General features: G+C 57.9%; 42 protein-coding genes and 1 riboswitch (1 of these 43 only partly in view). Of the genes, 25 read left to right on the top strand and 17 right to left on the bottom strand.

What is annotated here, in order from left to right; genetic code table 11:
* A protein-coding gene (locus tag BLQ12_RS06670) for an AAA family ATPase (RefSeq protein WP_092209523.1) crosses the window boundary here: on the bottom strand, window positions 1-452 show its 5' portion. The gene continues 403 nt to the left of window position 1, outside the view; 452 of the gene's 855 nt are visible here — the first part of the coding sequence; it begins with the start codon at window positions 450-452; its stop codon lies off the left edge, out of view.
* A gap of 414 nt (window positions 453-866) precedes the next feature.
* Entirely contained in the window at window positions 867-1,928 is a 1,062-nt protein-coding gene (locus tag BLQ12_RS06665; protein WP_092209521.1) for a uroporphyrinogen decarboxylase/cobalamine-independent methonine synthase family protein, read from the bottom strand.
* Between the two features lie 114 nt (window positions 1,929-2,042).
* On the opposite strand from BLQ12_RS06665, the gene tatA reads away from it, so the two are divergent.
* Entirely contained in the window at window positions 2,043-2,237 is a 195-nt protein-coding gene (gene tatA, locus BLQ12_RS06660; RefSeq protein ID WP_496559519.1) for a twin-arginine translocase TatA/TatE family subunit, read from the top strand.
* A 155-nt stretch (window positions 2,238-2,392) separates the two neighbouring features.
* Here tatA and BLQ12_RS06655 read toward each other — a convergent pair whose 3' ends face one another.
* Window positions 2,393-3,271 carry an alpha/beta fold hydrolase gene (locus BLQ12_RS06655; RefSeq protein WP_092209517.1) on the bottom strand — a complete coding sequence of 293 codons (879 nt, stop codon included), beginning with the start codon at window positions 3,269-3,271 and terminating at the stop codon, window positions 2,393-2,395.
* Window positions 3,272-3,362: 91 nt separating this feature from the next.
* Window positions 3,363-4,250, bottom strand: a complete 888-nt coding sequence (locus tag BLQ12_RS06650; RefSeq protein ID WP_139163879.1) for a hypothetical protein — start codon at window positions 4,248-4,250, stop codon at window positions 3,363-3,365.
* A 262-nt stretch (window positions 4,251-4,512) separates the two neighbouring features.
* Between BLQ12_RS06650 and BLQ12_RS06645 the strand changes: the two genes are divergently transcribed.
* Complete coding sequence (locus BLQ12_RS06645) at window positions 4,513-5,424, top strand: EamA family transporter (protein WP_092209513.1); 912 nt, start codon at window positions 4,513-4,515, stop codon at window positions 5,422-5,424.
* 260 nt (window positions 5,425-5,684) lie between these two features.
* Window positions 5,685-8,627, top strand: coding sequence for a PAS domain S-box protein (locus BLQ12_RS06640; RefSeq protein ID WP_092209511.1), 2,943 nt, complete (start codon window positions 5,685-5,687; stop codon window positions 8,625-8,627).
* A gap of 359 nt (window positions 8,628-8,986) precedes the next feature.
* Here the strand turns inward: BLQ12_RS06640 and BLQ12_RS06635 are convergent, their stop codons facing one another.
* The 4 genes from BLQ12_RS06635 to BLQ12_RS06620 all read right to left on the bottom strand — a co-directional run bounded on the left by BLQ12_RS06635 (window position 8,987) and on the right by BLQ12_RS06620 (window position 13,523).
* Window positions 8,987-9,592, bottom strand: coding sequence for a CDP-alcohol phosphatidyltransferase family protein (locus BLQ12_RS06635; RefSeq protein ID WP_092209509.1), 606 nt, complete (start codon window positions 9,590-9,592; stop codon window positions 8,987-8,989).
* Window positions 9,593-9,870: 278 nt separating this feature from the next.
* Complete coding sequence (locus BLQ12_RS06630; protein WP_092209507.1) at window positions 9,871-10,515, bottom strand: ATP-binding cassette domain-containing protein; 645 nt, start codon at window positions 10,513-10,515, stop codon at window positions 9,871-9,873.
* The gene (locus BLQ12_RS06625; protein ID WP_092209506.1) at window positions 10,512-12,164 is read right to left on the bottom strand and encodes an ABC transporter permease; all 1,653 of its coding nucleotides are present in this window, start codon (window positions 12,162-12,164) and stop codon (window positions 10,512-10,514) included. The genes BLQ12_RS06630 and BLQ12_RS06625 overlap by 4 nt, the downstream gene beginning before the upstream one ends.
* Window positions 12,165-12,467: 303 nt before the next feature.
* Window positions 12,468-13,523: an ABC transporter substrate-binding protein gene (locus BLQ12_RS06620; RefSeq protein WP_217640250.1), complete on the bottom strand. Its 1,056-nt coding sequence runs from the start codon at window positions 13,521-13,523 to the stop codon at window positions 12,468-12,470.
* A gap of 49 nt (window positions 13,524-13,572) precedes the next feature.
* Between BLQ12_RS06620 and BLQ12_RS27335 the strand changes: the two genes are divergently transcribed.
* The gene (locus tag BLQ12_RS27335; RefSeq protein WP_175469518.1) at window positions 13,573-13,794 is read left to right on the top strand and encodes a hypothetical protein; all 222 of its coding nucleotides are present in this window, start codon (window positions 13,573-13,575) and stop codon (window positions 13,792-13,794) included.
* 88 nt (window positions 13,795-13,882) lie between these two features.
* On the opposite strand, the gene BLQ12_RS27330 is transcribed toward BLQ12_RS27335, so the two are convergent.
* Window positions 13,883-14,665 carry a DUF2284 domain-containing protein gene (locus BLQ12_RS27330; RefSeq protein WP_175469551.1) on the bottom strand — a complete coding sequence of 261 codons (783 nt, stop codon included), beginning with the start codon at window positions 14,663-14,665 and terminating at the stop codon, window positions 13,883-13,885.
* 957 nt (window positions 14,666-15,622) lie between these two features.
* Here BLQ12_RS27330 and BLQ12_RS06610 point away from each other — a divergent pair.
* From BLQ12_RS06610 to BLQ12_RS06575, 8 genes are all read left to right on the top strand, one after another.
* Window positions 15,623-16,423: a dihydropteroate synthase gene (locus BLQ12_RS06610; RefSeq protein ID WP_092209502.1), complete on the top strand. Its 801-nt coding sequence runs from the start codon at window positions 15,623-15,625 to the stop codon at window positions 16,421-16,423.
* A gap of 252 nt (window positions 16,424-16,675) precedes the next feature.
* Window positions 16,676-19,243, top strand: coding sequence for an ATP-binding protein (locus tag BLQ12_RS06605; RefSeq protein ID WP_175469550.1), 2,568 nt, complete (start codon window positions 16,676-16,678; stop codon window positions 19,241-19,243).
* A 48-nt stretch (window positions 19,244-19,291) separates the two neighbouring features.
* Entirely contained in the window at window positions 19,292-20,683 is a 1,392-nt protein-coding gene (locus BLQ12_RS06600) for a sigma-54-dependent transcriptional regulator (RefSeq protein ID WP_226860046.1), read from the top strand.
* Between the two features lie 1,582 nt (window positions 20,684-22,265).
* Window positions 22,266-23,840 (top strand): BCCT family transporter, encoded by a 1,575-nt coding sequence (locus tag BLQ12_RS06595; RefSeq protein WP_175469549.1) that lies wholly within the window; start codon window positions 22,266-22,268, stop codon window positions 23,838-23,840.
* Window positions 23,841-24,005: 165 nt separating this feature from the next.
* Window positions 24,006-25,433 (top strand): trimethylamine methyltransferase family protein, encoded by a 1,428-nt coding sequence (locus tag BLQ12_RS06590; protein ID WP_092209496.1) that lies wholly within the window; start codon window positions 24,006-24,008, stop codon window positions 25,431-25,433.
* Between the two features lie 278 nt (window positions 25,434-25,711).
* Window positions 25,712-26,344 carry a corrinoid protein gene (locus BLQ12_RS06585; protein WP_092209494.1) on the top strand — a complete coding sequence of 211 codons (633 nt, stop codon included), beginning with the start codon at window positions 25,712-25,714 and terminating at the stop codon, window positions 26,342-26,344.
* Window positions 26,345-26,750: 406 nt separating this feature from the next.
* Window positions 26,751-28,331 carry a sensor domain-containing diguanylate cyclase gene (locus tag BLQ12_RS06580; RefSeq protein WP_175469548.1) on the top strand — a complete coding sequence of 527 codons (1,581 nt, stop codon included), beginning with the start codon at window positions 26,751-26,753 and terminating at the stop codon, window positions 28,329-28,331.
* Window positions 28,332-28,383: 52 nt separating this feature from the next.
* Window positions 28,384-28,881, top strand: a complete 498-nt coding sequence (locus BLQ12_RS06575) for a MarR family winged helix-turn-helix transcriptional regulator (protein WP_092209490.1) — start codon at window positions 28,384-28,386, stop codon at window positions 28,879-28,881.
* Window positions 28,882-28,980: 99 nt separating this feature from the next.
* Here the strand turns inward: BLQ12_RS06575 and BLQ12_RS06570 are convergent, their stop codons facing one another.
* The 4 genes from BLQ12_RS06570 to BLQ12_RS27880 form a co-directional block, all read right to left on the bottom strand.
* Complete coding sequence (locus BLQ12_RS06570; protein WP_092209488.1) at window positions 28,981-29,220, bottom strand: hypothetical protein; 240 nt, start codon at window positions 29,218-29,220, stop codon at window positions 28,981-28,983.
* A 92-nt stretch (window positions 29,221-29,312) separates the two neighbouring features.
* Entirely contained in the window at window positions 29,313-31,055 is a 1,743-nt protein-coding gene (locus BLQ12_RS06565) for a YeiH family protein (RefSeq protein WP_092209486.1), read from the bottom strand.
* A gap of 807 nt (window positions 31,056-31,862) precedes the next feature.
* A complete protein-coding gene (locus tag BLQ12_RS27885) occupies window positions 31,863-32,219 on the bottom strand; it encodes a transposase (protein WP_254782013.1) in 357 nt (118 codons plus the stop codon).
* A gap of 275 nt (window positions 32,220-32,494) precedes the next feature.
* On the bottom strand, window positions 32,495-33,064 hold the full coding sequence (locus BLQ12_RS27880; protein ID WP_092209483.1) for a DUF4372 domain-containing protein: 570 nt from the start codon (window positions 33,062-33,064) through the stop codon (window positions 32,495-32,497).
* 468 nt (window positions 33,065-33,532) lie between these two features.
* Between BLQ12_RS27880 and BLQ12_RS06550 the strand changes: the two genes are divergently transcribed.
* Complete coding sequence (locus BLQ12_RS06550) at window positions 33,533-34,939, top strand: ATP-binding protein (RefSeq protein ID WP_254782007.1); 1,407 nt, start codon at window positions 33,533-33,535, stop codon at window positions 34,937-34,939.
* Window positions 34,940-35,338: 399 nt separating this feature from the next.
* Here the strand turns inward: BLQ12_RS06550 and BLQ12_RS06545 are convergent, their stop codons facing one another.
* Together BLQ12_RS06545 and BLQ12_RS06540 are read right to left on the bottom strand one after the other, a co-directional pair.
* A complete protein-coding gene (locus tag BLQ12_RS06545; protein WP_092209479.1) occupies window positions 35,339-36,724 on the bottom strand; it encodes a sigma-54-dependent transcriptional regulator in 1,386 nt (461 codons plus the stop codon).
* A 73-nt stretch (window positions 36,725-36,797) separates the two neighbouring features.
* Window positions 36,798-38,771, bottom strand: a complete 1,974-nt coding sequence (locus tag BLQ12_RS06540; RefSeq protein ID WP_175469547.1) for a c-type heme family protein — start codon at window positions 38,769-38,771, stop codon at window positions 36,798-36,800.
* A 468-nt stretch (window positions 38,772-39,239) separates the two neighbouring features.
* Here BLQ12_RS06540 and BLQ12_RS06535 point away from each other — a divergent pair, with 468 nt between their 5' ends.
* The 10 genes from BLQ12_RS06535 (at window position 39,240) to BLQ12_RS06495 (ending at window position 51,807) form a co-directional block, all read left to right on the top strand.
* Entirely contained in the window at window positions 39,240-39,968 is a 729-nt protein-coding gene (locus tag BLQ12_RS06535; protein WP_092209475.1) for an amino acid ABC transporter ATP-binding protein, read from the top strand.
* Between the two features lie 760 nt (window positions 39,969-40,728).
* Window positions 40,729-42,030, top strand: a complete 1,302-nt coding sequence (locus BLQ12_RS06530) for a response regulator (RefSeq protein WP_175469546.1) — start codon at window positions 40,729-40,731, stop codon at window positions 42,028-42,030.
* Window positions 42,031-42,110: 80 nt separating this feature from the next.
* Window positions 42,111-42,710, top strand: a complete 600-nt coding sequence (locus BLQ12_RS06525) for a chemotaxis protein CheW (protein ID WP_092209471.1) — start codon at window positions 42,111-42,113, stop codon at window positions 42,708-42,710.
* 73 nt (window positions 42,711-42,783) lie between these two features.
* Complete coding sequence (locus tag BLQ12_RS06520; protein ID WP_092209469.1) at window positions 42,784-45,834, top strand: hybrid sensor histidine kinase/response regulator; 3,051 nt, start codon at window positions 42,784-42,786, stop codon at window positions 45,832-45,834.
* A gap of 37 nt (window positions 45,835-45,871) precedes the next feature.
* Window positions 45,872-46,819, top strand: coding sequence for a chemotaxis protein CheW (locus BLQ12_RS06515; protein WP_175469545.1), 948 nt, complete (start codon window positions 45,872-45,874; stop codon window positions 46,817-46,819).
* Window positions 46,820-46,954: 135 nt separating this feature from the next.
* Window positions 46,955-47,482, top strand: coding sequence for a chemotaxis protein CheW (locus BLQ12_RS06510; RefSeq protein WP_092209465.1), 528 nt, complete (start codon window positions 46,955-46,957; stop codon window positions 47,480-47,482).
* The gene (locus BLQ12_RS06505) at window positions 47,460-48,746 is read left to right on the top strand and encodes a M16 family metallopeptidase (RefSeq protein ID WP_092209463.1); all 1,287 of its coding nucleotides are present in this window, start codon (window positions 47,460-47,462) and stop codon (window positions 48,744-48,746) included. The genes BLQ12_RS06510 and BLQ12_RS06505 overlap by 23 nt, the downstream gene beginning before the upstream one ends.
* A gap of 133 nt (window positions 48,747-48,879) precedes the next feature.
* Window positions 48,880-49,035, top strand: coding sequence for a hypothetical protein (locus tag BLQ12_RS27320; RefSeq protein ID WP_175469544.1), 156 nt, complete (start codon window positions 48,880-48,882; stop codon window positions 49,033-49,035).
* A 91-nt stretch (window positions 49,036-49,126) separates the two neighbouring features.
* On the top strand, window positions 49,127-49,492 hold the full coding sequence (locus tag BLQ12_RS06500; RefSeq protein WP_092209461.1) for a response regulator transcription factor: 366 nt from the start codon (window positions 49,127-49,129) through the stop codon (window positions 49,490-49,492).
* 95 nt (window positions 49,493-49,587) lie between these two features.
* On the top strand, window positions 49,588-51,807 hold the full coding sequence (locus BLQ12_RS06495; RefSeq protein WP_092209459.1) for a methyl-accepting chemotaxis protein: 2,220 nt from the start codon (window positions 49,588-49,590) through the stop codon (window positions 51,805-51,807).
* A gap of 187 nt (window positions 51,808-51,994) precedes the next feature.
* Here the strand turns inward: BLQ12_RS06495 and BLQ12_RS06490 are convergent, their stop codons facing one another.
* Complete coding sequence (locus BLQ12_RS06490; RefSeq protein WP_092209457.1) at window positions 51,995-53,422, bottom strand: aminotransferase-like domain-containing protein; 1,428 nt, start codon at window positions 53,420-53,422, stop codon at window positions 51,995-51,997.
* Between the two features lie 1,391 nt (window positions 53,423-54,813).
* Between BLQ12_RS06490 and BLQ12_RS06480 the strand changes: the two genes are divergently transcribed.
* The gene (locus BLQ12_RS06480; protein WP_092209453.1) at window positions 54,814-55,107 is read left to right on the top strand and encodes a hypothetical protein; all 294 of its coding nucleotides are present in this window, start codon (window positions 54,814-54,816) and stop codon (window positions 55,105-55,107) included.
* A gap of 177 nt (window positions 55,108-55,284) precedes the next feature.
* Window positions 55,285-55,986: an aspartate/glutamate racemase family protein gene (locus BLQ12_RS06475; RefSeq protein ID WP_254782005.1), complete on the top strand. Its 702-nt coding sequence runs from the start codon at window positions 55,285-55,287 to the stop codon at window positions 55,984-55,986.
* A 177-nt stretch (window positions 55,987-56,163) separates the two neighbouring features.
* Here the strand turns inward: BLQ12_RS06475 and BLQ12_RS06470 are convergent, their stop codons facing one another.
* Window positions 56,164-57,225 carry a haloacid dehalogenase-like hydrolase gene (locus BLQ12_RS06470; RefSeq protein WP_092209451.1) on the bottom strand — a complete coding sequence of 354 codons (1,062 nt, stop codon included), beginning with the start codon at window positions 57,223-57,225 and terminating at the stop codon, window positions 56,164-56,166.
* A 206-nt stretch (window positions 57,226-57,431) separates the two neighbouring features.
* Window positions 57,432-57,513: riboswitch (cyclic di-GMP riboswitch) on the bottom strand.
* Window positions 57,514-57,671 lie beyond the last annotated feature (158 nt).

Genomic DNA, 57,671 nt, shown 5'->3' with positions numbered 1-57,671 from the left:
ATCTCCATGATATCGAACTGCATCTGGTCCAGGACATCGAGCATGTCGTCCTGGAAATCGGTGTCGGCCTTGTCGATCTCGTCGATGAGGAGCACCACGCGCTTGTCGGCGGTGAAGGCCTGGCCGATCTTGCCCATGGCGATGTACTCTTCGATGTCCGAAACGTTGCGGGTGGAGTCGCCGAAGCGGCTGTCGTTTAAGCGCGTCAGGGTGTCGTACTGGTAGAGGGCTTCCACCAGCTTCATGCTGGACTTGACGTTCAAGGTGATCAGCGGCATGCGCAGGCTTTCGCTGATGGCGTGGGCCAGCATGGTTTTTCCGGTGCCGGGTTCCCCCTTGAGGAGGAGAGGCATCTCAAGGGCCATGGAGATGTTGACGATTTTGGCCAGTTCGTCATCCAGGACGTACTTTTTGGCACCGGTGAACACGGCGGCGTTTTCGGTAGAGGACATGGGGGATTCCTTTTCTGGGGGGGACCGCCTGGGGCGGCGGTGCCTCCAATCAATGTTTTGTGGGGTCATGTGCCATGGCATCAGCGGAGCGATGTTTTGCCTCCGGGGGCATGCCCTGTACCTGCCGTGAAACCTGGGCCCCGAAATGTGCCTGTATCGTGACGTCGCTTCCGAAGTGAAGCGGCGGTCGTTTGTCTGGTGATGGCTGCGTGTCCTCCGAGGAATCGCAGATCCACGTCAGCCGTTTTTCTCCCAAAGGACATCAAACGCCCATTATAAAGGAGATTTTGTCTTTTTGGGAAGGATTTTATACGGCCGTCAAAAGAAGGCCGCCGTCAAGGGGGAAGGGGAAAGGGACCCGGTGAACAGGGGTTGCGGTGTTCGGGCAACGGCCACACCGGGTCCTCCATGCCCTTATACCTGGGCCCGTACCTTTTCGGAGAGCCCCTTGGTCAAGGCAAGGACCTTTTCGGCCAACTCCAGGGAGAGGGAGCCGGTACCGCAGCTCGGGGTGATGAGGGTGGCGTCGATGAGGGCTTTTCGGGAAAAGCCTTTGGCTTCCAGGGTGCGCATCTGGGCGTCCCATTTTTCATACAGGCTTTCCACGGTCTCTTTTTCAATGTCCGCTTTTTCACCGGTGGGGACGATGCCCCAGGCGATGATGCCGCCCTTGTCCAGATAGGCTTTTAAAGGGGCTTCAAAGAGGATGAACTTGTCGAAATAGCTGTAGGCGTCGAAGCTGATGATGTCGATGGCCGCCTCGAACAGGAGTGTCCACTGGGTGTTGGCGCAGACATGGACCCCGGCGAGGCCTCCCTCTTTGTGGACGGCTTCTGCCATTTCATTCAAGGCGGAGATCACGTCCTCTTCGGTGATGGTGAGGTAGGCGGAGGTGCCGAACCCGGCCAGGGCGGGCTCGTCAAAAAAGACAATGGGAAGGGCCCCGGATTTGCCGAGCATGCGGGCCTGCCAGCCGGCGTTCATGGTGAGGTGTTTGACCATGATGTCCCGGAGCTGGTCGTCGTAGAAAATGGCCCGGTCCTCCTGATCCTTGACGGCGGTGCCGAAGGTAACGGGGCCGGTGATCTGGCCTTTGAGGGCCAGGGGGGAAAGGGACGAGGCCCGGTCGGTCAGGGCAAAAAATCCTCTGGCGCGCTCTGTTGAGATGGCAAAGGGGGAGGCCTCGATGTCTCCGCCGCCTTCGCTTACGGTGAGGTAGGCTTCGTAGAAGGCGAGCATCTCTTCGGGAAAGGCCTCGGAGGTGGCGTCGATCCATGCTTTTTCACCATCTTCCACGAGGCCCGGGAAGCCGGGGAGGAACTGGTCGACCATTCCCTCTTTGGGGTTGGAGGGGAGCTGAGCCCACAGGGGAATTTCCGGGGTGTGGGCAAGGACGAGTTCCGTTGCCCGGGCGTGGTCTGACAGGGGGAGGCTTCCGATGAGAAGGGGCCTGCCCTGGGGTGTAAATGTGGCCATAATGTGTTGAATCCCTTTTCAGTTATAAAGATTGACACCCTGCCGAAGCCGGTGGTATGTTCGGTGGTCGCGTGAACAACTGTGATTCTTATAAAAACTCACACAGACCTTTGCATGAAGGGGGAACAGATGTTTGGACTTGGTCCGATGGAACTTACCATCATCCTCATCATCATTCTCATTATTTTTGGTGCCGGCCGACTCCCCGAGATCGGATCCGGAATCGGAAAAGGCATTCGAAACTTCAAGAAATCCGTGTCCGAGACCGAAAACGAGAAGATTGAAGGGGACAAGAAGGACGACGCCTGAATGTGATGAAGGCTTGACATGTCGGGAAACGAACCGGTTGTCCGTTGAAACCAGGGGACAGAGACCGCGGTTTTGTCCGACAGCCTTAAACATAGTATGACATGCCGTGAAGGGGGGGACTTAAACAAGTCCCCCCTTTTTTTTATGGTGCCATTCTACGGATGCCGGGCCTCGGCCGGCTCTTCGAACCCCGGGGCCATGCCTTCGGCAATGAAACGCCCGGCGCGCCCGCTGTGGGTTTCCTTGTTGCTCCCCATCACCTCCACCCGGGCGTGGGGCATGCCCGTGGCCATCTTCGTGATCTCTTCCACCCCGTGCAATTTGTCGGATGCCGCCCCAATGACCACCACGGGGGTGTTGACTTTCGGCAGGTCGGCCCAGAGGGTGTAACCGTTTAAGGCACCTGCGTTGGCCTTCAGGCGGATGGGTTCGGCGCCCATGACCGTGCGGGTGTATTTTCGGGCCTGCTCCGGCTCTTTTTTCTTATCCACCCGGAAGTTGACCAGGTACCAGACGATGAGGTAGCGGATGACGGTGAAAAAGCAAGGGGGGAGAAACCGGATGATGAAATTTCCCCAGGCGGGGAAGGCAAACGCGGTGACCGGAGAGATAAGAAAGGCCCCTTTGGGTGAGAGACGCCCCCGGGCCATGGCCCGGATCAACGCCGTGGAGCCCAGTGAACTCCCCGCCACATAAAGGGGGGTACCCGGCGGAACAAGTTCTGCCGCCACCTCGCCGATGTCGCCTGCCAGCCGGTCGATGTCGAACCGGGGCAGGGGCCCTTTCGGCAGGCGGGCGCTGCGTTTTTCACGGGACTCCATGTAGATGACGCGGTAGTGGGGGGTAATCTCCTCCAGCACCTCATGCCATCCGGACAGGGCCGAGAGCCAGCCCGCCACAAAGAGGAGGACCGGTTTGTCCTCCCACGCCTCGGTTTTGAAGTCGAACAGGGTAAGGGTGACGCCGTCGGAGAGGGTGACGGGGGTTTTGGATACCAGGATCCCCCTGGTTTCGTATCGTAGGAGCTCTCTCATGATCTCAGGTCCGCTTGAAGGTTGCGTGGGGGTGCGTACAACAAACCCATGCCGGAAAGCGCTGCGGCGTCTTTCCGCTTACGGGGCTGCCCTATCGGTTCCGGTAGTGCACGTTGATCTTCTCAAGGGTGGCGAGGTACTCTTTCTGTCTGGCCAGTCCTTTGTAGAGGGCGATGTCGCTCTGGAGCCTCTCCAGGATCGAGTGGACATCCACGCCGTAGATGTTGGTGCCGGACAGGTCTGCCTGATGGAGTACCCGCACGGCGTAGTAGGTGGCCAGGATCCGGTACCGGGAGTCTCGCCGGAGGAGGTAGCTTCGTCCGGCCAGGGTGTTGAGGAAGTAGGTGGCGTACAGGGTGTCCACCTCACGGGTGCTTGCGGCTGGGACCACCTGGGTGCAGCTGCCGTCCATCATGACCGTGTAAAGGTCCGGGAGAAAGGCCTCCACAGCGTCGGGTTCCTGTTCGAGGATGCGCTTGAAGACAACCAGGTCCTTGGCACCCAGGGTGCGGTACAGGTGGGCGATGTTGCGGAACAGGGCCAGGGTGTCCAGATCTTTTTCCACGATCTCCGGCGGGGTGGCTGCCAGGCGCTGGATGGCGCTCTGGAAACGTGCCAGGGGGGCTTGGTCCGAGGGATATTTCTTCCCGAGGTAATCAAAAAAGGCGATGAGGCGCTTTTCCGAATCCGAGCAGCCGTTGCTGCCTGCGGTCCGGGGAGGGGCAATGCCTTCGGGGGTTCCCAGCACTTCGCTCACTTTCTGTTCGTGGGTCTCCATGCTGGTATCGCTGTAAAGCTCTTCCCGCAGGTCCTTGACTTCCCCTTTGAGCGTTTCCACATCAACCATCCATCGCTCCTGCTCTTGCTCCACGGCCTCCTGCACCGATGAGCTTTTCCAGCGTTGAACCTGTTTGGTTCCAAAGTAAAGCGCTGTTGACAATGCGGTGATGACGACAAGGGAAATAGCGACACGCTTCATGATCACTCCCGATCTGTGATGTTGGGACGGTGACGCGGTTGGCGTAAAGGCTGGAAGAGCCCGCCCGTTGGGAGACACGGCGTCACGGATGAAAATACTTATCAAATTATGATACACCATAATCAAGGCTTGTGCAAAAACTCATACGGCGGGACAGGCTTTCGCCAAAACAGAAATTGACATTTCCAGAGTGCGGTACTAAGCGAAAACAGGCGTTTTTTATGCGATTTGAGATGGACGGGATGAAGGGAGAAGGTGACAGATGGCGACACACGACATGAGCGGTCCCGGCGTAACCCCGGCGGAAAAGACCCGCGGCACCCTGATGATCCTGGCGGCGGCCCTGGGGTGGGCCTCCTCGGGGACGGCGGCCAAACACCTGTTTCTCCTGGGAGTCACCCCTGCAGGCCTTGTCCAGATGCGGGCCACCCTGGCTGCGGTGCTCATCGGGCTGTGGATCGCCATGACCCGCCCGGCCCTGTTTCGTGTGAAGACCCGAGACCTGCCGCGCATCCTGGCCCTTGGCTTTTTCGGCATGGCCATGGTGCAGTTTACCTATCTGTTTGCCATCAGCCGCGTCCATGTGGCCGTGGCGATTCTCATGCAGTACATGGCGCCGGTCTTTATTTTTTTCTGGTCCCTGGCCTTTGGGGCAAAAAAGCCTAAATTGCTCTCGGCCGCGGCCATAACCGTTACGGTGGCGGGGTGTTATTTTGTCTCGGGTGCCTATGATTTTGATTTTACGGAGCTGGACCTGCTGGGGCTCGGCAGCGGCCTGGCCTCGGCCGTGAGCTTTGCCGTGTATACCCTTCTGGGGGAAGGTCTGGTGGGGCGCTACGACCCTAAGGCGGTGACCTTTCATGCCTTTCTGGTGGCCGCGGTGACCTGGAATGTCATGGACGCCCCCTTCGCCTTTGTGGGCAAGTGCGCCGATCCCGCCTTTCTCTTCTGGGGGCTTTATGTGGCGGTGATCGGAACGGTGGTCCCCTTTCTTCTCTATGTGGCGGGGATGCGGTCTGTCAGCTCGGTCAACGCCTCCATCACGGCCACCACCGAGCCGATTTTTGCAGGGCTCATCTCCTGGGTTTTTATCGGGGAGGCCCTCACCCCGGTGCAGATAGCCGGGGCCGCCCTGGTCCTCTTGTCTGTGGCGGTGCTTACCGCTAGGGGGTGAGACCGGCGGCTGTGGCGATTCCGGGGTGCGGAAAATGTGTCCCGGGAGCCGAGACCTTTTTGACCTCTCCATTGATTTTCAGTATAATAACCCATCGGTTTCCGGACTGTGTTTCGCCTTTTTTCCCTTCCTTTTGCGGAGATATCACCGGATCCCCATTTCCTACCTTCGAAATTTTCGTGTTTTCGTCTGATGTGGTCAGTTGTATCCATCGCCCCGCCGCCCTGTGCGAGGCCATGCTCTTTTAAGGATTGCTATCGATGCAAAATAAACACAAGTCTGCGGGAATCCGCGATGTTTTTACCTGTTCCAGCACCCATGTGATGCAGGAGATCGACGCCATCGAACAGGTGATCGCGGCCCAGGGAGGAGACCGCAGTGCCGTGGTTGCTTTGCGCGGGGCCTGCGGGCGCCTGGGGCATGTCCATTGCGTGATGCAGGCCGTCCGGCGGTCCCTGAATGGGGCCTCGGGGGGAACGAATTCCGAGGCACTGATTCGGAATGTCTGCCGGTCCCTGGTGGATGCGGGGGGCTATGCAACGGTCTGGATCGTCCTGTTCGGGCCGGACGGAAGGAACCGCATCTGGGCCCAGGCCGGCATGGGGGAGAGGGCTGCGGCCCTGGGCCGGAAGCTTGAAGCCGGATGGCTTCCCCGGTGCGGCGGAGACCTCCTTTCCCCGGAGGCCGGGTGTTGCCTGTCCGAGGCCGGTGGAATCTGTGCGGACTGCTCCTTTGACAGCGCGTGCCGGGAACAGGGGGGGATCGTGACCCGCCTGGCCCGGGGCGGGCAGCTTCTGGGGATGATGAGCGTGACCCTGCCCGGGCACGTGGCCGTCGTGGACGAGGAGGTGTCCCTTGTGCAGGAGGTCGAAGGGGAGATCTCCCGGGCCCTGGAGGAGATCAACCGGGACCTGCAGCGGGCCGCCACAGAAGCGGGGCTGGGGGAGTCGCGCCGCGTCATGGATACTCTGCTTAAAAACCTGCCCGGCATGGCCTATCGGTGCAAGTACGATGCGCACTGGACCATGGTGCTGGTGAGCAAGGGCGCCCGCGAACTGACGGGGTACCACCCGGATGAGATGGTCGGGAACCGGACGGTGGCCTACAATGACCTCGTTCACCCGGATGATCGGTCCGTGGTGAGCCAAACCGTTGCCTCCAGCGTTTCGGGCAGCGGTTCCTTTGAGATGGAGTACCGCCTCCGGGCCCGGGACGGCACCGAGAAGTGGGTCTGGGAGAGGGGAAGCGTTATTCGCATCGGCGGTGTGGTGGTGGCCCTGGAGGGGTTTGTCACCGACATCACCCAGCAGAAAAGAGCCCTTGAGAGCCTTCGCTGGAGCAACCACAGGTACCGGATCCTGGTGGAGGACATGCCGGCCATGGTGTGCCGGTTTCTACCCGACGGGCGGCTGACGGATGTCAATGAGAGCTACTGCCGTATGTTCGGCATGGCACGGGATGAATTGCTTGGGCACAATTTCTTTGCCTTTCTTCCCCGCAAGGAACGGGGGGCCGTGAAGGATCATTTTCTTTCCCTGACCCCTGAAAACCCCATGGATACCTACGAGCATGAGGTGGTTACCCCGGATGGCCGCAGGGGCTGGCAGGAGTGGACGGACCGCGCTATTTTCTCCGATGAGGGGGAACTCCGCGAGTTTCAGTCCATCGGTCGGGACATCACGGAGAGACGGCGTGCCGAAGAGGCTGTACGGGCAAGTGAGAAACGGTATCGGGCGTATATCGACAATTCGCCGGTGGGTATCTTTATCTTCAACGAAGATGGATACTATGTGGAAGCCAACCAGGCGGCCTGCAGGATGGTGGGGTACAGCCGTGATGAGCTGAGGGCCCTGAACGTGCATGCCATCGCCGGAGCCGATTCGCCGGGCAAAGAAGCCCCGAATTTCGAGCGACTCAAGCGGGAGGGTCATATCCGTTCCGAGACACCCCTGCGCCATAAAAACGGGGGGACCATCCACGGCATCATCGAGGCCGTGGCCTTAGGTGACGGCATGTACATGGCCTATCTCATCGACCAGACCGAGCAGAGAAAGCTCCACTCCCAGTTGCAGCAGGTCCAGAAGATCGAATCCGTGGGGCGTCTCGCAGCCGGTGTGGCCCATGATTTCAACAACATGCTCTCCCCCATCCTGGGCTACGCGGAGCTGCTTCTGGACGAACTCCCCACCGGGGAGGAGTGTTACGGGTACTCCCTTGAGATCAAGAACGCGGCCGAGCGCTCCCGAAACCTGGTCCGGCAGCTCCTGGCCTTCAGCCGGAAGCAGGTCCTGAGGCTGGACCCCTTGGACTTGCGGGAGATTGTGTCCGGGATGCAGCCCCTTTTGAGGCGGACCCTTCGCGAAGACATCTCCCTGACCATTTCCCTTGCAGAGACCTTATGCCCGGTGCGTGCCGACGTGGGGCAGGTGGAGCAGATCTTGATGAACCTGACCGTCAATGCCCAGGACGCCATGCCGGACGGGGGGAAGCTTTCCATTGGCGTGCGCATGGCCGTCCAGGAGGCCAGCGCCCCGCGGTTCCACCTGGAGCTGTCCCCGGGAAAGTACGTGCTGATGGAGGTCAGGGACACGGGCCTCGGCATGGATGCGGCCACGGCGGAACATGCCTTTGAGCCCTTTTTTTCCACCAAGGGCAAGGGCGGCACGGGCCTTGGGCTCTCCACGGTGTATGGCATCGTCACCCAGCATGGCGGCACCGTGCTCATGGATACCCGGCAGGGAAAGGGCACGGTTTTTTCTCTCTACTTTCCCCGGGAAGAGGAGGCCGTGGCCGTGGTGCCCGAGCCGAAGGAGGAGAAGGCGGTGGCATCCGGCGATGAAACGGTGCTGGTGGCCGAGGACAACGAGGTGGTGCGGAACATGACGGTGAGTGTGCTGACGCGTCTGGGGTACCGCGTCTACGATGCCGAAAGCGGGGAAGAGGCCCTTGCCGTCCTGGAGGGCCACAAGGGGGAGGTGGACCTGCTCTTAACCGATGTGGTCATGCCGGGCATGAACGGTCGGGAGCTCTACACCCGGGTGTCGGAGCGGTACTCAGGGATCCGGGTCCTGTATATGTCCGGATACTCCGACGACGTCATCGCCCACCATGGTGTCCTGGAAGAGGGGATCCACTTTATTCAGAAGCCTTTTACCATCGAAGGGCTCACCTCCAAGGTGCGGGAAGTGCTGGACATGCCGTGAGTCATGGGCACGTCGCCCAAGGGCCATGACCGAACATGAAATCTGCTGTGATTGAGCAAGGTATTTTTCGCTATAGTCTTAGCCGTTGAAGGCAACCCGGTTAAAGATGCCTTCGGCGACCCTGCCGGGGGCCAAACTTTTAAAAAGTTTAACAAACAGGTCTTAATGGCTCTTTTTGAATAAAGTTTTTAAAGGCGGATGTGATTTGACCCGAGGAACGAGGGGCAAAACGCATTCGCAACCTGCTTTCGAGGTGGCACACCTCGCCGCCGGAGGGATCGCTTTTGTTTTTTCCTGAGCCCTCTTGACCCTGAGATTCATCAGACTTTAACCATAGAAGGCATTTTTTTGTACCGCCTCTAAACCAGGGCTCGGTAAGCCCGCCGGATGCGGGTCACGGTGGTGATGCCGCAGGCCGCTGCAAACATAAGGGCCAGGGCCGGAAAGGCCTCCGGAAAGAGACAGATGGCCACGTAAAATAAAATGGTTTCCGTCCCTTCGGTGAGCCCTTCCAGGTAGTGGATGGACTTGGCGGCGGGGACCTCGGGGGATCGTCCCTGCTTTTCCACCATGGCGGCAAAGCCCAGGAAGCTGGAGCCTGTCCCCACAAAAGAGAAGATGAGTACGGCCGCGGCCAGGGCGTTTCGACCAGGATCTGCCAGGGCAAACCCCACCACCACGGCTGAGTAGAAGATAAAATCCAGGACAATGTCGAGGAACCCTCCGGCATCTGAGGGTCCGGCATCCCTTGCCAGGATTCCGTCGATGCCGTCTGCGATGCGGTTTGCAAGGATGAGCAAAAGGGCGATGCCGTACCATTTCATGGCAAGGGCCGGCACAGCCAGGAGTCCGATACCAAACCCCGCCACCGTTACCCTGTCCGCATGTACCCCCCGGGCCTTCAAGGGGGCCGCCAACCCCTCCAGGGGCCTTTTCACCCATCCTGCACTCCATCGATCCAGCATGTTATCTCCTTCTTTTGTAACTATTCAGCTCTTAACAAACTGCCTTCTATGGTTAAAGTTCCGATGAACCACAGGGTCAAGAGGGCTCAGGGAAAAGCAATGCCTCCGGCGACGAGGTGTGCCACCTCGAAAGCAGGTTGCGAATGCGCTTTCCCCTTCGTTCCTCAGGGAAAATCACATTCGCTATTGATTCAGGTTAAACCGAATCTGTTTTTGAGACCTGTTTATTAAACTTTTTAAACGTTTAGCCTCCGGCAGGGCCGCCGGAGGCTTTTTTTTTAACGATTTTCCTGCCTTTCCAGTCGGATCAGGCGGCCGCCTGTCGGGATATCGTCTTCGTCGTGGGTGACGAGCAGGGCCGGGATTCCCATGGACGTGATCTGGTCGAAGACAAAGGCCCGGAAGTTTTTTCTCAAGGGTTTGTCCAGCTTGGAAAAGGGTTCGTCCAGCAGCACGGCGTCGGGACGGCTCACCAGGGTCCGCATGAGGCTGATGCGCGCCTTCTGTCCGCCGGAGAGGGCTGCGGGGTGTCTGTGGGTCAGGTCGTCAAGGCCCAGATCGGTGAGGACCTGAAGGGCTTTGGCCCTCCTTGGGCCGGCCTTGCCTCCGGGCAGGGCGAACAGCAGGTTTTCCAGGACGGTCATGTGGGGAAAGAGGAGGTCGTCTTGAAAGAGGATGCCGATGCCCCGTTTTTCAACGGGAAGGCCGTTGAGGGAGCGCCCACCCAGGGTGAGGGTCCCCGAAGCCTTGAAGGCCGGGGGAAGGTCTCCGGAGATCCAGTTGAGGATGGTGGATTTTCCGCTGCCCGAGGGGCCCATGAGGGTGACCACTTCCCGGGGGGGCACGGTAAAGCTCAGGTCCCTGCAGAGGGGATGGGCGCCGTTGTCGATGGTGAGGCCGGAGACGGCCAGTGTCTGGGTCATGGGGTCCCTCGCTTGAGTCGTGGAACAATGAGGGCCGTGGCGTAGGCCAGGGCCGGCAGGGTGAGTTGGATCAGGGCGTAGACGGCGGCAAGGCGCCTGTCCACCCCGCTTCCGATGGCAACGGCCTCGGTGGTGATGGTGGGGATGCGTCCGCCCCCGAGCATCCGGGTGGGGAGGAACTGGGCGATGGAGACGGAAAAGCCCACGGCCCAGGAGAAGAGGACGGGCCGCAGGAGCATGGGGAGCTTGATCCTGAGAAAGCAGGCCAGGGGCGACCGGCCCATGGAGAGCCCTGCCGTGATGTAGCGCTGGTCAAAGGCCAGGTAGTTCCCGTTGAGGCAGAGCCAGGTGTAGGGAAAGACGAAGAGAAGGTGCCCCCACATCACCAGGGCGAGGGTGCCGGACAGGCCCGCCCTAAGGGCCGCCACCTGGATCCCGAAGACCATGGGGAGCTGGGGCAGAAGGATGGGCAGGGCAATGAGCGTCAGGGGCAGGGCTTTTTGGGTGCGGTTCTGGTGTTCCAGGCTGCCGATGACAAGGCAGACCGCCACAAAGCTCACCAGGGCGGCCATGGCCAGGGAGAAGCCCATGGGCCGCAGGGCAAAGGGGAGTTCCGATGTCCAGTTTGAAAGGGCCATGCGGGCTGGAAAGGCTGCGGGGAACCGCCACCGTACCGCAATACTCCACAAGAGAAGGCCGGCAAAGACCAGAAGGGTCACCCCAAACCCCGTCGGAACGGAAACCCGGGCGAGCCCGGAAAAAAAATGGCTCGGGCGGCCGCGTCGCCCGTTGGTCTGGTGGCTTTTCATCAGGGGCGAGAAGAGGCGCTCACCGGCTGTCCAGAGTCCCATGAGCCCTAGGGTCAGGCCGAGCAGGAGCAGGGCCCCTGCCGCTGCCCGGGGCATGAGGGCGAGTTCCGGCTCCTGAAACCAGTGGAACACCTGAACCGCCAGGGTGGGGGGCCTGTTGGGTCCCAGGAGCAGGGCCATGTCCACCACCGAGAGGCTGTAGGCCATGGCTGCGAAAAAGGGGAGGCGGATCAGGGGGTAAAGCTGGGGGATGAGGAGCTTTTCCCATACCCGGTGGGGCGGGTACCCGAAGCTGCGCCCAAGCCGGAGCTGACGGTCCACATCGATCTGGGACAGGGCCGCCATGCACATGAGGATGAGAAAGGGGGTCTCCTTGAAGGCCAGGGCCAGGGTGAGGGTGAGGCCAAAGGGGTCCTGGACGATCTGCCAGTCCGGGGGACGGCTCCAGCCCGTAAGAATCGGTGAGACGAGGCGCACCAGCCAGCCGCTGGGTGAGATGAGAAAGGCAAACCCGATGGCAAAGGCCACATGGGGCAGGGCCAGGACCGGGGGCAACACCCGCCGGATCCATGCCCACCACCGGCTGCCCCGGGTGAAGGTGACCACGAGCAGGGAAAGGGCCAGGGAGAGGACCGGTGCCCCCGCTCCGGTCAGCAAGGTGAGAAGCACACTTTTCCCAAGGCCCGGCTCGGCAAGCAGCAGGCGAAAAGGCCCTGAAACCGGATGCAGCGATCCTGTGGCCGGGCCCGCCCCCAGGGCAGGCAGCAGCACCCCGGCCACCCCGAAGATCAGGGGCGCCAGGCAGAAGATCGAAACAAGGGCTGGGAAAATACGCAGCATGATCGCGGTCCGTTTTAAAAAATGCAACAGGTCAGAGGATAGCCTCCGGCGGCCCTGCCGGGGGCTAAACTTTTAAAAAGTTTAACAAACAGGTCCTGAAAAAAAACTTTTTGCATGAATTTCGCTTTAAAAGCGAATGTGATTTTCCCTGAGGAACGAAGGGGAAAGCGCATTCGCAATTTGCTTTCAAGGAGGCACACCTTGCCGCCGGAGGCTTTCTTTGCTTTTTTCTGAGCCCTCGGTGACTCTGGGGTTCACCGGACTTTATCCATAGAAGGCATACTTTTCCTGCCCATGGCATGATCAATGCCCGTAGCGCTTTTTCCATTCCTTCTCAATGGCCGTCATCCAGGACGGGTGGGGTTCGGCAATGCTTTTGTGGAGGCCGGGGGCGGTTTTGAAGAGGGCCTGTTCCGCGGGTGTCAGTTTGGTCAGGGAAAGGACGGTGGGGTCGCCCCAGATGTCGGTATCGGCTTTTCTTGCCTGGGCTTCCGGGGAGAGGAGGAAGTTGGTCACCACCTTGGCCGCGGCTTTGGCGTTGCTGTTGTAGGGGATGGCCAGAAAGTGGCTGTTGGTGAGGGCCCCGATGTCAAAGACCAGGGCGCGGGCTCCCGTGGGGAGAAGGCCTTGCCTGGCTTTGGCCGGGGCGTCCTGGGGGTTGAAGCTGATGGCCAGGTCGATCTCCCCGTCGTCTAAGAGCTGGACCATCTGTGAGCTGCCCGTGGGGAAGGCCCCTGCCCTGCGCCAGGCAACGGGGTGAAGGGCATCGAGCCATTGCCACAGGGGGGCGGTGATGCGGGGCACGTCGGCCTCGGAGGCGGGTTTGTACAGGGGGGCCCGGTGGTCGGCCAGTTCGAGGAGGACCTGCTTGAGAAAGGAGGATCCGTGGAACTGGGGCGGCATGGGGTAGGCGATGCGTCCCGGGTGGGCCTTGGCGTAGGCAAGGAGGGCCGCTGCACTTGTCGGGGGGGCAGGGGTGCGGTCCTTGTCATAGATGAAGTTGAGTTGCCCCACTCCCCAGGGGGCTTCCATGCCCTCCACGGGAACGGTGAAGTCGCTGTCCACCTGAAGTGTGTCCCTGTCGATGAGGGCGTCGTTGGGCAGGGTTGAGGTAAAGGGGCCGTACAGGAGGCCCGCCTCTTTCATGGCCTTGAAGTTTTCGCCGTTTATCCAAAGCATGTCAACGGAACCGCCCTGATGTTTTTCCGCTATTTTCTCTGCCAGGATGCGGCTCACCACATCGGAGATATCGGTCACTTTCACATGGACAAGGCGAATGCCGTAGCGTTTTCTTACCTCGGCTCCGGCCCACCGGATATAGGTGTTGATCTCCTGGCTTCCCCCCCCAGGCGTTGAAATAAACGGTTTGTCCCCTGGCTTCGGTGAGGGTCTCCTGCCAGGGGTCGGCGTGGGCGGACGAGATAAGAAGGAAGAGGGCCAGGCAGAAAACGATGCGTTTGATCATGGGGGTTGTCCTTTTGGAGAGGGCGGTCTTTTCGTCATTATTCAGCGCAAAATAGACGTCGGCGGCCCTGCGGGCGGCATGCTTCAGGGTTTTACGGGGACCATCGGTTTCGTCAATGCTGTACTGCGATATACATCAATGCGTTTGATAATGCTATCATTTTGACGGTGCCTGGGGAAGGCGTCGGGGGGATATCAGGGCTGAGTCCTTTCTGGCGGAGGGCTCAGCCCTGATATGGCGAAAGGGCGGGGTGTCAGGCTGCGTCTCCCTGGAAGAAGACCGCTCCCATGGCGCAGACGAAGTGGGCGGTGTGGCTTTCGTTGCTCCACTCCAGGTCGATGCCGAAGCATCGCCGGGCCAGGTCCATGAGGTTGACCCCCAGGGATTCCAGGCTGAAGATTCGCTGGTCAGGCTTGGCGCATTCCGTTATCCCTTCTTCGGCGACACAGCGGTCGCATGCCATGCAGGGGCCTGCACCGGCAATGGTGTATCCCTCATCCCGCGAGGCTGAAAGCTCTTCCACCAGAAAGCCACGGACTTTTTTAAAGCAGAGCCGGTAGCGGTCCTGTAAAAGCTCCCCGGAAAAATATTCCAGGGGCAGGCGAAGGCAGATGATCCGGGCTGTTTTCTTGCCTGCCGTGTACTGGAGAAATGCCGGGCTGAAGGGGGGGCAGGCAAGGTTGGTGCCGTATTGGCGGCATGCTTCGCAGGCCGTTTTGTACTTGCTGTGGTGGTCGATGGCGGATAAGGGGACCACCGCCTCAAACCGTTCGTAGTATAAGATTTCGCCCGATGTATCCACCGCTTCGCAGACGGCCATGGAGGCGTCGTCTCCGGCGCTGGTGAGAAGCTCTCGGTGGGAAATCTTGACGGAATATGCCAGGGCTTCCTGCCTGGCCACATGTTTGGTGCAGGCGGCGCACCGCCCTTTTTTTTCATCTCTCCAGATTTCGAGCTCCTGTCCGCAGTGGGGGCAGGGAAACAGTTCGGGAGCAGACATCAGGGTCTGATCCGCTCCAGGGCACTTGTGCAACATGACTGGCCCTCCTTTGGTGCGTGGCACCATGGGGTGTTGCGGTGGCGGATGCGAACAGGCATGCCACCACCCTTCGTGTTTACGCCGACATGATCCCTCGTGTCGGGGTGCTCGGGAAAAAATAAAATGAGATATTTCGCAATTGCAATATGTGTTGTCTGGGATAAGTAATGCAGGCGAACTGCTGGGGAGATCGTATAATTCTATATACCTGAAATTGTGATTGATTGAAAGTGTAAAGTGAGATTGCCTCAGGGCGAAATTCGGTGACGTGTATGCGCTTTTTAGGCGAATTAAAGGAAGGGTGGCTTCAAGCCTATAAATAGTCACCAGGCCTTTTACGCCACCCCCCATGCCCCCCAGGGCTGCGCGGCAACGGCGTTGGGAAGGGCATGTGGGGATTCTTCCACTTCTTCGCAAATTTCCCAGGTCCCGTTGCCGCCCTTCGACGAACGGAGAAGGCCTGCGCCGATTGGCCGGGGACATGGGGCCCTGCGCCCCTTGGGCTGTGGGCGGAGCCGTGGCTTTTGCCTTCGTTGTTGGTATGCCTTGTGCAGAAAGAGGAAGTGACTCACCGGCCGGTCTGACCGGAGGGTGAGGGCACGCATGGGTGACGGTGAACGATGAAAGGCGGTGGCCCCGGCAGATAACGACGCAGCTCCATCCCCCCGGAAGAGACGGCTTCTCCCTGTTGGTAACGGCGCATGTGCCACTGCCATCCCCATTTGCCGCAGGTGCCTTCAGGCATTTCCCCTATATTTCCAACCACTGCCTGAAGCGCCCCCATGCAGCCCCTTTTTCCTTCCGGATGTTCTGCCCTGCCGTTTTTCCTTGATTTCGGGGGCTGACGTCGCCTTTCAGGCCATGTCACACCCCTTCGACCCAACCGGTAACCGAAGAACGAAAACCGTGTGTCCCTTTGCGAGGGAGCCTCGGTACAATGGGAGCGACGAGCCTATGTTTACTGTCATCGGAGAGCGGATCAACACCACCCTGAAAAAAGTGAAGGCGGCTGTGGCCGATCGGGATGCCGATTACATTGCAGACGATGTGAAGCAGCAGGAGGCCGCCGGGGCCACCTACATCGATGTCAATGCCGGGGCCCGTATCGGGTGCGAAGAAGAGGACATGCGCTGGCTCTTAGGGGTGGTTCAGGGGGCAACATCGCTTCCTCTGTGCCTTGACAGCCCTGACCCTGCCATTCTGGAGATGGCCTACGGCCTTGTGGACAAAAAGCCGATGATCAACTCCATCAGCCTGGAGACGGATCGGTTTGACCCGATGATGGATTTTTTCAAGGGCAAGGCGTGCCGGGTGGTGGCTCTGTGCATGGATGACTCCGGTATGCCGAAATCCGTTGCGGAGGTCTTTGATCGGGCCAGGCGCCTGGTGGAGGCCCTTTCGTCCATCGGGGTGGAGCGGGAAGACATCTTTATCGATCCCCTGATCCAGCCCCTGAGTGTGGACACGGGCAACGGCGTGATGGCCATGGAGGCCGTGGAGCGCATCATGATGGAGCTTCCCGGGGTGCATACCACCGGAGGGCTTTCCAACATCTCCTTTGGCCTTCCCCAGAGGCGCATGGTCAACCGTAACTTTCTGGCCATGATGATGGCCCGGGGGTTTGATTCGGCCATCATGGACCCGCTGGACAGCGAGCTGATGGCCGTTTTGACCACGGGCGTTGCCTTAAAAGGCGGGGACAAGTTCTGCATGAACTACCTCAAAGGGGTTCGGGCAGGCAGGATCAAGGCCTGATGATTTCGGGGCGCTGACGCAGCGCCCCACACGATAAGCCGGTTGCACGCGGCTCCCTGCCCGTGCGTTTGTATTTCCCGTGGTGGTGCGGAAAAGGGCGCCGCGTTGCAACGGCTTTATCGTGATTTCGCCGGGATGAAAGGGGCAGGCAGCTGCCGGAAGGTTGGTCTTTCCTCCGGGTTTGTGATACCCCTGACAACAGGTGGAGGCTCAACGGAGGCATCCCTTTTTTGTGGGGCCGGGGTGCCGCGAATGAACGTAAAAAAAGAGGGGGGCATGGTGCGACGGCCTGACGTGAGGTTTTTTTTGGTGGCTCTTCTGCTGCTTGTTGCTTTCTCGGCCACGGCATGGGCCGTCACCCCTGCCGTGGATCCGCTGACCCCGGAAGAGCGCCAATGGCTCACCGCCCATGACGGCAAGATCCGTCTCGCCCCCTCCCCCAACTGGGAACCCCTTGAATTTTTCAACGAACACGGCCGTTACAGCGGCCTGATTGCCGATTACATGCACCTTGTGGAAGAGCGCCTTGGCTTTCGGTTCAAGGTGATCCGAATCGACACCTGGGAGAATGTGCTGACCCTGGCACGGACCCGGCAGGTGGATATCATCAGCGCCGCCCATCACACCCGCGAACGGGGGGAGTTCCTGGACTGGTCCCCGACTTTTTTGAGCCTCTCCAACACCATCATCGTCAACAAAAGCGTGCAGGGCGTGCTGACCCTGGGGCGGATGCAGAACATGACCATCGGGGTGCCCGCCGGGTATGCCGTGTATCATTACATCAAAGGCACCTACCCGGATCTCAACCTGATCCCCGTCTCCAGCGGTCGTGAGGGCATGCGCATGGTCTCCTTCGGGGAGATTGACGCCATGATCATGGAGGTGCCCAACGCCCTGTTTGTCATCGAGAGCCAGCAGATCACCAACCTGAGGCTGGCCGGCACCATCGATTTCAAGGTGGCACTGGGCGCGGCCACCCGCAACGACTGGCCCCTGCTGGGGAGCATCATGGCAAAGGGGCTGGCCCTTATCACCGAAGAGGAGCGGGCGGACATTTACAACAAGTGGGTGCGCCTGGAGCAGATCCCCTTTTACCGAAACCCCACCTTCTGGACGGTGGTGAGCTCCATGCTTATCGTGGTGGTGGTGGTCATGGCCGCCGTCATTGCCATCAACCGCACCCTCAAGGTGCAGGTGGCTCAGCGCACCGAAGAGTTGCGTGTCAACGAAAAGAGGCTGGAGGCCCTGCTGCGCCTGAACCAGATGACCGACGCCTCCATGGACGAGATCATGGCCTTTGCCGTGAAGGAGGCGGTGAAGCTGACCCGGAGCCGCTTCGGCTACCTGGCCTTTGCCGACAGCACCGGCTGGCTGTTTACCCTGGATTCCCGATATCCCGCAGCGGGCAAGGGCTGGACAGCCACCTGCACGCCGGAGGGTTTCCCCGAAGACTACAAAGGGTTCTGGGGCGAGGCCCTGTCCAGGCAGGCCCCGGTGACCACCAACGATTACCCGGCAAGCAATCCCGGGATGCAGGGGCTTCCCAAAGGGGTGGGCCCCATTTTCCGGTACATGAACATTCCGGTGCTCAAGCGCGGAGAGGTGGTGGTGGTGGCAGGGGTGGGCAACAAGCCTGTGCCCTACGACGATGCCGACCAGCGTCAGGTGACCCTGCTCATGGCGGGGATGTGGCGCATGGTGCAGAGGCGCCGGTCCGAAGAGGCCCTCAAGCAGAGCGAAAAGCGTTTCCGGGATCTGGTGGAGAGCTCCCTGACGGGCATCACCATCGTGCAGTCCGGCCAGGTGGTGTACAGCAACCCGGAGCAGGAACGGATCATGGGGACCCTGGCCCCCTTTGGGACCCTTGATGAGGAGGCCATCCACCCGGATGATGTGGAGGCGGTGACGCGTTTTACGCAGGCCGTTATCAACGGTGAGCCCGGGCTCCATGAGGCGGAGTTTCGCTTTACCTCCATGGAAGGCGGCATGGACCACGGGCGGCAGACCTGGGTGACCTGCCGGGCCAACCCCATTGACTTTCAGGGGGAGTCCGCTGTGTTGATCAACACCATGGACATCACCCGGGCCAAGGAGCTCGAACACCTGCTGGTCGTCCAGGACAAGATGGCTTCCCTGGGCCACGTTTCGGCGGGCATCGCCCATGAGATCCGCAACCCTTTGTCGGGCATCAATATCTATGTGAGCACCCTGGAAAAGAGGGTGGCCTCCTGCAGCGCCATGGACGAGATGGAGCCGGTGTTTCGGCAGATCCGCTCCGCATCGGGGAAAATTGAGTCGGTGATCCGCAGGGTGATGAACTTTTCCAAGCCGTGTGAGCCCAAGATCGTGCCGACCCAGATCAACAAGCCGGTGCGGGAGGCCCTGGCCCTGTCCATGATGACGCTCACCAAGAGCAATATCCATGTGGAGCAGCGGCTGGATGAGGACCTTCCCAGGTGTTATGCCGAACCCCAGCTCATTGAAGAGGTGGTGCTCAACCTGATGACCAATGCGGCCAGCGCCCTGAAGGCCTGGCCTTGGGAGAAGCGAATTCGGATCTCCACCTTCCGGGACGCAGGCGAGATTATCCTTCAGGTGGAAGATTCCGGCCCCGGGGTGCCCCGGGAGGTTCGGGACCGGGTGTTCGAACCCTTTTTTACCACCAAGAACAACAGCACGGGCATCGGCCTGAGCCTTTGCCACCGCATCGTTACCGACCACGGTGGAAGCATCCGGGTGGAAGAGGGCGAGGGCGGCGGGGCCCGGTTTGTGGTGGCCCTTCCCCTGGGATCAGGCCATGGCGAGCCCGGGAATGAATGATACGAACCGGTGAGTGCACCGATTAAATACAAGGGACGATTCAGCGCGATGATGACGATCGATTACAAAGTATTTATTGTAGATGATGAGGAGACGATCCGGGAGGGCATTACCCTGGCCCTGTCCGATCGGTACACCCTGACGGGGTTTTCCGACGCGGAGTCTGCCATTGCCGGGGTGACAGAAGAGGTGCCCGATCTGATCCTTATGGATATCGGGCTTCCGGGTATGAACGGGGTCGAGGCCCTGGGCCGCATCAAGGAGATCCACCCGGATGTCCTGGTGATCATGATCACGGCCTACGAAGACATCAACTCCGTTATCACCTGCATGAAAAAAGGTGCCTACGACTACATCATCAAGCCCATTCACATGGAGGGGCTTGAGAACACCATTGAAAACGCCCTGGAGACCATTCGCCTGAGAAAAGAGGTGAGGGCCCTTCAGGAGCGGCAGCTTACCGAGAACATGCCCTGCTTCATCGGGGAGAGCAACGCCATCCACGACATCATGGCCTTCATCGCCATGGTGGCCAAGAGCCCGGACACCCCGGTGCTGATCCTGGGCGAAACCGGCACGGGCAAGGAGCTCATCGCCAGCACCATTCACTACCGCAGCCCCAATTTCAAGGGGCCCTTTGTGACGGTGAACTGCGCGGCCATCCACAAGGAGCTCATTGAAAGCGAGCTCTTCGGATACGAGAAGGGAGCCTTCAGCGGGGCAAGTACCACGGGCAAGACCGGCCTCATCGAGGCAGCCGAAGGCGGGACCCTCTTCCTCGACGAGGTGGGGGACATGGGGCTCGATACCCAGGCCAAGCTGCTTCGGTTCCTGGAAGAGGGCGAGTTCTATAAGGTGGGCAGCACCGTGAAACGCAAGGTAAAGACCCGCATCGTTTCAGCCACCAACCGGGACCTGGACAAGATGATCACCGAAGAGACCTTCCGAAAGGATCTCTACTTCCGCCTGGGGGTCATCAAGATCAACGTGCCTTCCTTGAACGAGCGGCGGGAGGACACCCAGATCCTTGCCCGGAGCTTCATGCACACCTTTGCCGAGAAGTTCGGCAAGACCGTCACCGGCATGACCGAAGAGGCGGAAGAACGGCTCCTCATCTACAGCTGGAGCGGCAACGTCCGGGAGCTCAGGAACATGATGGAGCGCGGGGTGCTCACCGCAAAAGGCGAGAAACTCACCGTGGAAGACCTGGGCCTTGAAGAGGTGCGACGCGGGGAGATCATGGAGTCCGGTCCCACGGGGTTTGCCCCCCTGCCTCCCACGGGCATCGATATTCAGGAGGTGAGAACCGCCATGGAGACCTTCTATTTCAAAGAGGCCCTGAAGATGGCCAAGGGCAACGAGTCCAAGGCGGCGCGCCTGCTCAACCTCAACCACCACACCTTCCGTTACCAGCGCAAGAAAATCCTGCCCGACGAGTAGGCAGGGGAGACACCTGAAATGGCCCGCATTGCCTTCTATGGTAAAAGCCTGCCTCCGGTGGCCAGGGGATGATCCCCTGAACCCCGGGTTGCGAATGCTCCCAGCCCTCGTTCCTCGGGCGGATCACATTCGCGGATGGGCTTCGCCCGTGGTTAACAATCAGGGCCTGTTTGAAAGACTTTTCAAAAATTTGGCCCCCTGCAGGGCTGCCGGAGGCATCTTGAACTTGGCTGCCTCCGGAGGCACGGTGGCCTCCCTGAAAAGCACATCCGCCTTTAAAACGAAATTCATTCCAACCACAGCTTGGGGGCCGGGGGGGCATCCCTTGTCCGCAGGCTGTGCCACTGTTTCCGCTTTGCTTTGGTAGTCCCTCTTTTTTATTCCTCAGTCATTCCTTTTTTATCTCACCGATGCATGGCTCCTTTCCCGTAAGTCCCATGTCTTCATAGCGAAGGGCGAGCCATCTCTGTACGCCTGGAAGGTGTGTATTCTCCTGGCATGCGTTTATCGGGTGAACCGGGTTTTGCATTCTTTCGAAAGATTTGAAGAATTGTCAGGGGGCGTTCTGAGGTTACCCTCTCGTTTGTGGGGGAGGGGGGACGGTCCGGGTGCGCCTCACCCTTTTTTCTAGCAGGGGGAAAGCCATGGTTGACAAGGTTTTCTCACTCAATTTCCCACTCAATAACTTACCTTTGTGGCTGAAGTGGCACACTCCATGCAAAAACAAGCGGGTACATGTAAGGAAGCGCGTACCACGAATCGGCATGCATGATCGGGACGCTTTTGAGTCCGAACAGAGCCGTTTGAGGCATTCGCCCACGAAGGCGGGTGAGCTCTGTACGGCCCGGTCAGCATGCCGACCGGAGAAGGGGGCAGGGGCGGTGTTTTGCCTGTTTTACTGTCTGTCCCTGTCCTCTCCGCCCGCTGTCCGGCCTGCACCCGAATGGGTAGGCGGGGTTCCGTGGCGGGCCGAGGGGTCGCAAACAACGGGAACGAATCGGGAACGTCTCATGATGAACATCCAACCACATAGCCCACAGTCCGCTTTAGCCCAATGCCTGCCCTGCGTGGAGCCGGCGGACGGGGTGGCACACGTTTATCGCGCGACGCTTCTCGAACCGAGCCCGAAGCGGCAGGAATGCCATGCAGTTTCTGCGCTGCAACCCCTTGAACGAAACGAATACCTGTGTGGCATTGTGCCACACAGGTATTTTAGTTTCAGGGGGGGCCCGGGGCGCAAATCCGGGCAGCGGAGGTGGGGGAGGCCCCACATCCCGATTCAGGTTGCATGGGGTGTTGAGCCGTTTGTTTCTATGGGCGAATCAATGCCCCTGAACGTATGCCCGCACGGGGCCGAAGGGGGAGGCGTAGCGTCTGGCACGAGCACACAGACGTTGTGGGCGAGAAGGGAGGGCGCTCGGGAAAAACAAGCCGGTCAGGTGGAAGGTTCGGTCATTTTTATGGTGACGCGGGACCACGACCGTGCCGCCGGTGTGTGACGACATGCAGCAGCCGGTACGGCTGTGTCACCGGTTTTTTTCGGGGCTCTGAGAAGTCCAACCAATCAAGGAGGATTGACACATTGAGTAACACGACGGACAAACCCGTACAGATCGAACCGGTCCTGTTTTTTTCAGCGCTGGTGGTGACTCTGATTACCTGTATTCCCATCGTCATGTTTCAGGACAAGGCGCTGGTGGTGCTGACCACCATCCGGAAGTACATCACCGGCAACCTGGGCTGGACCTTTATGCTCTTTGCGGTGGCCGCAGTGATTTTTTTTCTCTGGTTGATTTTCGGTCCCTACCGCCATGTGCGTCTGGGCGGCCAGGATGCCAAACCCGAATTCGGCAACATCAGCTGGGTGGCCATGCTCTTTTGCTGTGGCATCGGCACCGGCCTGATCTACTGGTCTTTCATTGAACCCATCTACTACATGCAGGGTCCTCCTTTCGGCCTGGAAGTGGGGTCCAAGGCGGCCAAGGAGTGGGCTGCCTGTTACGGCATTTTTCACTGGGGCTTTGTGCCCTGGGCGCTTACCGCTGTTTTCGGGGTGCCCATTGCCTACTCGTATTACCAGCGCAAGACCAAGCGCCTCAGCATCGGGGCCGCCTTTGAAGGGCACGTGAAGAGCCCCGGCTTCAAGCTGTTCGTGGACCTTCTGATCATGTTCGCCATCCTCGGCAACGTGGTGACGGTTTTAGGCCTGGGCACGCCCATGCTGTCGGCCACCATCGCAAAATTCACCGGCGTGGAGACCAGCCTCACCCTGGACATCATCGTTGTGGGGATCTGGACCATCATGTTCTGCTGCAGCTGCTACTTCGGCCTGGACAAGGGCATCAAAAGGCTCAGTAACTTCAACCTGGTCCTTGCCTTTATCCTCATGACCGCCGTGCTTCTGGTGGGGCCCACCAGCTGGATTTTAAACACCTTCGTCAACAGCCTCGGCATGATTTTCGACAACGTCATCCGCATGTCCATGTGGACCGATACCGCCGGAGAGAGCGGTTGGCCCCAGGGCTGGACCATTTTCTTCTGGGCCTGGTGGCTCGGAGCCTCACCTTTTGTAAGCGTGTTCCTTGCCAAGATTTCCAAGGGCCGCACCCTGCGTGAAATGGCCGTGGCCGTCCTCGTCTGGGGCCCCTTGGGCTGTGCCGTCTTCTTCGGTGTCTTCGGCGGGTACTCCCTGTACATCGAGCTTAACGGCGCCGAGTCCATGACTGCCATGATGGCGGCCAGTGGTCCGGCCAAGACCATTGCCTCTCTCATCGCGGCCCTTCCCCTGGGGCAGATCATGCTGCCTTTGTTCATCATGCTGATGTTCATCTTCTGCGCCACGACCCTGGACTCTGCGTCTTACGTCCTGGCCACGGTGAGCACCAAGGAACTTCCCATGGACAAGGAGCCCGCCCGCTGGAACCGGATGTTCTGGTCTGTGGTCAACGGGGTGGCGGCCATCAGCCTGATGTTTATCGGCGGGCTCAAGCCCTTGCAGGCGGTGGCGGTTCTTACCTCCTTTCCCCTGCTGTTTATCATGCTCGGTGCCGGTTACTTTTTTATCAAGGATCTTCACCGGTATGAGACCCGGTGTGTCTCGGCCCTTCAGCCCCCTCCGGAAGTCCTGGAAGAGGTGGAGGCAAAACAGGCCGCTTAACGCAGCCTCTTCCGGACGGAACGTCGGGCCTTGCACTCCCTGTGCGGGGGCGGGGTCCTTCGGCTGACCGGATGAATCCCTTTGACAACACAAGGGCGGAGGGGAGGCGCGCCCCTTCGCCTTGATACCTCGAAATACCGCGGCGTGACAGGAGACATCAAGGACATGGCATTGGCAAACCGTATCAATGTGGTGGGCGCAGATGAGCTGGCCCGCATTCACGAAGCAACCGTCCAGGTGCTTGAGACCACAGGGGTGGAGTTCAAGTCGGACGAGGCCCTGGCCCTTTTCAGACAGAACGGGGCCGAGGTGGACGGGCACCGGGTGAAGATTCCCCGTTCCCTTCTGGAGAAATCCCTGGAGAGCGCCCCGTCGTCCATTACCCTGTGGGGGCGGGACAAAGAGACCACGGTCACCCTTGGCGAAGGTCAGAGCCGGACCCACGTGGAGCCGAGCAACGGGTGCGTGTTTACCCACGATATGGAGCGTGGGCGCCGAGCCTCCACCATGTCGGACCTCATCGATTTTTTTAAGCTGGCCCATCAGAGTCCGGTGTGTACCATCTCCGGGGCGATCCCCGTGGAACCCAACGATGTGCCCCCGGAAGAGCGGCCGTTGCGGATTTTCTTTGAAACCCTCAAGCACACCACCAAGCCCCTGAAGCGTAACGTGCAGCCGGCCCGTGAAATTGAAGAGATGTTTGCGATGTATGAGCTGGCCGCGGGCAAGGGTTTCCTTGCCGATCACCCCGCTATTTACGCCAGCGTCAACCCCTTGAGCCCCCTGGCCTTTGACACCGAGCCCATTGAAACCATCATGACCTACGCCAGGCACAACCAGCCCGTGACGGTGCTCTCCTGCGCCCTGGCCGGTATCTCTGCCCCCATGAGCCTTCTGGGGGCCGCGGTGCTCCAGAACGCCGAGATCCTCTCGGGCCTGGTCCTGAGCCAGATGGTCACCCCCGGCGCGGGCGTGATCTATGCACCGGCCACGGCCGTGCCCAACATGATGACCGCCCAGTACGTGACGGGCTCGCCGGAGTCCCACCTTATCAACATCGTGAACCTGCAGATGGCCTTAGAGCTCTACCACCTGCCCACCCGCACCATGGCAGGCCTCAACGACGCCAAGGTTCCGGACGCCCAGGCGGGCTTCGAGACCATGCAGAACCTCATGCAGTGCATGCTGGGCGGGGCCCATGTCATCAACGAGTGTTTGGGCGTGCTGGATTCCATCATGACCAACTCCTTTGAAAAGTTCATCATGGACGAGGAGATGATCAGCCGGGTGCTCCGGTTCATGGAGGGCGTGAACGGTATCCACACCGACCTCTCCGCAGAGCTCATCGACACCATCGGTCCCCAGGGCTCTTTTCTCATGCATCCCACCACCATGAAGAACTGCCGGACGGCCTGGCGCCCCACGGTTTCCGACTGGAACAATCATGAAAAGTGGGAAAAGCAGGGCGAAGAGGACGCCATGGTCCGTGCCAACCGCATCTACAAGGAGCGGCTTGCCGCCTGCCCGGAGTCCACCCTGGAGCCCGAACTCGAACGCGACCTCTCGGCCTTTGTCGAAAAGCATCTTGGTTGATTTCTTTATAAGGCTACGGAAAAAAGGAGGTAACTATTCAGCGTCGAAAAAGCTGCCTCCGGCGGCAAGGTGTGCCACCTTGAAAGCAGGTCGCGGATGCGTTTTGCCCCTCGTTCCTCGGGTCAAATCACATCCGCCTTTAAAGCGGAATTCATTTAAAAAGAATTTTCTAAACCTGTTTGTTAAGCCCGTTTTTCATACGATCAGGCAAAAGTTTAGCCCCCGGCAGGGCCACCGGAGGCTACTTTGAACTGAATAGTTACAAAAGGAGAATGATTATGGCTGACCTGAAAACTATTACCGATACCCTCATTGCCGGAGATGACGAAGCCCTTGTGGGCCATGTGCGGGCCGCGCTGGACGAGGGCATACCGGCGGGAACTCTTTTGTCTGAGGCCCTCATCGCGGGCATGGACGTGGTGGGGGGCCGCATGGAGACCGGGGAGATGTTCATCCCCGAGGTCCTGATGTCTGCCATGGCCATGGGAGCCGCCGTGGAGGTGTTGAAGCCCCTGCTCTCCGAGGACGATAACGCTTCGGCCGGGAAGGTGGTCATCGGTACCGTGAAGGGTGACCTGCATGACATCGGGAAAAATCTGGTGGTGATGATGATGGAGAGCGCCGGATTCGAGGTCACCGACCTGGGCGTGGACGTAGAGGCCGACACCTTTCTGGATGTGATTCGGGAGAAAAAACCGGACATCGTGGGGATTTCGGCCCTTTTGACCACCACCATGCCCATGATGAGGTCCACGGTGGAGCAGATCAGCGAAGCCGGATTGCGCGGGGATGTGAAGATCATGGTGGGCGGGGCGCCCGTTGACCAGTCCTTCGCCGATGAGATCGGGGCCGATGCCTATGCCGCCGATGCCGGGTCCGCAAGCAAACTGGCCAAAGCCATGCTGGCCTGATTTTTCCCTTCCCCCTTCCTTTGGAGATCAAGGGGCAAAGGGTGCTGCCGACCGTCTGTTGATGTGGTGAAACAGGCGGTCACGATACGTTTCATGGCCGAATCTTCCCATTCGACCATATCCTCCTAACGGCGTATCTTTATTGGCACCCTTTGCCCCGGCTCCCGCACCCTACCAGAAATTGACCGCCATTCCGAGTCCCAAGAACCGGGTCCCTTTCATTACGTGTCACTTTCTTGAACACTTCCCCATGGAAATACCGCTGTTTTTCGTGGTAATCTGGCGTCTCGGGCCGCTTCGTTGCGGTGATGGGTCCGTGGCAGCGGATTCAAGGGTCTGGGGTTCCGGGGGGGACGCCCGATCCGAAAGGCAGGACACGCATCATGGATGGTGGGGAGGGGGTTGTATGTTGCGCGGTGAAATACCGGCCGTTGTCTATCGTAATTTTCTGTTGATTCTTTCAGGCATTGCCCTGGTGCTCATGGGAATGGTCACCGGGGTTTACCAGTGGGAAAAACGCGAACTGCTTTACCGGGTGAAGGTTGTGGAGAGGCACAACGTTGACCTGCAACGGGAGATGATCCTCCGGAACATGGAGGTGATCCGTGCCGACCTTTTGTTTCTGGCACGGCAAAATGAGCTGATTCAGCTCCTTGAAACCCACGATACCGGGTATCGGTCGATGATCACCGAAGAGTACGTGGCCTTCAGCGGCAACCGCGGCATCTACGACCAGGTTCGGTTCATTGACGCCGCCGGCATGGAGGTGTGCCGGGTCAACTACACGGAGGGTCGGCCTGTGGTGGTCCCGGATGCCGACCTGCAGTCGAAAAAGGGGCAGTCCTATGTCCGGAGTTCCCTGGCCCTCAATCGCCGGGAGGTGTTTGTCTCCCCCATGGACCTCAACATGGAAAACGGCGAGGTGGAAGAGCCCATCAAGCCCATGATCCGCTTCGGAACCCCGGTGTTTGATCTTTCCGGGGGCAAGCGGGGGGTGGTGGTCCTGAACTACCTGGGCTCGCACCTTCTGTCCGAGCTTGAGGAACTGAGCAAGCTCTCCCGGGGGAAGATCCTCCTTGTGAACAGGAACGGCTACTGGCTGAAGGGCCTTGAGCCGGATGACGAGTGGGGGTTTATGCGCGAGGGACGGGGCGACCGAACCATCGTCTCCCGTTTTCCAGACACCTGGCAAGCCTTGTCGGCGGCGGAAGAGTACCAGGGCATGACCGACCTGGGGCTTTTTACGGGGACCACCATCCGGCCGTCGGGCACGGTGAGCCCCCCTTCCGGAGTGACGGGGAGTTGCTACTGGAAACTTCTCTCCTATGTGCCTGAAACCGAGCTCCTGAAAGAGAGCCGGGGGTTTCTGGTGAAGCTCCTGGGCATGGCCGGGGTGCTTTTTCTGGCATCTGTCCTGCCGGCCTTTCTTTTGGCCCAGGCGCGGATTCGTCAGGCCATGGACCGCCGGGCCCTGATTAAGATGGCCAATTTCGATACCCTTACCGGCCTTGCCAACCGCGCCCTTTTCCTTGACCGGCTTGGGCATACCCTGAAACGGGCGCGGCGTTACCACGTCCGGTGCGCCCTGCTTTTTATCGATCTGGACGGGTTTAAATCGGTTAACGACACCCTGGGCCACGAGGCCGGGGACGAGGTGCTGGTGGAAACCGGGGCGCGTTTGCGCCAGGCCGTGCGGGAGTCGGACATGGTGGCACGTCACGGGGGAGATGAGTTCACCGTGATTCTTCCCGAAGTCCGGGAGCCTGCCGATGCCGTGGCCGTGGCCGAAAAGGTTCTGGCCGTCCTCTCACGGCCCTTCCAGGCGGCCGGCCGGGAGCGGACCATCGGCGCGAGCATCGGTATCGGGGTGTTTCCGGAGGCCGGAACCACGGTGGATGCCCTGCTCAACCAGGCGGATTCGGCCATGTACGAAGCCAAGGCGGGCGGGAAAAACAGGTGGGTTCTGTACAAGCCCCATGAGAGCTGATAGAAGGGATTTTATGTGGAATGATCACTTTTATTATGGAGAGGCATAACCGATGGTTGATGACCATGATATCTGCTATGACCTGTTGATCTCCCTGCGGCAGATCATACGGGCCACGGACCTGCACTCAAAGCAGCTTGTAAAGAAATACGGCCTGACCGGGCCCCAGCTCGTGGTGATTCAGGTAATCGCCAGGGAAGGAGAGATTTCCATCGGGAGCCTGGCCAAAAAAGTGAGTCTCAGCCAGGCCACGGTGACCAATATCGTCGAACGCCTCGAGAAGAACGGGGTACTGAAGCGTAAAAAAGGGGAGACCGATAAACGACGGGTTCTGGTGGCCGCCACCGAAAAAGCCCTCGATATTATCCGGAACAAGCCCTCTTTGCTCCATGAGCAGTTTGTGACCCGGTTCAACAAACTTGAATCCTGGGAACAGACCCTTCTGCTCTCCTCCCTCCAGCGCATCGCCTCCATGATGAACGCGGAAAACCTGGAGGTGGCGCCCATTCTTTTTTCCGGCCCCATCAACACCTCGGAAGCCAAAGAATAACCACGGTCACCCGTTGGGATTGCAAATCAGAAAACGCCCGCTTGCCAAGCGGGCGTTTTTCGTTTTGATGCATACATTTTTCGCCCGGCAGGGGCGGGGTTATTTGGGCATGTATGTCATGGTGTTCTTCATGTTGAGCTCGGCATCGGAGAATTCAGCCACCTCGGTGTAGTAGTAGGCGTTGGCGTTGATGTCCCGCTCTTCGATGAAGTCGGCCAGGGGCTTGATGGCATCCAGGCTGTCCAGCCAGGGACCGATGACGTAAATCATGAGAAGGCAACCGGCGATGCTTGCCAGAAGGCCTCCGATCCGTTTGGATAAACTGCTGTTGGGATCCATGTTTTTCTCCTCTTTTTTGTCTCTGTTGCCTCCGGCAACCTGCTTTCAATGGTGCACACCTTGCTGCCGGAGGCTGTTTTTTCTCTTCCCTTTTAGATCTTGGCGGTGATCTCCGGGAAGACCAGGAAGAACATGATGTAGGCCATGATCAGGGTCAGGGTCAGGTTGAGGGTCTGGCCGCAGACATAAAGGATCAAGGGCTTGCCCCCTTTAAAGTACCCTTTGAGCTCCCGGAAGTTGGTGGCCAGGCCGATGCTGGCAAAGGCCAGGCAGAAGAACCAGCCGCGGCCGATTTTGGAGAGGCCCCGGATGGCGCCGTGGTCGATGATGACGTAGGCCAGGTCTTTGCCGATGGAGGTGTAGATGGTGGAGAAGAGGATGGAGGCGATGATGAACCCGATGACGAACTTGGGGAATCGGTTCCAGATCTCAATGAGCCCCACCTTGCGGCCGCTGGCGGCCTCTTCTTCGGCCACGAAGTAGATGGCCACCCCAAAGGCGATGAGGCCGATGAGCACGTTCTGGATCATCTTGATGGTGGCGGCCACGTAGAGGGCCCGCTCCGAGAGGAAGGCTCCGGCTGCGGCCACGGCGCCGGTGGCGTCGATGGTGCCGCCCATCCAGGCACCGCCCAGGATGTAGTCCATGCCCGTGGCCTTGATGACGGCGGGCATGACGATCATCATGATGGAGGTGAAGACCAGGGAGAGGCCAACGGCCAGGGTGAGCTCCTCTTTCTTGGCCCGGCAGGCCGAGGCCGTGGCGATGGCCGCCGAGACCCCGCAGACACTCATGTCCGCGGAGATGGTCATGTTCATGGTCTTGGATTCGATCTTAAGAACCTTCTGGCCGAACCAGTAGGTGGAGATCAGGACGACGGGGGTCACCACCCAGGCCACAAAGATGCCGGGGATGCCGATGGAGAGGATCTTGTTGAAGAGGACCTCGGCCCCTAAGAGAACCAGGCCGGTCTTGATGTAGTACTCGGTCTGGACCGCGGGCATGACCCACTTGGGGGTGCCGATGGTGTTGCTGATGATCATCCCGAAGAGGATGGCCCAGGCCGCGTAACCGATGCCGTAGTGCTTCATGGTGGCGTTGGCCGAGGCCACGTAGGCCAGGACCGCCACGGCGAAGACAAAGCAGAAGGCCTTTGCGAATTTTGCAAAGGAGTCGCCCATGACGTAGATGCCCACGCCGAAGAAGAGGGTGAGGAAGACCATGAAGCCGATGAGGCCGGGAAGCAGGTTGTAGGGCTTGACGTTGGCTTTTTTCTTGAGGCTGCCCGTCTTGGCGTGGATGGAGCGCCAGTCGTCGATTTTTTTGCCGGCGTCTGCGTTGAGCATGGTGTCACCGAAGCTTGCCGCCGCGGCACTGGCCTGGGCCTCTTTGGCCGCTGCCAGGGCGGCGGCCTCCTTGGCCTTGCCCGCCTCGTATTTCACCATCCCCTTGGCGGAGAGGGCCTTGGCATCTTCGGCGCTCAGGTAAAAGGCGGAAATGGGGTTGCCGCTCCACTTATGGGGTTTGCTGGTGACTTTCTTAATGGCTTTTCCGATGGGGCTGGAGGTGGCCTTGAGTTTCTTTTTGGCGTCTACGGCCGTGTGCCACTCAATGGTTTTGAACGGTGCCCGTTCACTCTCCTGGGTGAGGGTGGCGTTGGCCTTGTCGATCTTGGCCTTGATGGCGTCATCCCCTTTGGGGAAGTATATGATCATCCCAACGAGAAGCAGGGCAAATCCCAGCCAGATGGCCCAGTAATCCTCTTTTTTCCACAGGTCGGACAGGCGCCCTTTGCCGCTGTCGTAGACGATATTATCGCTTGTTTCTATAGTCATTTCTCTTTTCCTCCCAAATGGTAACTAAACAGGTCCCTTGCAAAAGGTGTGTGAATGCGTGACACGGACTCCCTGATCCATGTCGGTCGCCCCGGGGTGTTTCCTGCATGGAAGACGCCCCAGGGCAAAGATCCATGCCCGGTATAAGAGCAAGGGGGATGCCAGGGTGGTGGGTGGAATGCATAAGCTATTGGAATGAAAACGATAAAAAATAATGATGGGTGTGGCGGAGGGGCAGGGGGTGCCCCCTTCGGGGGGCGCAAGACCAATGAATGGATATCATCATCTTTTTTGATGAAAACCGGCGGCAGGGGAGGCTGCCCGGGGATTGTGCCGGGGAAAGGGATGGGGTGCCGCCCGGAGGGGGCACCTGCCGTCCTGGGGGGGCAGGGAATAGGTAATGGGTCATAGGTAATAGGGGGTAGGGCGGGTGTTGCTTAATTCTTGATGTGAAAGGAGGGCTTAGTTTTATGCTCTTGGTTCTTTGTACGTGGTTAAAGGTGGCGTTTGCTTTGAGTGTGTTTAGTCGGATGGTCGGAACATCTGTTTTTGTGGCGGGGTATGACATAGGAACAAGAAGAGACGCGGTGATCTTATTTTCTTTCACAAGATGACGAAGATATCATACTTTGCCATAGTGAACTCCTATCTGTTTTTGGGTAGTATTGTCCAGCGTAAAAGAGACCGGAGATCACTACTGACCAAAATAGCCTCTCAAAGAGTAATTTTCTTCGAAAGGTACCTGTGATTATTAGATGTTGTTCAATTTTTGAAGAACAGGCTCCATTATTCTGCCTGCTGTCCAACTCACGTGAATGGGGGCATTAACTGTACTGACAAAGGTTCAAGTGGTAGCACATCATATGGCTGATCTATCCAGGCCCACAAATCCCGGTGTGTAAACAGGTTCCACCTCAAAAAGGCAACCAGATTTGACACTGACCAGCCAAACTTTGATTTTGCCTGAAGGAACTTGATGATCAACATAGCGATACGTGCTGTCCAAATATCTATCATCAGGGCGTTTTCAGAGGTTCCAACGAATGTTTTGATCCGCAGATTCTGCTTTATCGCTTTGAAGAACAGCTCAATTTGCCACCGGTCCTTATAAATGGCTGCAATCGTAGTCGCTCCAAATGTCCTATGATTGGTTAGGAGCTCGATGTACCTGTCATTGTCCTTATCGAAGACGATAATTTTTCGAAGTCGATGGGGACATTTTTCATAAGACTTCTTGTCTGTGAACTCAATCTCTTCGGCGCTGATAATGTTTCAAATTTTTGGAATCGTCCTTGTTTCCACGACTCGATAAGCGGCATTGGTTTTAGTCCTCGTTACAAAATGGACATGACCCTCAGTCCACCGAGAAAAAAGCTTGTAATCGTTGTAAACTCTATCCATTGCCATTATTGACTCTGGGGCGATATTTAAATTTTTCGCTACGGTGACATCCTGCGTGCCACCTGTTGTGATATGTATAAAATTTGGGGGGTAACCATCATGTCTAAAAGAAGATGCAGCTTAACTGCACCCTTTGCTCTTCGAAATTTTGCCCATGGAAACAGCCCCAGGCAAAGGGAAATCGTTGAACTGTCAAGTGACAATAATTTGATTTTAAATCGAAATTTATGCCTCGTCGGGGCAAGATACTGGCATTTGTTAAGGGTTTGATAGAAGAGACTTCGACACATCTCCCAAGGTCGTTTCTGGTTTGCATATGACAGTGTCGACTTGCTTGGGGATTGTTTCATTCCAAGATACCTCAACTTACCATTGGCCGAGGCCAAACCACCGGATATTTCTCGGAGGCTTTTTGCTTGGGCTATTTGGCAAAAAAGCATGGGAACAAAATGATCCCAGCATTTGAAGCCTTTCGAGTTTCTTTCAGCTCCGTGAACTGAGACTAAGCGGGCAAATTCGTTACGGTCAAAAAACCTACTATTTGACTGAAAAGGCTGGAATGACGTACCATTGGTATGCTCCTTGTTTGGCGAGGTCTTTGTTTGCAAACTTAACCATGTCTTATAAGGAGCTTCTTTTTAAATTCTCACCGGTTTACCTCCGGTCAAACCCTATTTTGGACAACAGTGATTTCAAACAAATCTTCGCACGAAGAAATAGTGAAGGGACTACTTTTGGTTTAATTATTTAAAGATGATTTGTATTCGCTGATCGTGGCATATCCGACAGTTGGACTTCCCAAAGAGTAAGACAAAATTGTTTCAAAGTATAACGACATGGTATTTAAGCGAAGCATGGAAAATTTATACCTCACTCGTCTACGAGACTGGCTTCTTCCCATGCTTATGAACGGTCAGGTGTCTGTGGCGTAAAGGACTTTTTACAATGAGAGTCGCCGGTATCTGACATAACTGCATCCAGATATTCCGTATCCTTTGAGAGGCTTTGAGACGATGACCGTTGATCGATCCACCGAGTATTTGTTGAGCCTGCTCCACGAACTGCGGAATCTTCCCATGGAAACCGAGTGGGTGGAGTTCAAACGCAACAACGGCAATCCCGAGGAGATCGGCGAGTACCTTTCCGCTCTGGCTAATAGTGCGGCGTTGATGGGAAAGGTGCATGCCTATCTGGTCTGGGGGGTAGACGACGCCTCGCAAGGGGTGGTGGGCACGACGTTTGATCCGGCGACTTTACGTGTGGGCGGTGAAGAGCTGGAAAGCTGGCTGCTGCGTTTGCTGTCGCCCAAGATCAATTTTCGCTTTCATTCACTTCAGGTGGACCAAAAAACGGTTGTGATGCTGGAGATCGGAGCGGCTTTTCGTCACCCCGTGCAGTTTAAGGGGACAGAGTTTATCCGTGTCGGATCCTACAAGAAGAGGCTCAAGGATTATCCCGAGAAAGAGCGAGAGCTGTGGCGGGTGTTTGACCAAACCCCTTTCGAACGCGAAATCGCAGCAGAGCATGTCTCCGCAGGGGATGTTCTGAAGCTGCTGGACTATCCGACTTATTTCGATTTGCTCGGGCTTCCTTTGCCCGAAGGCCGCAATGGTATTTTGGACGCCTTGGCCTCGGATGAGATGATTGCGGCCGGAAAGGGAGGCTCGTGGAATATTACAAACTTGGGAGCGGTATTGTTTGCAAAACGTTTGGCCGATTTCCGGTCCTTGAAACGAAAAGCCTTGAGGGTTGTTCTGTATAAAGGGGAAGGCCGGGTCGAAACGGTTCGAGAGCAGGAGGGGACCAAGGGCTATGCAGCAGGGTTTGATGGGCTCATCGGCTTTGTCACTAACCTGCTGCCCAGTAATGAAGTGATCGGCAAGGCCTTTCGAAAGGACGTGCCCATGTTTCCCGAACTGGCCATTCGCGAGCTCGTTGCCAACGCCATTATTCACCAGGATTTTCACGCCACCGGTACCGCACCCATGGTCGAAATTTTCGACCATCGCATGGAGATTACCAACCCCGGACTTCCATTGGTCAAGACCGAACGGTTTCTCGACAGTCCCCCCAAATCACGCAATGAAGCGTTGGCCTCGTTCATGCGCCGTATTGGCGTCTGCGAGGAGCGTGGTAGTGGCGTGGATAAAGTCGTGTTTGAGACCGAAGTGTTTCAACTGCCTGCACCATTGTTTGAAACCACCGACGAACATACCTGTGCCGTCCTTTTTTCCCACCGAGAATTTAAGGATATGGACAAAGATGATCGCATTCGAGCCTGTTATCTCCACGCCTGCCTGAAATATGTGCAACGGGATTTTATGACCAATACCACGCTGAGGGAGCGGTTCGGCATCGAAGACAAGAACAGCGCCATGGCCTCACGAATTATAAAAGATGCCATCACCTCGGGCCTGATTCGTTGCCATGATGAGAGCGTGGGAAGTAAGGCTCGAAAGTATCTTCCGGGCTGGGTTGAATGATCGTTTTGAATTTGTTTGACTGTTGTTTGACTGGACGGGGCTTTGTTTAGTGGTTTTTTTTCTGAAACATCTATTTATCGGTATGTTATAGAATTGTGTTTGTTTGATAGGTTTTTTGAAAATGGGGTTTTATATCGCCCAGCTTATTTTTTGTAGATCCGGCGGGACGTTTTTGTCATCGCTACCTCCCCTTTCCCTGGGGTAATCCGTTCTCCCTCCAGCGGGCCGTAAGGCCCCCGCATCATGTTTTTAGACGAATGAAACAGGCCACTCTTGCAGAGACAGTAGCCGGGTTTCACCCGTCACGCGAATGCTCCGAAATCGATCGTATGACGGTATTCTCCATGCATTCGCCATGGGGTTCCCAGGTGCCCCACCTTGCCGCCAGAGGCGCTCTCTTTATTTCCTGTACGACTCCACATCAATGTTGTAGCGCTGGATGATTTTCTGGAGGGACTGGCGCTTGATGCCGCTTTTCCGTGCGGAGAGGGCCACGTTGCCGAAGGTGGCGGAGAAGAGGCGGTGAAGGTAGTCCCGGGTGAAGGATTCGATGATGTTGTCCTTTTGGTCGAGGTAGGGCATGGCAAAGGGATCGTCCTGGGTGTCGGCATGGGACGGGGTGTCCGGGAGTTCGCACAGGTCGATGGTGTCGCCCGGGGTGAGGGCCACCCAGCCGGTGAGGGTGTTCTCCAGCTCCCGGGTGTTGCCGGGCCAGGGGCGGCTGCAGACCGAGGCCATGAGGGCGGGGGAGAGCTGTTTTCTGGGGAGTTTCAGGTCACGGGAGGCTTTGGAGAGGAAGTGCTCCACCAGAAGGGGAATGTCTTCCCTGATGTCGCGCAGGGATGGGAGGGTGACCGTGGCGACATTGAGGCGGTAGAACAGGTCGGCACGGAACGAGGTGTCGTCGATCTTGGACTCCAGGGCCTGGTTGGTGGCGGCCAGGATGCGCACGTCGATGGTGTGGCTCTGTGTGTCGCCTATGGGTCGGATCTCCCGGTTCTGGAGGACCCGCAGGAGTTTGGTCTGGAGGCCGGGTGAGAGATCGCCGATTTCGTCCAGGAACAGGGTGCCTCCCCTGGCCTGGTCAATGAGGCCGACCTTGTCGGTGTCGGCGCTGGTGAAGGCTCCTTTTTTGTGGCCGAAGAGTTCGCTCTCCAGGAGCCCTTCCGGCAGGGCCGGGCAGTTGACGGTGACAAAGGGTTTTCCCTTGCGGCTGCTGGCCTCGTGGATGGCCCGGGCGGCAAGGTCTTTGCCCGTGCCGGTTTCACCGCGGATGAGGACGGTGACATCGCTTCGTCCCAGCATGTCCAGGGTGTCCAGGGTGTGTCGGATAGGGGCGCTGTTTCCCACAATGGGACTTCCCGAGGTCTCGGCCAGGCGGGCCGTGAGCTCGCGGTTTTCCCTGAGGAGCCGGTGGCGCTCCAGTCCTTTGGTGACCATGCGAACGAGGGTGTCCGAGGCAAAGGGTTTCTGGAGGAAGTCCCAGGCTCCCTTTTTCATGGCGGAGACCGCCACATCGATGGTGCCGTAGGCGGTCATCATGATGACGGTCTGGGTGGCATCGCCTGCCAGGATCTGCTCCAGAAGGTCCATGCCGTCCATTTCGGGCATGCTGATGTCGCTGAGGATGAGGTCCACGGGCTCTTTTTTCAGGATGCCCAGGGCGTCTGTCCCGCTGGCTGCGGTATGCACAGTCACGGGCAGGGCCATCTGAAGGGTTCGGGACAGGCCCCGTGCCAGATCGGTTTCATCATCCACAATGAGGATGGTTTCACGTCGCTCCATTTACTTTATATCCTTTGTCTCCGGCGGCAAGGTGAGTCACCTTGAAAGCTGCTTGCCGCTACGCTTTGTATATTTATCCCCTGCCCGCCGGAGGTACGCCTTTTGTATTTTTTGTCCCCAGGGGCAGGGTGACGACAAAGCGGGTCCCTTCCCCGGGGGTGCTGTCCGCGTCGATGGTGCCATCGTGTTGCTTGACGATGCCGTAGCTTACAGACAGGCCGAGGCCGGTGCCAACGCCTTTTGCCTTGGTGGTGAAAAAGGGCTCGAAGATGCGTGCCCGATCCGAGGGGCTGATTCCGCTGCCTGTATCGGCCACCGTCACCTCCAGGTGGCGGGCATCCACGAGGCGGGTTGTTAGGGTGAGGGTCCCCCCGTCCTCCATGGCCTGGATGGCGTTGATGACGAGGTTCATGAAGAGTTGCCGGATTTTTTCAGGGTCCAGGGGGAGTTCGACCCCTGTGGCCATGTAATGGGTCTGGGTGGTGACCCTGCTTTTTTCCATGCGGTGGCGCAAAATGGAGAGGATATCGTCCAGGATGCCGTGGAGGTCGTGCATGAGAAATTCCGGTTTGTTGACCCGGGCGAAGTTGAGGAGGGATTCCACCACATGGGTGCAGAGGGAGGCGTGTTTGGTGATGACACCCACGTCCTCCTTGAGCTGGTCGTTGCCCTCCACCTGCTTGTCGATGAGGTCCGCATAGCAGCTGATGACCCCCAAAGGGTTGTTGATCTCGTGGGCAAAGCCTGCGGCGAGCTGGCCCACGGAGGCGAGCTTTTCGGTCTGGGCAAGGTGGGCGTTGATCTTTTTTTGCCTGGTGATGTCCCGCAAGACCATCTCCATGCCGAGGTAGTTCCCTGACGCGGCATCGAAGAGGCCTGTGGCGGTAAGAAGGGTGTCGATGCGGACACCGAAGCGGTCCACCATGGAGAGCTCCTTTTCGTAGAGGACCAGCCCCTCCTTGATCTGTGCATCCACGGCCGCGGCATCGCGTCCGTCCCAGAAGAGGGTGTGAAAGGCCTCGATAAGAAAGGCTTCGGCCATGGAGTCCAGCTTGAACAGGGAGAGGCCTGCCCGGTTGATGTCGGTGATGCGGTCGTCGGCCCCGAAGAGGAGGATGGCGTTGGGGCTGTGTTCAAAAAGGCGCCGGTACTTGCTTTCGGAGCGGGTGAGGTCGTGGTGGGCTGCTTCCAGGTCTTCGGCGGCCTCTTCAAAGGCCAGGGCCAGCTGGTCCACCTCATCGCCGGGGGGCAGGGGACCGGCCGGAGTACCACGTGGGCTTCCCGACAACCGGGAGAAGGTCTCAAGAAGGTGGGAGAGGCGGTTGTGTACCGTACGGTTGAAGAGGAGGCGAAAGAGCCCCATGAGGCAGAAGAGGGCGAGAAAGCCCACGATAAACACACCCCAGGCCTTCTCCTTGATCTGGATGCGGTAGTGGGTCATGGGGATATAAAGGGTGTCGGCCGCCACCACCTCCCCCACGGCGTAGCCGTAGCTGGCGGCATCCCCGTAGCGCTCCCGCAGCTCCCGCGGGGAGTCCTCAGGGACTCCGTGGCACCTCAGGCAGGAGGCCTCCACGCTGATGGGCTCCATTTTGACGTAGTGGGTGCCGTCGTCCCGGGTGATGATCCCTTCCCAGCCAGTCTCCCCGCGGTGGCTGTCAAACCAGGCAATGCGTTCCTCTTCAAAGGTGTCGGCCCGGTTGAGGGGGTTGCGGGGGTTGTCCGCGGCCCGTTTGTAGGTGAACTCGGGAAATCTTTCGTTGAGGTTCTTCATGATCTCGCGGGAGATGAAGGAGGTGGACATGGATTCGATGACAAAACGGTTGGGTGGGAGTTCGGTTTCCATGACAGGGCGCAGGACATCCTTGGCGTACGTGCGGATGGCCGAGGCGGTTGCCAGGTGGCGTGCGGCGTTGTGGGCGGCCTGCTCCTCCACCTGGTCGGAGAGCCAGGCGTACTCCGCAAGGGAGACCACGCTGCAGAAGAGGAGCAGGATGGCGGAGGCCCCTGCAAAAAAACGGTTTTTAAGGGACGACTGACGCTTCATATCGCACCTGCGTTGCATGGGGTGGACGCCGGGCGGGGCTCTTGCCGAACGGCCCCGGCCAACAGGGCCGGTGATCGTCTCGGAGCGAAAGTCCCCGGGAGAACCTGATTTTTTCTATAGCACAAAAGGGGCCTTGAAAGAAAATCCCTGTGGTACGGGCGGGGTCTTGAATCCCGACGGCTTATCTCCGGTCCCCTGGGGCAATGCCCATGGCGGGCCTGAGTCTTCATGATTGACTTTTGTTTCATTGTCGTGAACAATCTTTCCTTTAAAAAATGAGGCGTTCATAAAAAAGTCACCGGCACAGGCACAAGGCCCGGCCGGGTCCCTTCCCTGTCACGGTGAAGGGCATCATGGTGTCTCTGGGAGACCGGCCCGTTTGACTTTTGCGCGGCCACCACACCAGAATCGAAGAGCACGGCCCGACAGCCAAGGGGCGGTGCGAGAAATCCATCGGGAGCATGGCGGATGATTCAGTTTGATAAAGTAAACAAGTGGTACGGGGACCTGCATGTTCTCAAGGACATCGATTTTCATGTGGGAGCCGGGGATGTCACCGTGGTGTGCGGGCCCAGCGGGTCGGGAAAGAGCACCCTCATTCGCTGCATCAACCGCCTGGAGCCCATCGACTCGGGGTCCATTGTGGTGGACGGCATGGCCGTCCATGATCCGAAAACCAATTTGACAAGGCTTCGCACCGAGGTGGGGTTTGTGTTCCAGCAGTTCAACCTTTACCCCCACATGACGGTTCTGGACAACATCACCTTGGCGCCGAAAAAAGTTCGGAAAACAGGGGATAAAGAGTCCCGTGAGATAGCCATGGAGCTTCTGGCCAAGGTGGGGATCCACGACAAGGCCGATGCGTACCCTTCCCAGCTCTCCGGCGGTCAGCAGCAGCGGGTGGCCATTGCCCGGGGTCTGGCCATGAAGCCCCGGATCATGCTCTTTGACGAGCCCACCAGCGCCCTGGACCCGGAGATGATCAACGAAGTCCTGGAGGTCATGATGAATTTGGCCAGGGAGGGGATGACCATGGTGGTGGTGACCCATGAGATGGGGTTTGCCCGGGAGGTGGGCAGTGAGGTGGTCTTCATGGACAACGGGGTGGTGGTGGAGACCAACACCCCGGAGGCCTTTTTCACCAATCCGGAAAACGAGCGGACGCAGCTGTTCCTCAGCAAGATCCTGACCCACTAAAACCAGGGGACCACGCGTGGTCCCACTGCCAGGCCCCGCGACCGATTCCGGGGATGCGTCGTTTTTTACAAAGAAAAGAAACAAGCCCCATGCTGCCTGATCAGCATGGGGCTTTTTTTGTGCCTTTTGTCAATGGGAGCCATTGCTCGTGTCATGACTTACCCTCCGGTATGATCCTGATACTACACCGATATACGCGTCGTATAATTGTGCTTTCTTGTGGGGTATCCGGGATTGTGAACAATCCCCGGGGGCTGGCGATCCAGAGCAACCCGGACATACCTAATGGGTGTGTCCTTTGGGGTAAAAACAGGGAATGTGAAAAGAAATGGGGTGTGTTCTGTTTTATGAAAAATAGGAAATACCGAGGGGGGTGTTTTGTTTTTCGGACGGTTGTTCACTTTAGTGTAATCCTGACGGCCCGAGGCCGCGGCTCAAGCCCCGGGAAAGGCACGCCGGGCAGGCGGGCTTTGGGCATTTCGATGGAGGGTGGTCTGGCTGAAAAGGAGTAAAAGTCATGTGAATCTGTCCGGTTGCCCGGGGACGCCTGTTTCCTTGTTTTGTGCGGTTTGAGAAAATGACAGGGTTGGCCCGTTTCCTGCTTTTGTTTTTCGCGAAGCATTGTGCGGTTTTTTTGCGGGGGGGACTGCGGCATGCTTTCCGTGGCGTTGAAGAACAACAAGAATATGCATCTTTCAGGGTGCTGATTAAGGTGGTGATTTTGGCCGGTACTTCGCATGACTACGTAAGGGGTTTTTCCTTGGACAGCATGGTGACCATGATTGAGATGAACCAGGAAACCTGGTCGCTCAAGCTCAGGTCCGAGGGGCGGGTCGGGTACCTCTATTTTACAAACGGCGAGATTGTCGACGCCGCCGTCCGGGAGCTGAAAGGACACGCCGCAGCCCTTGAGCTGATCGCCTGGGAGACCCCTGAAATCGAGATCATCAAGTTCTGCAACAAGCCCAGGCGAATCCATACATCCATGATGCAGCTGCTGCTTGAAGGCAAGCGGATGAACGACGAGACCAAAGAGGCAAGGGACAAGGAACGCAAGATCTTTGAAGAGGCCGTGGCCCATGTCGAAGGGTTCCGGCTGAAGCGGGGGCAGCAGCTCCTGGTGGCGCTGTTGAATCGCAACAAGAACCTGGCCGGGGCCTGGCTGTGGTACTCCCGGACCATAGGCTCCCTGAAGAGCATCGAAGGGGCCATTGACCGTGCCCAGTTTCTGGCCCCGGAAGACGGGGTCATCGTGGCGGAGAAAGAGCGGTTTAAACGGGCCGCAAGCGCGGTGACCGATGAGCGTGTAAAGCGCTGCCCCTTCTGCTGGGCCCCCTTGAACATGAAAGCGATCCAGTGTACGGACTGCGGGTTGCAGCTCCTGATTACCCGAACCTGCCTTGCCCCGGGCAACCACCCGTGCAACTCCGATGTCATTGATGCCTCGGTGAAGCGTTTCTCCCAGGTTCTGGAGCGGGAGGCGCATCGAAATCTCTATGCTTCGTACTACATGGCCATGTCCCACTTTAACATCAAGGATACGGATCGCACCTTAGAACTCCTCAACGACACCGTGGCCCTGGCAGGCGACCAGCCGTTTTTTTCCGATCAGCTGAAGCTGTTTCTTACCTGGATGGCCGCCCAGCAGGTCTCGGATGAAAGCGGAATGGAGAGCGTTCGGCAGGCGGGCGTGGCGGGGGACGGCAAGACGATCCTGGTGGTGGAAGACAGCGCCACCACGCGCAAGGTCATCGGGGCGACCCTGAACATCAACGGGTACCGGATCATCGAGGCGGTGGACGGCCTGGAGGCCTTGAGCAAGCTCAGTGAGGAGACGCCGGACCTGATCCTGCTGGACATTATCCTGCCCAAGATGAACGGATACGAGATCCTCTCCATTATCAAAAACAAGCGTGACCTCAAGAACATCCCCGTCATCATGCTCACCAGCCGGGACGGGTTCATGAGCCGCATGAAGGGAAAGATCGCAGGCAGCGCAGCGTACCTGACCAAGCCTTTCAACCCTGATGCCTTGTTACAGGCCATCGTCAAGCATATTTAGGGCCCCGAAAGAGACCCGTCGCGTACCCGCACGGGCATAAGGTCTTTTGGCCCAGTATTCGAAAACGGGATGATTTACGAATGGACGATCAAGAGAGCAACCGGCCCGCCCCCATGGCGGGCAACGAAGGGTCGCCTCCTCTGGAGGAGCTTCTGGCCGAGATGACGGCAGCGGAACCTGAGCGTGCCTTCCATGGCGAAGGGGCCGGAGACCCGGAGGAGAGGGGTGGCGAGTCGGAGCCGTATATCCGCTTCAGGGTGGACGGGGTGCATTTTGCGGTTCCCCTGAAACACGCCCTTGAAGTGGGCAAGCTCCCCGGGGTGACCCCGCTGCCGAACCTTCCCGGCTGGGTATCGGGAATCAGCAACATTCGCGGGGACGTGGTGTCCATCGTCGATTTAAAGGCATTTTTCGGGAGGAGCCCCTCGGCCCCCCCCGCAGGCGGCAGCATGATCCTGTTGCAGACCCATCACCTGAAGGTGGGGTTTCGCGTGGATCGGCTGGATGGGATTGCCTCCCTGAGCGAAGGGGAGTGGACGGTCTCTTCCAACCCCTTTACGAAAGGGGACATCACGCCTTACCTCGCAGGGGTCGCCGCAACCGGCGACTCGCTGCTCTACCTTCTCGATGTGAAGGCCTTGCTCACATCAAGCCGGATGAACAGCTTCCGAAAGGCTTGAACGGGCAAGGATGAGGGGCTTATCGTGAGCTTCGGGGCCGTTACGACAGTCAACATGGGGGACGTATTGTATCGTGGGATCTCAAAACAGCAGCATTGTCAGTGGGTTTATTGATGAAGTGACAACGTATATTCCGTTGCTTCGAAGCGGAATCAAGACCCTGTCCGCCGAGCCCCATCGCGTGGAGGTGGTCCAGGAGCTTCACCGGTTGGTCCATATCATTCACGGGGCAGCATCCCTGGTGGGGCTCGTGGCCCTCAGCCATGCGGCTGCACCCATGGAGGAAGCCCTTGAAGAGGCCATGGAAGGGGGATTGTCCGTGGATGACCCCCTCCTTGGCGCCATGGAAGAGACGGTGGGCTGTTTCGACGCCTTTGCCCGGGGCCAGGTGACGGGACGTGACCATGAGATTGCCATGGTGGCCGATTCTGTGGTGGTGTTCAGGCGCCTGCGGGGCCTGCCCGAAGCCGGTGATGACGAGGTGATGGCCCTGTTTTTTGAAGACCTCGGGGAGGATGTCGTCTCCGAGGCGCCCCTTGATGCTCCGGAGCCCGCCCTCTGCGTTGAAGAGGATGATGCGTTGGACCTGCTCCTGGCAGAGGATCCCCTGGGTGAGGAAAGCCTTCAGGGGATGCCCCTGCCCGGGGATGTGGCGGATGTGGACCCCTTTGCCTTTGAAGAGCCCCCGGTGGGACCGGACCCTTTTCCTGTGCAGGAGCCGGTGTGTCCTGCCGGGGCTTTTTCCGGGGAGGATGCCCCGAGGGGGGTGGCCCCCGAGATCCTTGCCGTGTTCAACGACGAGGTGGAAGAGCATGTGGAGTCCATCAACCGGAATCTGGAGGCCCTTGAAGCAGGGGTGACCGAAGCCATGCCCATGGGACCGGATGAGAAGGAGAGGCTTCGGCAGGTTCGCCGTGCGGTGCACACCATCAAAGGGGCTTCGAGTCTTGTGGGCATGACCGCGCTGCCCGCCTGGGCACACCGGGTGGAAGATCTCCTGGACTGGTTGTACGACGAGGCTTCGGAGATTACGCCGGACGTGGTGGCCGTGCTTTTGAAAGCAACGGACATCATGGCCCTTTTTCTGACAGACCCCTCCCGGGTGGCGGACCATGAGATGGACGGGCTGGACACGGCCTTTCGCCGCATTCGCGGCGCCTCCCCGGCGGGGGAGGCCCCCGTGCCGGAGGGCGCGGGCCATGAGCCGCCGGAGGAGAGCGCAGGGATCTTTGACTCCCTGTCCGTCGAGGAGGAGGAAACGGTTGCCCAGGAGGTCTTTCCAGCCGGAACGTCCGCTCCTTCGGGGACCTTTCGCGTGGGCATGGAAAAGCTCGATGACCTGGTTAACCTGGCTTCCGAACAGATTATCGCCCTGAGCTCCTTTGACCAGAAGCTGGACGCCCTGATGGGGACGGTCTCGGAACTGGACCTGTCCAGGGCGCGTCTGCGGGAGACTTCCCGGAGCCTTCAGGTGGGCTATGAAGTTAAGGCCATCGCAAAACCGGGGGCGGGCGCTGTTGAGGCGGCTTCGGGTGGCGCAGACCCGTTCAGCGATTTCGACAGCCTGGAGCTGGACCGCTACTCCGAATTCAACCTCATGCTCAGGGACCTTGCCGAATCCGCGGTGGACATCGGGGAGATTTACAGCGTCATGCAGACCCTCCACAGCGATTTTGAGGGGTATGTCACCCGGCAGCGGGTCCTGTTGAGCGAGCTCCAGGGAAAATTGATGCACATCCGCATGGCGCCCATGTCCGTGATCACGACCCGCATGCGGCGGGCGGTGCGGGAGGTGACCGACAGGCTTGGGAAAAAGGTGCGCCTGACCATCCGCGGGGAAGGCATCGAGCTGGACCGGGTGATCTGGGAAAAACTCGCCGATCCCCTCCTTCACATTCTTCGAAATGCCGTGGATCACGGCATTGAAGATCCCGAGACCCGCCGCAAGGCGGGCAAACCCGACACCGGGGTCATCGCCGTTTCCGCCTCCCGGGAGGGCAACGAGGTGCTCATCAGGATCCGGGATGACGGGGCCGGGCTGAACCTTGCGGCCATCCGCCGGAGAGCGGAGACCATGCCGGGGGTGGACGCTTCAGCCATGGATGACGACGAGCTGGTCTCCCTGGTCTTTGCCCCGGGGTTCAGCACGCGGGGCGAGGTGACGGAGATCTCAGGCCGTGGCGTGGGCATGGATGTGGTGAAGACCAACATCGAGGAGCTCAAGGGCTCAGTGCGCATCTCATCTTCCGGAGCGGGCAAAGGCACGGTCCTTCTCGTGCGCATTCCCCTGACCCTTGCCGTGACCCGGGCCATTCTCTGTACGGCCGCGGGCCGGACCTTTGCCGTCCCCTTGAATGAGATCAGCGATATCTTGAGGGTCTATCCGGCCAACATGCTGCATGAGCCCATGGAGTCGGTGCGGGTGGATGACGAGGTGTTTCCCCTCTATCACCTATCCCGGGTTCTGGGCATAACCGATGAGGACGCAAGCCGAAAGGGCGTGGGAGACAGGCCCCTTGTGCTCAAGATCGAGTCGCCGGAGAGAACGGCAGCCCTGGCCGTGGATGCCCTCCTTGGCCAGCGGGAGATCGTTATCAAGAGCCTCGGCAGTCACCTGCAATATGTCAAGGGCATCTCAGGGGCCACGGTCATGGGGGACGGAAGCCTTGTGCCGATCCTCAACGTCCGGGAGCTGCTGGACGGCGAGGTCGGTGAGACCCGCCCCGCTGCTCTGGCCAGCACCCCGTCGGCCGAGGCGCCTCTTGAGGTCCTCATTGTGGACGACTCCGTCAGTGTCCGCCAGGTGGTTGCCCGGCTGCTGGAGGACCAGGGCTGGAAAACCGCCTCGGCAAGGGACGGGGTGGAGGCCCTTGAAAAACTATCCTCCCTTCGTCCCGACGTGATTATCCTGGATGTTGAGATGCCCCGCATGAACGGCTACGAATTTTTAGGGGCGAAACGGTCCCATCCGGCGTACCGCGACATTCCGGTGATCATGCTCACCTCCCGATCCACGGCCAAGTATCGGGAAAAGGCAAGGACCCTGGGGGCCGACGGGTACGTTGTGAAGCCCTTTGACAACAGGCAATTTCTCAACCTGATCCAGAGCCTGACAATGACCTGATGGCGGCTGTGGCCAGATGACCCGGAAAGGGGGCCAGATGCATTCCTATTTATCGTTTACCGTGGGGCCGTTGAACCTGGGTGTGGACATGACCTCGGTGGTCTCCATCGACCAGGGCAGCCCGGAGCACGCAGGCAGGCAAACGGCACTGCGGCTGGGGTCGGTTTTGAACGGTGGGGAGGCGGTACCTCTGTACAGCGCCTCCCATCTCTTTGGGACGGGCGACTCCTGTCGGGATGCTTCTCCCGGCACCAAAACCGTGATCCTTCGCTTCGAAAGCGGCATCATTGCCCTGTCCGTGGATCGGGTCGGCAAGGTTATGGAGGGCTCCGATGCCGATATGGCAGAGATGCCACCGGTCTTTACAGGCCTTGCAAAGGCGCTTTTCCCAAAGGTCCTGCACGGTCCCGGGGGCTGGGTTCCCCTGATCAGCCCCGATGCCGTGGAACAGGCGGTGCTTTGGGCCTCTTTAAACCCGGTTGCAACAGAGGCCCCCGTGCCGGATGAGCCCGCCGCCGACCCAGGCGCGGCAGAGCCGTTTGATATACCGGATGCCGGGACCTGCGACATCGAGGTCGACCTTGTTCCGGATGATTTTCCCTTTGAAGAGGATGCCGGGGCTCCGGATATCGCGTTTGCCGTTGTGCCCGATGATTTTCCCTTTGAAGGGGATGCCGAGGTTCCCGACATGGTGTTTTCCGTTCTGGCCGACGAGCCCGCCTTTGAGGTGGATCTGGCGGCCATGGCCGGGGGCGATCCGTCCGAAGACGGGTCCCTGGTGGGCCCCGAAGGTGAGTGGCCCGTCGTAGACCAGGTTGAACCGCCGGATCTTTTGGCCCCCGATCCCCTCTCCCATGAGCTGGGGGCAGCCATCACCCCGGGCTTGCTGGAAAAGGTGGTCCGCCGTGTGGTCCAAGGCATGATGACAGAGATTGTCTCAGAGCTGGTGACCGGCCCTGGGGAGGGTATGGAGACAGAGTCTTGAAAGCAGGTTGCGGACGGGCGTTTGATTCAGCCGGCCTGAATCGGTGTTGTTAAGATCTGTGTATCAAATTTTTTAAAAGTTCAGCCCCCGGCAAGGCCGCCGGAGGCTCTTTCGTTTGAATGAAAAGAGAGACCCATGGATGTGAGTGAGTACAAAGCAGCCGCCTCGGGATCCCTGATCCTGGCACCTGCCGTGGGGACCTTCCCCGGGGGCGAGGCGGTGAGTTTTCTGTTCGGCATCTCCCAGGTGGAGGATATCCTGGGCGCCCTTGCGTTTTCCGGGGTGCCCTTTGCCCCGCCGTATGTCAGCGGGATATCGGGCTGGCGGGGGCTTGCCCTGCCGGTGCTTTCCCTTGAGACCCTCCTTGGGTTTGCCGGGGACACCAGCGGGTACAACGGCACGCGCATGCTTGTGGTGCGCAAAACGGGTTCGTCTGGCGAGCCGGATAATTGGAAACGAGCCCTTGTGCGCATCGCCCCGGGGGCCAGGCTGCTCGGCAATGCGCCCCGGACAGAGCCCCTGTGTGCGGGGGCTTACCTGGACGAAGCCCGGCTGCCTGCGGTGAAGGGCGTGTACCGCTGGGACGAAGGGCTGCTTGTGGTGCCCCATCTCGAACACATCCTGGGCGGAGAGTTGAATCATGTATTCTGCCACGACGCTTGAAAACGGTATCCGTGTGGTGACGGAGTCCATGCCCGAGACCCGGTCCGTGTCCGTGGGGATCATGGTCGATGCCGGTCCCCGGGACGAACCCCTGGGGAGCCACGGCCTGGCCCATCTGGCCGAGCACATGATGTTCCAGGGCACGGGAAGCCGAAGCGCCCGGGACATTGCCCTGATGATGGACGAGTCCGGCGGTCAGATGGGAGCCTTCACCACCCGGGATTACACCTGTTACACCGCAACGGTCCTGGATGATTACACCACCTATGCCCTGGATCTCATGGGAGACATTCTTCTGAACTCCGTGTTTCCTGAAGAGGCCCTGGAGAAGGAGAAACACTCGGTCCTACGGGAGATCGACGGAGCCGCCGACATCCCGTCGTCCCGCGCCCACGACGCCCTGAAATCCCATGTCTGGGGCCGTCACCCCCTGGGGCGCCCCGTGGCGGGGTTTCCTGAGGTGGTCCGGCGGTTGACCCGTGCGGACCTGATCTATTTTGTCCACCGGTACTACCTCCCCGACCGCATGATCGTGGCGGCCGCGGGCAACGTGAACCATGGGGATTTTCTCTCCCAGGTGCGCGATGCCTTCTGGCGGATGCTCGGCACGGGGGAGAAGACCCATACCCCCTTGCCGTCCTTTGCACCCGGGGTGGTGGTGGAGAATGTGCCTGTGTCCCAGGCCTATTTTGCCATCGGGCTTCGCTGCCTGCCCTATGCGGACGAGGGCCGCTACGGGGTTCACCTGCTCAACAGCATCATCGGCGGCGGGTCGAGCTCCCGGCTCTACGCCCGGTTGAGGGAGGAGCGGGGCCTGGTGTACCGCATCGGCTCGGAATACCACGCTTACGCCGATGACGGCATGTTCGTGATTGAGGGCAGCACGGCCCCGGAATACCTCACCCAGGTCCTTTGCCTTGTGCTGGTGGAGCTGTGGAAGCTGGCTTCAGGGGATGACCCGGTCTCCGACGAGGAGTTGTGGAAGGCGCGGATGCAGCTGCGCGCCCAGCACCTCATCTCCTCGGAGAACTCCAGCACCCGCATGAGCCGGCTCGCCACCCAGGCTTTTTACTTCGATCGCTTTCTCTCCGGAGAGGAGATCCTGTCCGCCATCGACTCCGTGGACAAAGGGGCACTTGCGGCCATGGCCGGAGGTGATCTTGCCCGTGCCCTGGGGGATGTGGCGATTTCCGTGGTGGGGCCCGAAGGCCCGGAGACGTTCACCCGTAAGGGCATCGAGGCGCTTCTGGCGGATTTTGCCTGAAGCCGATGGCCCCGGCGGGAGCCGTTGATGTTGTTTGGACTCTGTTTGTTAGATTTTTTTAAGTGTTTGTCTTCCGGCAGGCCTGCCGGAGGCTATGAGAACCCAGGAATAGACTAAGGGAGGGCTTTTTATCATGACCATCGACAACTCTGTGAAGAAAAACTGGATTGATGTGCAGAAGAAGCACGACGTTCCCGTCAACGCCATCGGGGTGAAGATCAACCCCAAGGACGAAAAGACGCTGAAGGTGTGGAAGGAAGAGGGTATCGATCAGTTTGTGAAGCGGTAGGGCCCGGCCACCGGCGGGGTGCCCATGGGCGCCCTGACAGCTTTGTGCGTTGGCAGTGCATGTTTTTTTTGAGTAATTCTGGAGTGAAACAATGGCAAAAAATACAATTCTGGTTGTCGAGGACAGCCCGACGAACATGATCCTTATGACCACCCCCCTTACCGAGGCGGGGTATGAGGTCATCACGGCCGTGGATGGGGAAGAGGCCCTTGAAAAAGCAACCGGAGAGCATCCCGATCTCATTGTCCTGGATGTGATCCTGCCGAAGAAAAACGGCTTTCAGGTGTGCCGACAGCTGAAGACGGCCCCGGATACCCAGGATATCAAGATCATCATGCTCACCAGCAAAACCCAGGACAGCGATCGGTTCTGGGGCACGAAGCAGGGTGCCGACGGGTACATGACCAAGCCCTTTGATACCGATGAGTACCTGAGTGCGGTGAAGGCGCTGCTCTGATTGAACGGGTACGGTTTGGAATATCCCCTGATGACACGGGGCTTTTTTGACGGCCTCCTGTGCACAGGCTGTCACGACAAGGAAGGAGTGGCGCATTGGAACGCTTAAAATCGTTTTTTCAGAGCCTCAAGATCGGTACCAAGCTCTCTTTTGGCATTGTATCGATGATCATTGTGGTTATGGCGGCCTTGTTGATGACCATCATCAACTCGTACCGTGCTAACCTTATTGCCAACAGCCATGAGCTGATGCTGTCCTCGATTCAGCGTGTGGCCCAGTCCACCGAGGCGGACATTTCAGCCACCGCGCAGATGGTGCGGGCAACGGCCATATCCCAGGCCACGGGGGTTTTCGGCGACCGTGAAGGGACCCTTGAGCAGATCAAGGCAGGGGTAAAGGCATTTCCCAGCTGTTTCGGTATTGCCATCAACTACGAGCCCAACGCAGACGGTCAGGATGAGGCGTACGTTGAGGACAGCGTGCATACCATCAACGGCCGGTTTCTTCCGTTCTACTACTGGAAAGACGGGCTCAAGCGCGACGAGATGGTTCCCAGCAAGAGTATCCAGACCGCCAAGGGGTGGTATCAGGTGCCTAAGAAAAAGGCCAACGAGATGCTTGCCGGCAGCGATGTAAAAGACCTGATGCATTATTCGGATGTCTATCTGACCCGTGGTGTGCCCACCGTCTCCATTGTGCATCCCATCATCGTCGACAGGGCGTTTAAAGGCGTTGTGTCCGTGGACATGTCCATGATCAACGCACAGGTGAACCTGAAAAAGCTCAAGCCCTACCAAACAGCCAAAACCTTTCTTGTCAGTGCCAAGGGGACGATCCTTGCCGGCGAATTGTTCGGGGACAAAAAGGTGGGGGCTGCGGTGTATGATGAGCCCGGGTACAACGACGCCTTTTTCCGGTTCTTCAAAGAGCACACAGGCGGAATGCTGGAACAGGCGCGGGCTTCGGACGGAAAAGAGATTTACTATGTGTTCTCCCTGCTTCCCACCACCGGCATGGTGGTGGGCATGGCCGTTGAAAAATCGGAGATCGTAGCCCCCATCAACGCCTTGATTGCCAAGATCTCCGTCGGCGCCGTGGTGGCCGTGCTCTTTTGCCTGGGCGTTGTCTGGCTGGTGGCAAGGCGGATTGTTGTAAGGCCGGTCAACAACATCATGAATCTCTTCAGTGAGATCGGTATCGGTAACTTTACTGCCCGAGCCGATGTCATGAGTGGCGACGAACTCGGCATCATGGCCGAGAGCCTCAACGCCATGCTCGACAACACCCTCTCCCTTATCCAGAGCCGTGAAGAGCGTGACGCCATTCAAGACAGTGTCATGAAGCTCTTGACGGAAATCAGCGGCCTTACCGAAGGGGACCTCACGGTGCGGGCGGAGGTGACCGAGGACATGACAGGGGCCATTGCCGACTCCTTCAACCTCATGGCCGAGCAGATCGGGCAGGTGGTCCGGGAGGTAAAAACCGCTGCGGGACGCGTGACCGAAACCTCGGGCGTGGTCCATGAATCCACGGAAAAGCTGGCCGAGACCAGTACCCTCCAGGCCGAGCAGATCACAGGGGCCATCGGCGCCATCAGGGCCATGGCTGATACCATCCGCCGCGTTGCCGGCAGCGCCGTGCAGTCGGCCGAAGTGTCGGAGCAGTCCACGGTGAGCGCCCGTGAAGGGGCCGAGGCGGTAAGCAAGACCAACGCGTCTATGGCGGCCATCCGCGAAAACGTCCAGGAGACCGCCCGGGCCATCAAGCGCCTCGGCGAGAGTTCCCAGGAGATCGGCAACATCGTTCAGATCATCGGCGACATCGCCGACCGGACCTCGATCCTGGCCCTGAACGCCTCCATCCAGGCGGCCATGGCAGGAGACGCAGGCCGGGGTTTTGCCGTGGTCGCCGAAGAGGTCCAGCGCCTTGCGGAGCGGTCCACCAACTCCACCAAGCAGATCGACACCCTGGTGAAGAACATCCAGGGGGAGATCACCGAGGCCGGGGCCAGTATGGACGCCAGTATCCAGAGGGTGGTGGAAGGCTCTCAGCGGGCCGACGACGCCCACACCAAGCTGGAGGAGATCCGGGATGTTTCCGGGGAGCTTGCCATCCTCATCGGGGGCATCTCGCAGACCTCCGAAGAGCAGGCCAAGGAATCGGAAAAGATCACCCGGGCCATGGAATCCATCGGTGCCATCAGCGTCGATACCTCCGAGGCCAGCCTTGCCACCGCCGCCCGCATGAACGAGATGGAAGAGACGGCACAGGCCATGATGGGCTCCATTGCGGCCTTTACTGTGGACGAAGCTTAGGTCAAAATCTCCCCTTGCCTGAAGACAGGCGGCTCTTATCAACACCCCCTGAAGCATCGCTTCAGGGGGTGTTTTTTTTTGTGGGCGGGGGCGAGACGCTGAACTCCAGGCGGCGGGCTGTAAAGAAGGAGGGCCTTTTCCCGTGGTGGCAAGATGACATGGGACCTTGGTGTGGCTCCCATCGGTTTTATGTGTCCATCATATGACTGGCGGTATCCCCAATTATTTTGATCGCCTGTTCCATTTTATCACTCCAGGGGTATCCGCAATTGATTCTCATACAATTGGTGTACTTCTCTTGAGATGTGAAGATGGTCCCGGGAGCAAAGGCGATGTTCCGGGTAAGTGTCTTTTTGTATAGTTTTCCCGTGTCAATGCTTGGCGGTAACTCAACCCACAAAAGAAATCCTCCTTCGGGTCTGGTAATGCACGTACCGTGAGGAAAGTAGGTGGCGATATGATTCCGATACGTGGTCGTTTGATTACTGAAAGCGGCACTCATGCGTTTGAGGTGCCTCCCGTAGTGGCCGCTTGATAGATATTCGGCAAACGCATTCTGAATCAGTTTTGATGTGTTCATTGCACTTGCGCATCTTGTTTGCATCAGTTTTTCGTAATACTTCCCGGGAACGATCCAGCCAACGCCACCGGGCCCTATGGTTTTGGAAAACGAAGAAACCTGGACCACATGTCCGGACTCCTCGAATGATGCCAGGCTTTTCAGGTGAAGATGATCATAGCTGAGGTCTCGGTAGGTGACATCCTCTATCAAAAGAATCGAGCGACTTTCTAAAAGAGCGGTTATCTCACTCTTTTTTTTGTCTGGGTAACGAAACGATACGGGGTTGCCAAAGTCCGGTTGAAGTATGCATGCCTTGACCTCATATGCATCGATTGCTTTTCGGAGATCATCGATTTCGATTCCGCTTGAAACGTCAGTCGGTATTTCAAGGGCGTATAACCCAAGGGATTCAAGGAGGGGAAGGTATCCGAAAAATGTCGGGGACTCAAGCAGTACCGTATCACCAGGATGTGTGAGTGTTCGAAGGACAATATCCAGGGACTGGGTTGCTCCGGTTGTAATGATGATTTTTTCGGCGTCAGCTTTGAACGTATAGTCGCTGATGTGGCAGGCGATCTGGTTTCTCAGCTGAAATGATCCCTGGGGTTCCTCATATCGCATCAGTTCAAACCCTGGGGTATTGAGTAACTGTTTGATGATTTTCTTGAGCTCTTTACCTGCGAGAAGCTCCTCCGATGGGACCGCACCGTTAAGCGGTACGATATCCGGGGAAGACATGGCCTTCAGTATGGATCGGTGAAGGTTGGATTTGTTGATTTTCGTGGGTTGGAGTCGTATGGAGGACTTCTCCGGCAGCGGTGCTTGAGGCGCCGTAAGACCGGTGGCATAGAATCCCGATTGCGGCCGTGCTTCAACGACCCCGAGCCTTTCAAGATCTATATAGGATTTCATGATCGTTGCAATGCTCAAGCCCATTTTGTCACTCATATCCCGCAATGAAGGCAGTTTTTCTCCTGGAATCAGCACCCCTGTATCAATCATTTCAAGAATTCGTTCAGATACGGTTTCATATTTGAAATGTGTTTTTTTCATACGGAAAGAATCCGGGATTGCTCGTGCAATGTACTGTTATTAATTCGGTAATTTGGCTTATGCTGGTTAAGGGAAAACTGTTACGGTCGATATCAACCATTATTGTATCTGTTTTTACCCAAACATACGTATTAATGAAAGAGTAAATTTTTTAAGTAATGGAAAAGATCAATAAATTTCTTATTGGAGTTGTTTTGTTCTTTTATTTTAAACGTATAAAGTTATTCGTTGAGCCGGGTGGGTGATAGGGTTCCATGTCGTGGAGGCGTTGGCCCGGTTATGGAGTGAGAAAAAGTCCGGGTCAAAGCAATAGAGTGCTGTTGCTGCCAGCTATCACAGAAAATTCAGGTGTTTCAAAAAAACAAAATGCAATTCACGGTTTTTTATTTCATTTTCTCGCCCTTGGGGCGATTCGATGTCTGATGTTCGTTTGTTTTGCTCAAGGGGGTTTCTGGTCTGTGTTGATATCGCATGGGTCTGTCTGTTGCAGTAAAATCTATCTATATTTTGAATGGTTACGTGGTACATGAAGATGTAATTTTTTGATCATGGTTTCGGTTCATCGCACGCTGCTGATGAGTGGGGGATGATGGATTTATCAAGTTTTCAGAACGGTATCGTTGCGGTCAGTTGATTAATCCGATGAGCACTCAGTACAATATTGGGGGATATCTTCGAATTCCTATTTGCTTCGACGATGAACCTTACACTTTGGTGTTAAATCACCTGATTGATGAATCTCTTGATTTTTCTAACAGATTTCGTACAGCGGGTGATCTGTCGCAGCATTGTAGGGAGGACACAGAAACGCACATTAAGTATCAAATGACTTTACCTTACATTCTATCCGAAGCATGGCCCTTTTGTCACCAAAGGGCCATGCCGTGCCAAGAGGAAAATTATAGCTATGTCATGATAAAAATGCATGACAGCATGGCAGATGGCTTCAGTCCATTACTTTATGCTGATCGGCTCTCAGAATTGTTGACCTGTGTTGCCAATGGGCAAGGCGAACCGCCTCTCGAGAAACGTGAGTCAGTCATGAAGGCTGCAATAGAAACGGAAAATGCGTATTTCGAATCCCAGGATTTTCGGCGGATATGGTGTTTCGGGAAAATCATCTTGTGAAATATATTTGTGCTGGTTTTGAAAATCATTAGATTTCAGAACTTTTTTAAATGATCCAGAACATTTGGCATGGATATAGAAATTCAATGATTGTGCCCAAATATCGGTTGATTCTTTAGCGTAGTCATAAATCACCTCATGATTGGAAAATTGGAACTTTTAATTGATGTGATAATAATTATATATTTCAATACTATATGTTTGATTCGGCGGCATTAACTTTCTATTCTCCGTTCACTATTAACCCACCAAGGAGTCCCACCATGGCTTCACCGGACAGCCAATCCAGCCCCGTCATGTTTTCAGGGTCGGAGATCACTGAACTTTGCGATGCCATCAAAGACGTCCATCGCCTCCTCACATCTGTGGGGGTGTTCTTTTCCGAACTGGAAGCAACCGAGGCCCCTGGAGGAAACGGTCTTCAGATCGATTTTAAGAAATGGGGCCTCCGAACCATCATCGAGGATCTTTTGGAACGGCAATACAAGGCCGTGGATCGGATTGTGTCGTTTTACAGGGAGGAGCAGGAACGAATGTGCAAGGGAGGGAAAAGGTGAATAGTGAGTGGTGAATCAATGCCGTTGCATTAAGCTGGGGCTTTATATCTGAAGTAGAACTTACCCCTTAAATTTATAGGGTTCCTTGGAGGCGGGCGTCCAGGCCAGAAAGCCTCGAAGCACATGAAAAATGCCATTAGAAGCTGGTTCTCTGTCCCAACTGATAAAAGGAGATGAGTGCTCATAAATAAGATCGGATTGATTGGCGGGATGGGGCCAGAGTCGACGTTGGATTACTACCGAAAGATCATCCATGCATTCAATGGGGAATGCAACGGGTTGTATTACCCTGAAATAATCATATACGGTGCCGATATCAATGAACTCATGGCCTTTGTGCTGGCTGAGCGCTGGGAAGACCTCTCCGATTGGCTTTTGAATAAAATAGTGTCCTTGCACCATGCCGGAGCCGAATTTGCTGCCATCGCGTCCAATACTCCCCATTATGTCTTTGACGATATCCAATCGAAGTCCCCGGTTCCGTTGCTCAGCATCGTTGAGACCACCTGCATCAGAGCTCAGCAGATGGGGTTTCAAAATATTGGCCTGATGGGGACGATGCTGACAATGGAGACGGGATTTTATAAGACGCGGTTTGTTGGCAAAGGGATGAATGTAATCGTGCCTTCGAAAGAGGAGCGAGAGCTTATTCACCGGAAACTGTTTGCAGAGATTGAGTTAGGCATTATTAAAGATTCGACTCGCCAGGAGTTGCTTTCCATTGTGGACAGAATGGTGGCTGAACATGACATCGATGCATTGATTTTGGGATGCACGGAACTACCTCTGATTTTGCCGGAAAACGGTTGTGGGATTCATTTTCTGAATACAACGGCTATCCACTGTGAGCGTATTGTTGAGTATTGTCTTGGAAAATAGCCCAGATGGTTATGAATACAAGGGAAGGGGCTCCGTCCCCTCCCCATTCATACTCAAGTGGGGGAGAGGACGGAGTGGGGAGCCGGCACTGGATATGGCACCATCGGGGGGGATGCCGTGTGGGGACGGCATACGTATGGTGCCCGGATAAGTGCGCGGCTCCCCGGGAAAGCGGAGTTACAAAATGCCGATATCGGCGGGTCGGACCATGAGCCAGCGCTTGTTGGCCGATGGATAGTGCCAGGCCTCCTGCTGCTGCCGGGCTCGGATCTTGCGGGCTTCTTTGGTGGCCTTCCAGTCGGCCTCCCTGTGGTTGATCCAGAGCTTGATGCCCCCGAACTCTTCGGCCTCAAAGAGCATGGGGTGGTCGTTGGGGGAATCCCCGGCCACCAGAACCGGGCGGTTGACCGGGTGGATATAGTCTTTGATGGCCCAGACCTTGCCGAAATACATGGTGTTGGGGCTCCACAGGGTGGGGGTCAGCTCCATGGCCATGTGCCTTGCTTTGGGGTAGGTCTCATCGAAGAAGTGACCCCGTTCAATCTGGAGACGGGCCGTGGTGATTTCCCCGGTTTCGCGATCCTTGAGCAGGGTGCTGACGCCGATGACGTTTTCGGGCTTGATGTTGAGGCCGTACCTGGGGTCGCAGGCCACCATGCGGACCAGCTCTTCCAGGGCCGTGGAGATGAAGATCACTTCAATGCCGTTTTCCTGCATGGCGTTGATCAGCTCCCGCATGCCGGGGTAGATCCGGGGCGCCTCCACCTCAACGTCTACGAGCTCGCCGTTGCGCCGGTGTTTGGCGGGGATGCTGGCCCCGTTCAGAGCAAAGAGATCGTCCACGTGCCCCTTGAGCTCTTCTAATGTAAACCCGGCAAAGACCCGGGCCATCCAGGGGGAGCCCACCTTGTTGTCGATATCGTAGAGCCTGCAGGCATAGGAGGTGAGGGTATCGTCCGGGAGAAAAGGGATGACTTTCAGGGACGGGGCAAGGGCCTCCGGGCCCATGAGCCCTTTGTTTTCCAGGTAGGGCAGCAGGGACTCTTCCAATTTTTGGTACCAGACGGTGTTGTCGCAGTCAAAGACCGCGAATTTTCCCTGGTAGGCATTGCGTTCAATGAGGCGGATGAGCTTGTGGCGCTCTGCCCGGGGCCAGTGCGTGAGCTCCGTGGCATGGGCGGTGCAGGCCAGGAAGATGAGGATCCCTGCAAAGAGAGCGACGTTGTGAAACCGTGTCATGTCTGCTTCTTCTCCTTATCATCGTGCGGTTTATAAAAAAGTGCGTGACTTTTTTAATCCTGCAGGCTGTGGAAAAAGCAAACCGGGGCACTTCTTTGCCCAGCGTGTTGACGGAGTCGGTGCGAGGAATAACCCGGGGGCCTTGTCGCGTGGATGTCGGTCGGTGATGCCTCGGCGCGGGGCCGGTGGCCTTCGGTTGACATCGTTCGGGTAACCCGGCTGTCTTCGTTTCGGGGAAGATCCGTGGCTTTCCGTCCCTGCTTCACAGCAGGTTTGGCTTTTTCCAGCGTCGGCCCCGACGGCGAAAGGCGATCGAGGGGTGGTCGGGAAAAAAGAGTGTATGGACTCTGAGGAAATTGGGTTTCTATTAAAACCAGCAAACATAATGCGTTATCTGGCAATCTTTTTGCTGTCCTAGTTAGATATAAACCATATGAGTTGACTGT

The sequence above is a fragment of the Desulfoluna spongiiphila genome (assembly GCF_900101345.1).
Taxonomy (GTDB): Bacteria; Desulfobacterota; Desulfobacteria; order Desulfobacterales; family Desulfolunaceae; genus Desulfoluna; species Desulfoluna spongiiphila.
The sequence above is the reverse complement of the archived record's forward strand: the minus strand, read 5'-3'. Positions and strand labels throughout refer to the sequence as shown.

What these genes read in the sequence shown, in the direction of transcription:
- BLQ12_RS06605 (WP_175469550.1), top strand. Translation starts at nt 16,676, where the DNA reads ATGAACGTAAAAAAAGAGGGGGGCATGGTGCGACGGCCTGACGTGAGG.
- BLQ12_RS06625 (WP_092209506.1), bottom strand. Translation starts at nt 12,164, where the DNA reads ATGCTGCGTATTTTCCCAGCCCTTGTTTCGATCTTCTGCCTGGCGCCC.
- BLQ12_RS06535 (WP_092209475.1), top strand. Translation starts at nt 39,240, where the DNA reads ATGATTCAGTTTGATAAAGTAAACAAGTGGTACGGGGACCTGCATGTT.
- BLQ12_RS06515 (WP_175469545.1), top strand. Translation starts at nt 45,872, where the DNA reads ATGCATTCCTATTTATCGTTTACCGTGGGGCCGTTGAACCTGGGTGTG.
- BLQ12_RS06550 (WP_254782007.1), top strand. Translation starts at nt 33,533, where the DNA reads ATGGAAACCGAGTGGGTGGAGTTCAAACGCAACAACGGCAATCCCGAG.
- BLQ12_RS06480 (WP_092209453.1), top strand. Translation starts at nt 54,814, where the DNA reads ATGGCTTCACCGGACAGCCAATCCAGCCCCGTCATGTTTTCAGGGTCG.
- BLQ12_RS06655 (WP_092209517.1), bottom strand. Translation starts at nt 3,271, where the DNA reads ATGAGAGAGCTCCTACGATACGAAACCAGGGGGATCCTGGTATCCAAA.
- BLQ12_RS06650 (WP_139163879.1), bottom strand. Translation starts at nt 4,250, where the DNA reads ATGAAGCGTGTCGCTATTTCCCTTGTCGTCATCACCGCATTGTCAACA.
- BLQ12_RS06580 (WP_175469548.1), top strand. Translation starts at nt 26,751, where the DNA reads ATGTTGCGCGGTGAAATACCGGCCGTTGTCTATCGTAATTTTCTGTTG.
- BLQ12_RS06645 (WP_092209513.1), top strand. Translation starts at nt 4,513, where the DNA reads ATGGCGACACACGACATGAGCGGTCCCGGCGTAACCCCGGCGGAAAAG.
- BLQ12_RS06500 (WP_092209461.1), top strand. Translation starts at nt 49,127, where the DNA reads ATGGCAAAAAATACAATTCTGGTTGTCGAGGACAGCCCGACGAACATG.
- BLQ12_RS06590 (WP_092209496.1), top strand. Translation starts at nt 24,006, where the DNA reads ATGGCATTGGCAAACCGTATCAATGTGGTGGGCGCAGATGAGCTGGCC.
- BLQ12_RS06570 (WP_092209488.1), bottom strand. Translation starts at nt 29,220, where the DNA reads ATGGATCCCAACAGCAGTTTATCCAAACGGATCGGAGGCCTTCTGGCA.
- BLQ12_RS06610 (WP_092209502.1), top strand. Translation starts at nt 15,623, where the DNA reads ATGTTTACTGTCATCGGAGAGCGGATCAACACCACCCTGAAAAAAGTG.
- BLQ12_RS27320 (WP_175469544.1), top strand. Translation starts at nt 48,880, where the DNA reads ATGACCATCGACAACTCTGTGAAGAAAAACTGGATTGATGTGCAGAAG.
- BLQ12_RS06525 (WP_092209471.1), top strand. Translation starts at nt 42,111, where the DNA reads ATGGACGATCAAGAGAGCAACCGGCCCGCCCCCATGGCGGGCAACGAA.
- BLQ12_RS06470 (WP_092209451.1), bottom strand. Translation starts at nt 57,225, where the DNA reads ATGACACGGTTTCACAACGTCGCTCTCTTTGCAGGGATCCTCATCTTC.
- BLQ12_RS06635 (WP_092209509.1), bottom strand. Translation starts at nt 9,592, where the DNA reads ATGCTGGATCGATGGAGTGCAGGATGGGTGAAAAGGCCCCTGGAGGGG.
- BLQ12_RS06585 (WP_092209494.1), top strand. Translation starts at nt 25,712, where the DNA reads ATGGCTGACCTGAAAACTATTACCGATACCCTCATTGCCGGAGATGAC.
- BLQ12_RS06490 (WP_092209457.1), bottom strand. Translation starts at nt 53,422, where the DNA reads ATGAAAAAAACACATTTCAAATATGAAACCGTATCTGAACGAATTCTT.
- BLQ12_RS06545 (WP_092209479.1), bottom strand. Translation starts at nt 36,724, where the DNA reads ATGGAGCGACGTGAAACCATCCTCATTGTGGATGATGAAACCGATCTG.
- BLQ12_RS06565 (WP_092209486.1), bottom strand. Translation starts at nt 31,055, where the DNA reads ATGACTATAGAAACAAGCGATAATATCGTCTACGACAGCGGCAAAGGG.
- BLQ12_RS06630 (WP_092209507.1), bottom strand. Translation starts at nt 10,515, where the DNA reads ATGACCCAGACACTGGCCGTCTCCGGCCTCACCATCGACAACGGCGCC.
- BLQ12_RS06600 (WP_226860046.1), top strand. Translation starts at nt 19,292, where the DNA reads ATGATGACGATCGATTACAAAGTATTTATTGTAGATGATGAGGAGACG.
- BLQ12_RS27330 (WP_175469551.1), bottom strand. Translation starts at nt 14,665, where the DNA reads ATGTTGCACAAGTGCCCTGGAGCGGATCAGACCCTGATGTCTGCTCCC.
- BLQ12_RS06575 (WP_092209490.1), top strand. Translation starts at nt 28,384, where the DNA reads ATGGTTGATGACCATGATATCTGCTATGACCTGTTGATCTCCCTGCGG.
- tatA (WP_496559519.1), top strand. Translation starts at nt 2,043, where the DNA reads ATGAAGGGGGAACAGATGTTTGGACTTGGTCCGATGGAACTTACCATC.
- BLQ12_RS06640 (WP_092209511.1), top strand. Translation starts at nt 5,685, where the DNA reads ATGCAAAATAAACACAAGTCTGCGGGAATCCGCGATGTTTTTACCTGT.
- BLQ12_RS06510 (WP_092209465.1), top strand. Translation starts at nt 46,955, where the DNA reads ATGGATGTGAGTGAGTACAAAGCAGCCGCCTCGGGATCCCTGATCCTG.
- BLQ12_RS06505 (WP_092209463.1), top strand. Translation starts at nt 47,460, where the DNA reads ATGTATTCTGCCACGACGCTTGAAAACGGTATCCGTGTGGTGACGGAG.
- BLQ12_RS06540 (WP_175469547.1), bottom strand. Translation starts at nt 38,771, where the DNA reads ATGAAGCGTCAGTCGTCCCTTAAAAACCGTTTTTTTGCAGGGGCCTCC.
- BLQ12_RS06665 (WP_092209521.1), bottom strand. Translation starts at nt 1,928, where the DNA reads ATGGCCACATTTACACCCCAGGGCAGGCCCCTTCTCATCGGAAGCCTC.